The sequence below is a fragment of the Bacillus cereus group sp. N21 genome, from assembly GCF_016483395.1.
GTDB classification, from domain to species: Bacteria; Bacillota; Bacilli; order Bacillales; family Bacillaceae_G; genus Bacillus_A; species Bacillus_A pseudomycoides.
In genome coordinates, this window is sequence record NZ_JAEHBX010000020.1 from 1 (window position 1) to 57,671 (window position 57,671).

Below are 57,671 nucleotides of genomic sequence, written 5' to 3' on the forward strand. Positions count from 1 at the left end.
AGAGCAATTACTTGTGAGAACGACTGAAGAATGAAACTGTAGGGCAAGGTTGTGTCCGAACAGTATAAACGACGCCTGTGGAGAGTATGTAAGACTGCTTGGATTCCCAAGCAGCAACGCTCTATGAAACAGGAAGTCCCTTCTTCAAACGACTCGTAAGAGTGTTAAGGAGGGGTCATTCACAGACCAGTTTTATTTTACAATTACATCCCCTCTTCCATATTATAGTTTTTATTGAGCGCTATTCTGTAGCGCTCTTTTATTTTTACTCACATCCCTTTGCCTGTACCTTGGTTACTATACATATCCGGACACGAAAACCTACTATTAGAATTCAAAAAGATGACATTTCTTCAATATATCCTATCAGGCTATTGTTTGTATAACTACTAGAACTGAAGAAAAGCAGTTATCTTTAAACTACAATAAAATATATCAGAATTTAAGGAAGACAGCTCAAGGAGAATTGTCCGTAAGAAACAACTGATGAGAGGGGAATAATCACGAGAAATGCCGCACTTTCTTTAAAATGGACCGATATGGTTCGATCTTAAAGAAAAACTAAAAAAAGTACCTAGAATAAAAAAAGGGGAAATGACAAGAAAATAATGTTTTTTCTCATCTTCACAGCATGTAAAAACTTTCTGTTCGTAAATATAATCATCGGAAAAAGAATACCACCTATTATCAAAGTAATAACTAAACCCATAACAATATCCACCCATTCTTCTACCATATCTGAGCAACCATTAAATAGACAATTGATTAAATAAACAGTTATCCCCCCCTAAAAGAGCATATCCAAAAAGAAAACCAAAAATAAAATTTAGAAGCACACTTATTACTAAGTACAATTTTTTCATCTATTCACCTCAAAAAATACGTGTATATAATCATTGTTATTCTAATTAAAGAAGCCTAACAAAAAAACAATTCTTTATATATTCATTTACACAAACACTTTTAACTTTTGACTATGCATCATTTATTTTGTTATTTATCTCTTCTAACACTCGCAACTGCTGCTCACCTTTCTTTACAGCCATAGTAAAATAATTTTGTAAAAGTCGTATTGTGTTATTATCAATATAATATCGTTCCGTTATATTCCCCCATGTCTTGCTATTTTGAAAATCATCCCAAGTAAATGGACTGTGTTCTTTTTTCTTTAATTCTTTAAATACCCATCTTTTCATTTTCTTTTTTGCTTTTTCAGTTAATAAACCATTCTTTACAAGTACGAGCTCTTCATTTCGTTTATAACGCTTATAAATATCCTTTTCCTTGAATACTTTAAGAAAGATATTCAAGGTGTTCTTAGCGTCTGCAAAGGCACGGTGCTGCTTTCCTTCCCATTCTAAAGAAAATTGTTCCACCGCAAATTTTAAACTTGGTGTATGTATAAATAATTGATCATATGCTTGAAATACAAATTTTTGCAAATCAAATTTCCTCTCATTCTCTATATTAGGGCATTCTATATGATGTAGCTTACAATCTTGCGCAAGAAATTTATAGTCTTCCTTCCCCCATGTTATAAACATATAATCATCCCCAGCAAATTGAAGAAATCGCTCCATTACCTCTGGAAACACTTCTACCTCTTTTAAATCTTGCTTTGTAATGCCTGTTAATTTTGTTGTATGGCGGGTTAGAGGTGCGGTTGGTTTAACAAGTGAAGAAAATTGTCCTATTATACGCACTGTACTTGCTTCTACCTTGATTGCCCCAATATCAACCACTTCCAAGGGATCTTGCGATTTATAAGGTCGAAAATTCCGTTCAACATCAAAGACAATATAATATTTAGGTTCATTCAAGTCATATCCCTCTTCCTTATCTGATTATATTTTTAATTATATATTCCCCACTGTACAAATACACAAAACAAAATTTATAAAAAAGATTCCGAGATTTTTTGAATATTCAGACAAAAATAACTAAATTTTTTTGTATATAGAGTAAAGCTTTAATCAGCGAGGTTTGCTTTATCTCTCGTCTAGCTTCTTTGTTTTCGTCGAATGTTGAGGTGAGAGTATTATTGCACGCGAATAGCGGGATAAACATACATTCGAAAGAATGAAATGAATCAAGCACAATAAAAAAAAGAGAAGGGCAAGCCCTTCTCTTTTCAATTCAATTACTTCTTAACTACGTTAGTAGCTTGTGGTCCACGGTTACCTTGTTCTACTTCGAAAGTAACTTCTTGACCTTCTTCTAAAGTTTTGAATCCTTCGCCTTGGATAGCTGAGAAATGAACGAATACGTCTTCTCCGCCTTCAACTTCGATGAATCCGAAACCTTTTTCTGAGTTAAACCATTTTACTTTACCGTTTTGCATGAAAAAATCCTCCTACAATGTACCTATATGTACATATTCATTTTCGACCACTTTACAACAATAATAACGACATTAAAAAACTGCAACTGCAGAGGAGATTTAACATTGCTATCCTCTTCTGAAGTTACAGCTCATTTAAATCTCTATATTATTAAAAGTAAAATGGTTTATAATCACTATATCATATCGATATAATAAAAGTAAAGCTGAATTCTCTATTTTTTTGTACATTTTTCTCCCAGGGCTTCAACTTTAGAATTTCTCCACTAGTTGCCTATCAGCTACTAGGCGAGTTGGTTCTTACCTAGACTTTCACCAGTAAGCAATACTTAGCTTAACTGGGCACGATATAAAAAAAGCACGAATGACTCTTCTTGTCATTCGTGCTCCTCTACTCTTATTTTTTAAAAATGCCAAATGGCTTTCCTACTGGTAATACAACTTTTCCAAAATGTGTATTTAATACAGCAGCTGCTGAACCATAGAAAGATAGTAATGAAATACATAGTTCAGAATACGCTGCTAAATTATGCATAGCATGTGGCATAACACCTAAAGTACTAAATGAAAGACCGATAAATAAGAAATCAATAAGTACAAAAATCATAAATAATACTTTATGTGTTTCCATTGCTCCAATAGTCATAAAAATTGTAAAAATTAGGTACCCAATAAATGCAACACCAAGTTGCTTTGGATCTACGGCTTGTGCCAGTTTTTCGCCAAATACACCAAGTTGAATTATCCATGATGTCCCAACACCTAACCAAAATAGACCATACGCACCAAAAGCAGTTGTACCGAACGTATTATTATGCTTTGCATCGTGAACGCAAGCAAAAAGTTGTGCAAATCCTCCTAAAAAGATTGCCCATGGTAATACAAATGAAACGCCATCAGTTAATCCTAGCTTTTGTGATGATGCTACAAGTGTTACCATTGCTAATCCAAATAGACCAATTCCAGATGGATCCGCTGTTGTCATTTTTACATGATGTGTAGTTTGATTACTCATAAAAACCTCCTGATTTTGAACACATACCTGAATACAATACTGAATTCAGGTATGTATGTCAATGGTTTTTATTGTATGTCGTCAGACTTCACGTTTTTGTAACAATGAAATATCATTTTCGCTACTTCATATGGCTTGATATTTAAATTTAATAGCTCTTTTACAGGAATCCAAACTGGAATGTATTGTCCCCTATCACTCTTTGTAAATTCTTCACCTTTTCCTGTACCAAAAACACCACCAATGATACGAGCTTCATAAAAATACTGAGTGCCTTTATACTCATACTTCGTAACAAGTTTTTGAACTTCAACATGCACGCCTAATTCTTCATAAGCCTCACGTATTGTCGCTTCTTTCGGTGTTTCATACTCTTCAATCCCTCCACCCGGAAAGACAAAATACACTTCATTCTTTCGAACACGTTTTATAAGAGCAACCTTGTTTTCTTGTATCAAAATGAGTGAGCTACGATTTCGAATCATGCTATTACTTCAACCCCAATAGCAATTGTTCCCCACCTTTTCTCTTGTTCTTTCGTATATATTTCATATGTACTTGCTAGCATTTCTTCTACACTCCAGTTTGCACAGTCCAGCAACTCTTTATCAATGTCTTCATACATCTGTTGAAATGTTTGATAACATTTTAACTCAGTTACTTTTACACAAATTGTTTCTTTTGTTGTTAGATTTGTAAATTCGATTTTATCGTCTTTTTGTATATTCTGACGCTTTTTATCATATAAGCGTACTTCAAATACCTTTTTTCCAGATTGAATAGATTGAAATGGCCCATTATATAATCCCATTTTATGTTTCATTTCCTCACCACCTTAGTTTATTATAACATGAGCATTTCCAACTCTTTTTTCATTTGTTGCAAGAAATTCAGCAAGGCTTATTCGATATCATTTTCAAAAGAAGAATCACCACCATTACTTTTTCAAACAGATTGAACAACTCCTCCCCGCATGTACAAAACATTCATGAATTCTACATTATATTTGTGATTATAATCACTTCGATCTCTTTTCTTATCCATTATGCTAAAAGCATACAAATAAACAGAGGAGTGATTCATATGGCTACACCTTTTACTAAAACATCTATTGTTGGTGAAATAGTTACCACTTTTCCACAAGCAAGTGATTTGTTTAAAAAACATCGTATTGATTTTTGTTGTGGCGGGGACAAAACAATTGAAATAGCGACACAAACAAAAGAAATTTCTCCTGATGAACTTTTAAAGCTATTAAATGAACAATATATTTTATATAAATCAAAAAATAATGAATCTACAAACTGGAGTGAGGCTAATTTTTCTATACTAATTGACCATATTATCCAAAAACATCATCGATATATTCAAGAAGAATTGCCACAGCTGAGCCCATATGTAACAAAAGTATTTCGCGTACATGGTCAAACAGAGTCGCATTTAAGTACCGTTCACCGACTTTTTCATGAATTAAAATTAGAACTTGAACAACATATAATAAAAGAAGAAACTCTTGTATTCCCGCTTATCAAAAAATACGAACAAAATTCAACTCAAGAAAATTTAATTTTGGCAATTGAAAGGCTTGAAGAATTAGAACAAGAGCATGATGGAGCTGGCGATCTTATAAAAGAATTACGAATCATTACAAATGATTTTACTCCTCCAGCGCATGCATGCCGCACATATCGTATGGTTTATAATCGTCTAGAAGATTTTGAATCTGATTTATTCCAGCATGTACATCTTGAAAACAACATTTTATTCAAAAGATTACTTTCCTTAAAATAAACAATAAATCTCCTCATATGAGGAGATTTATTTCTTTATATAAGATGCTCTATACTATAACATGTAGATAAAACACCTTATCAACACCACTTATTACATTTAATATGGGAGGAGTTTTAAAGAAATGCGCTACGTCATTGTAACAGGTACTTCACAAGGATTAGGCGAGGCAATCGCTACACAATTATTAGAGGAAAATACACGACTCATTTGTATTTCTAGAAGACAAAATGAAAAGCTTATTGAAAAAGCAAAACAAAAAGATATTCCTTTAACATTTCACTCAATCGATCTCCAAGATGTACATAATCTAGAAACTCATTTTGAAACAATCTTTTCATCCATTGAAAAAGAAAACGTATCGTCTATCCATTTGATTAATAATGCCGGTACCCTCGCACCAATGAAACCGATTGAAAAATCAGAAAGTGAACTTTTGATTGCAAATGTACAAATTAATTTAATTGCACCGATGATCCTTACTTCTTCGTTTATGAAACATACGAAAAATTGGAACGTGGACAAACGTATTATTAACATTTCTTCAGGAGCCGGTCAAAAACCATACTTTGGATGGGGAGCATATTGTACAACGAAAGCTGGCGTGAACATGTTTACACAATGTGTCGCTATAGAGGAAGCTGAAAAAGAATATCCAGTAAAAACAATTGCTTTTGCCCCAGGTGTTGTTGACACAGACATGCAGCAACAAATTCGGCAAACAGAAAAAGAAGATTTTACTAACTTAGATCGATTTATCGCTTTAAAAGAAGAAGGAAAATTACTCTCCCCTGAATATGTCGCTAAAGCGGTTATCCATCTTTTAGATACACCCCATTTCGAATCTGGCGGCGTAATTCGCATTGATGAAAAATAGTTTCATAGCAAAAGGCTCGCATATAAGCGAGCCTTTTATCTTATCGGTTCTAAAAATATTAATACAGATTCCATTATTGGTTCATATCCTATCTCTTGGTAAATCTTATTCGACGTTGGATTTGCTAAGTCTGTATATAAAGTAGTTGTTTTATAACCTCGGTCTAACATGAGCTGACTAAGGGCAGCTACACAATTAGAAGCGTACCCTTGTTTACGTTCTTCTTTCGGTGTATATACAAAATTGATTGTAATATTACTCTTAGTAGACCTTGTAATTGCAGCTACTGAAACTAATCTCCCATCTACTTCCCATCCAAACAACCGATTTGTACTTACTAATGTGTTTGCAGTTTGTTTTGCTTTTTCTTCCGTAGTGGGCAAATGAACATCTTCACAAAATTGGTGCACCCACTTTTCAATTAATGGTAGTTCAACGCTGTTTACTCGCCGGAAAGCTCCATATTCACCCCATTTCTTCTTTACTTTTTTTAATTCATACACCCCTTGATTCATACGAATAGAAAGCTTCTTTTGTTCTAATTTTGCAATCTCTTCAGCTAATTGTTTCACCACTCGCTTTTCACCAATCAATCCCGGTATATCTGGATACACCTTTGTTAATTGTTTCGCTATTCCCTCTATAGCCTCTTGCGAAATCTCGGATTTAGCAACAATCATTTGCTTTTTCTCAGTTTGAAGAAGTATGAGAGCAATTTTTTCATTTTGCTTTGCTATTGCCATAAACAACGGATTCTCCGTAGACTGTAACACCCCTAATAATAAATTATTTTCTTGCTCATTCATTTCCAAAATGGAGGTGACTTCCTTCTTAAAGTAAGAAACATCTTTATATACCTGTAATTGAATCATCGACAATCTCTTCTTTCTATATAAATCCCTTTTGATTTTTCGACATATAAGTCGTTGATACGAAGAAGAAAAGGTGACTTACACTCATTTTCTCTCTCTGTTTTACCTTGGCATGAGGCAGGAAAAGGATCTGACCGTTTCTATGCATGGCCGTATGCTCTCTCCCACCTAAAAAGAAGGGGTTTATTTGGATTTATATTTTTATATTTAAATAGAATATTGGCGATTCATTCATTAAATCCTGCTTTTACGATTCAATAATATTCAAGACTATCGTCATTACTTCTTTTTCAGCTTGTGAGATCCGTTGTTTTTCCCTTTCGAATGTAATTTCTTCGTTTTTAAAACACTCTCTCCTCTTTTGAATCATACGTACCATTTCTTTTTTGCTCGGCCCACCATATACAGTCCGTTTTTCAACAAATGATTCTGGTGATATAATATCATCCCATTCTTTTTCTGAAAGTATTACATGAAAGTTTTCTTGTAAATATATATTTACTTCTGTGAAATTCAGTTCATGTAACTCTTTTTTCTGCTGTATAGACATTGTTGCAATATCACTTGCAGCACGATGAGCACGCCGAAAAGGAATCTTATAATTTTTTGTTAATGCGTCTGCAAAATCGGTTATTGTAATCGCATGTTGAAACGAGCGAGTTCTTAAAACTTCATCTTCCACCTTCATCGTTCGAATTACTGCATTCATCATACAAAACACACGAATTGCCTTTTCGATTCCTTCATACAAATAAGGTTGCAAATCATCTTCTGTATCAACAATATCTCCAAACGGTGTATTATGAATCATTTGAAATACAGTGAAAGTTTCTCCAAGTGCACTGCTAGCGAGAGCACGAGCATGTTCAATGGAAACAGGGTTCCGTTTTTGCGGCATTATACTGCTGATTTGTACGTATGGGTTTGCAACAGTAATCCCATTGTATTCTTTTGTTGCTAGTAGTAAGAAATCATGGAGCCATCTACTGCTATTCGTCATCGCTACCATAAGTGTCGCGCTTGTTTCTAATAAATAGTCTGTGCTTGCAATAGCGTCATATGAATTTTCAATAACACTTGAAAAACCGAGCAACTTTGCAACCTGCTGTCTATTTATAGGAAAGCTTGTAGTAGATAGAGCAGCTGCACCCAAAGGAGATTGATTGACAAGATGATATACCTTCCAAACACGCTCTAAATCCCGATGCATTGTATCATATATTGCTAACATATAATGACCGAATGTTGTCGGCTGGGCAGGTTGTGTGTGCGTATAAGCAGGCATGATTGTTTCCATATGTTCATTCGCAACTTCTAACACACTTTCTTGTAAAAGAAGAAAATGCTCTATATAACGGAGTAAATAGCGACGCAAACTCATCCGATACATCGCGACCCCCATATCATTCCGGCTCCTGCCAATATGCATATTACTTACAAAATTATGATTTGCTTCTTGCCCAATTAAATGCTCCACTAAAAAAAAGAGATCTTCATGCTCCTTCTCATACAGTAATTGACTCTTTGGAATTTGTGCCACTTTTTCTAACGCTGTTAAAATAACTTTTGCATCTTTTTGTTTCATTAATTTTTGCTCAATAAGCATGATAATATGAGCACGATGAATCATAAACATCTCTTGCAACAAGTAATCTCGCTGAAATTGAAACACATGCTGTAGCACACAATTTGCATAGGTTTCCCCAGGGAAATCAGCGCCCTCACTCTTTATAAATTCCTCCTTATTTTGTTTCATCACCTTTTCCCCTTTCGCCCAGTTATTACTAATCATCATACCCTGAGCTTTTGAAAAGGTGCTTGTATAAAGTGAAACTTCCATCAGTGGGGTCTTACTGCCCACAAATAGCGGGATAAAAATAAACCCGATGCTTCACGCATCGGGTTTATTTAATAACAGTGGCATCATATTTTTCACTTTTTAACACCTGGAACTGTAAATTCAGTAAGTGCTTACGAAGCTCTGTACTATCATCTTCATCCAATTGATTTGCTAAAAATACAATTTCTGTACAATTCCCAAGTTTATCAGTGGCATAAGCTGCTTTTGCTAATGTCCATGGGGTATACCCATTTTTTTGTCCAGCATGCCGGAATGACTTACGATACTTCTTTGCTTTCATGTCCGTTTCAACAAGATTTGCCCACTCATTTTCTCCAGCCTTTGTAAATCCTTTTTTATGATTCGCTTTTTCCAGAAGCACCATATAATCATTTGCGGATGCAGCTGGCAACTTATCTGACCATATTTTTTCATATTTTCCTTCTAAATAGAGCGGAATTTCTTTTTGTAATAACGGTCCTTTCTCTTTTAACCGTTCATGTATTAACATGGCATAACGACGATATTCTTCTGAAGACATTTCTTTTAACTTTTTCTCTAATTTAGATTTTGGAATATGCAGTTCCTTATGCAAATATCCCGGAATGTATAGAGAAGAAACAATAGGAAATAACGGTTGATGTGAAGGAAGTGATAGGTTTTGTAAATTTTGGTTAATATAATCTAGTCCAAGTCGCTCCATTAAATATTCTGTATTTGCATTTGAACTAAATTTCATCATCCCTTTCGCAACTTCTTCTAAAGAAATTGCATTTCCATCCATTTTACCAGTTTTCATTAAATACTTTTGCCAACGATCCTGCGCACCACCATCTGTATTTGGAATATAGTAACGATTTACATCATCAATTGACACATAACTATTTGGGTCAATTCTCCCATCTACAACTTGTTTCGTAAATTCAAGTGCAACAATTAACTTCATCGTGCTCGCAACTGGTAACACGACATCTGGATTCACAGAATAAACAACTTTATCATTTCGCTTTATAAGTAGGGCACTATTTTTTTCATCTTTATGTTCTTCAACAAATGAGGCAATAAATTGAGCATCATCATTATTAGAGCTCCAAACTTTTTTTACTAAAAAGTTACCGGATATAAGTACTACGAATACACCAATGATTCCCGCACATATTATAACTTTTCTCAAGTGAATTCCCTCTCCTAATTTACATCTTTTATCTTTTATCTGTTATATATAGTTATAAACAAAACAATAGAGACGATTGTCTACATAATCGTCTCTATTATTTTAACTTGTCATCTCCTATTATGTCTATGTCATAATTTGAACAAAATTTTCAACAAATTTCTTATAATTTAATTTCCACCCAATTCGCACCCAATTTTTAAGAGCTTTCGCATCGGGTTGTGGCCGAAAATCAGCGATACTTTCCCCCTTTGCACTACCTTCTAAATCAACTTCTACTTTCCGATATACATATTCAATCATAGAAGTATTTACAACTGCCATCATCGTAAGCACATCATGAATGGGGCTTCCGGTAATTTTCGGATTTATTTTCTTATATGCCTTATAATAATATTGAAATATAGGTTCAATTAATTTGTTAAATGCAGTTTGTGAATGTTTTTTTATATAATGCACAGTTTCAGGTGTAACGATTGATTCACTTGTAACATTTAGAGGGATTAATGTTACGTTTTTTGCATACTGCATGACTAAATTTGCAGCAAGTGCATCTCCATGAAAATTCGCCTCTGCTACAGGGGTAACATTCCCTGGAACAAGAAATGCTCCACCCATACAGTAATATTCTTTTACATCTTTCATTATATCTTTTCCTAATATAAACGCCGTTGCTAAACTTGTTGATCTTCCTGTATCAACAATAATAATTTCTTTTTTATAACGCTGTATTATGTCAAAGATTGCACAAAACGATTTAATATTTGGTTGAATCGTTTTTGGAGGGCGAATTGGCCCTAATCCTTCCGCTCCATGAATTTCCGGATAATATGTTGTAAATTCACCTGACAATGGCATTTTTGCTCCATTTATAATTGGTATATCCTCTCTGCCTGCTAGTTGCATTAAATACGCAGCATTGCTCGTTGCTTGCTCTTGTGTTACATTTCCATATCCAGTTACAATCCCAACGATTTCAATCTCAGGATGTAATAGCCCATACATAATGGCTAAAGAATCATCAATACCTGGATCTCCCCAAAAAAGCACCTTTTTCATGGCACTTCCCCCCCATCCCTGCACCTCTTATTATGGTATAAACCAAAATACATGTTAACTATTTTTTAAACCATATACGCCATAAATTAAAATCACACTGTATTCACACACTGCTTTTTGAACAAACGATGAATTATTCAAACAACCACTGGATTGAACCATTTGTTCAAATTTCGTTCATTGTGATTCGATTCACAAAAATACATAATAAACTTGTAAATACATTTTATTATGCATCGGAGGAATTTATTATGTTTATTGATTTTTTACGTAATAACAAAAAAGCTTTATTTATTCTATTACCCCTTCGTTTATATTTAGGATACGCTTGGTTATCTGCTGGATTAGGGAAGTTTTTCGGTCAATCATTTGACGCAAGCGGTTTTTTAAAAGATGCAATTGCCAAAGCGAGTGGAGATCATCCAGCTGTACAAGGTTGGTGGGCTGATTTTCTACAACACTTTGCTCTTCCACATGCTGATTTATTTAGCTTTCTCGTACAATGGGGAGAAATTTTAGTTGGGCTTGGTCTTCTTTTAGGAGGGCTTACGAAAACCGCAGCATTTTTCGGATTAATCATGAACACTGCTTTTCTTTTAAGTGGAACTATAAGTACAAATCCAAATATGATACTATTGTCTATACTGATTTTAGTTGCAGGACATAACGCTGGACGTGTTGGTCTAGACGGATTTGTTTTTCGAAAACTTTTCCATAAACATAAAAATAACTATCCAACCTATCCTACACATAAATTTGCATCATAATTAAGTTTTTAATTATAAAAAGTAGAGCTCTTATTGAATCTATAAGAGCTCTACTTTCTATATTGCCTATTTTTTTACCAAATTTATTTGGTTAAAGCATAAACTCTTTTGCCCCAACCTAATCATCTTTTTCTATCATTGATTAAAAAATATAGAACCTATCCAATTTGTATATTTTATTCAAATCTATATCTTTATGCTACTTTATCCCTCTATTTGCGGACAGTAACACTTCCACCTCAAAATTCAGCCAAAACAAAGAAGTTAGGTAGGAAATGAAGCCTCCCACTAATTAAAGTTTCACTTTATTTGAAGTTAACATACTACCTATTACATACGCAATGAAAGCAAAACAAATGGGAAACACGACCGTATGTAGACCAAACGGTTTTGGGAAACAAAGGTGGAATATCATATAAGAGCCAACACCAACTAGAATGGATGCAAGCGCGCCAACTGCATTCCCTCTCTTCCAATATAGCCCTAAAACAATAGGCCAAATAAATGCTGCTTCTAAGCCACCAAAGGAAAATAAGTTTAACCATATTAAGAAATCTGGCGGTTTAATAGCTGCGGCATATACAAGTAAACCAATGATACCCGTAATCCATAGACTTCCTTTTTTTATTGTTGTATCCGCCGCATTTTCATTTATATAGTTCACATATATATCTTTAATAATGGATGAACTCACCAGTAGTAATAGTGAGTTTACAGTGGACATAATTGCTGCCATTGGGGCAGCTAAAAAGATTCCAGCAAGCCAAGGTGGTAATACTTCCAGTGCAAGAAGTGGCATTACTTTGTCTGGTACAGTTACACCTGGAAGCACCACGCGCGCAAACACACCTGTTAAATGCATGCCAATCATAATTGTACCAACTACAACTGTGCCAATTATTAACGCTTGATGCATTGCTTTTGAATTTTTATAAGACATCGCACGCACGCTAATTTGCGGTAATCCAACAACACCAACACCAATTAATATCCAAAATGATGTCACATACGTTTTCGTTAAACTGCCATCTGCACCAAATGGTGTAATTAAATTGGGATTAATTCGAACCAGTTCTTGCATAATCTTTTCAATCCCGCCACCAGCAATCACTGTTGCAATTAAAATAATTGTCGTACCTGCTAACATAATAATGCCGAGCAATGTATCAGATAAAGCAACTGCGCGGAATCCACCAATTAAAACGTATACAAGTACAGAGAATGTAAAAAGAAATAAAGCCGTTGTATACGAAAGACCTGTTAACGATTCAATTAACCTTCCGCCTCCAACCCACTGAGCAACTGTTGCTGAAAATAAAAAGATAATAATACATACTGCTGAAAGAATGACCACTGCTTTATGATTATATCTTCCTTTTAAATAATCAATAAGCGTAATTGCTTCCATCTTTCTTGCAATGATTGCAAACTTTTTACCAATTACCGTCAAGACAATGTAACCCGTTACAACCTGGATTGCTGATAATAATACCCATCCAAGCCCCATATTGTATGCAATTCCAGGTCCACCGATAAAACTACTCGCACTACCGTACGTAGCAATCATTGTCATAGCTAATAATAGACCGCCAAGCTCACGTCCTCCAAGAAAATATTCTTGTAAAAATTTATTATGAGCGGTTGCTTGTACACGTCTTGATGCATATACACCAATTAAAAATACAACGATAAAAGAAATTATCATTGGGATTATTACGTACCAATTCATTTATCATTCCTCACTTTTTTCTTCCTCATCGAGCGAAATATCTTGAAATGCAAAACGCACGATTAAAATAAGAAGTATAACTACTACACCAAAACCGACTATACAACTATAAAAAAACCATGCCGGAAAACCTAATACATATGTATATTCACTTGGATCTTTACTCCCAAGCCCATAGGCAAATCCATACCATATTATAAAATTGATAAAAGCAAGTCCAAGACCAATTAACGCCTCTCTATGGGCAATTCGAAAGCGTGGATCATCATGATAATCCTTCATTTTCTCCCTCCTCTCACGATGTATAATTGTAACATTGTTTTTCTAGTTTTTCCTACTAGAAAAGAAAAACTAGAAGGATTTTTTGCAAATATATAGAATCCAACTCCGTATTACATAATTTTTACAATTGTAATGTAAATGAAATTTGAATTTTCAGTCTTTATTATTTATGATTAAAATTAGAGGTCTTCCATCTAGTTTCTTTACAACTTTGTTACAGGAATAAACGCCGTCTCGTACTGCGTTTACATTATATTTTCAAGGGGGTTATACAATGAGTCAACTAGCTGTAAATCTTCATGAAAAAGTAGAGAAATTTCTTCAAGGAACAAAAAAATTATATGTGAATGGAGCTTTTGTTGAAAGCGCTTCCGGAAAGACATTTAAAACTCCAAACCCAGCAACTGGTGAAACACTTGCGATTGTTTCAGAAGCTGGTCGCGAAGACATTCATAAAGCCGTAATGGCTGCAAGACAGGCCTTCGATGAAGGTCCTTGGTCACGTATGAGCGGCGCTGAACGAAGCCGTCTTATGTACAAGCTTGCTGATTTAATGGAAGAACATAAAGAAGAACTGGCACAACTTGAAACATTAGATAACGGTAAACCAATCCGTGAAACATTAGCAGCAGATATTCCGCTTGCAATTGAACATATGCGTTATTACGCTGGTTGGGCTACAAAAATTGTCGGTCAAACAATCCCAGTCTCTGGTGAATATTTTAACTATACACGCCATGAAGCTGTTGGTGTTGTTGGGCAAATTATTCCGTGGAACTTCCCACTCCTTATGGCAATGTGGAAAATGGGGGCTGCTCTTGCAACTGGTTGTACAATCGTATTGAAGCCAGCAGAACAAACACCTCTTTCCGCTCTATACTTAGCTGAATTATTTGAAGAGGCTGGATTCCCAAAAGGCGTTGTTAACATCGTACCAGGATTCGGTGAAACAGCTGGACAAGCACTTGTAAATCATCCTCTCGTTGATAAAATTGCATTTACAGGTTCGACTCCTGTCGGTAAACAAATTATGAGACAAGCATCTGAAACACTGAAACGAGTTACGTTAGAGCTTGGCGGCAAATCACCAAATATCATCCTACCAGATGCTGATTTATCTCGTGCCATTCCAGCTGCACTTTCTGGCGTTATGTTTAACCAAGGTCAGGTATGTTGTGCAGGGTCACGTTTATTTATTCCAAAGAAAATGTATGATAACGTTATGGCTGACCTTGTTCTATATGCGAAAAAATTAACACAAGGTGCAGGATTAGATCCTCAAACTACAATTGGGCCTCTCGTTTCCGAAGAACAACAAAAACGCGTTATGGGATACATTGAAAAAGGTATTGAAGAGGGTGCAGAAGTACTTGTTGGTGGAAACAAACCATACGAGCAAGGGTATTTTGTTGCCCCAACAGTATTCGCAGATGTAAATGATGAAATGACAATCGCCAAAGAAGAAATTTTTGGTCCTGTCATCTCCGCATTGCCATTTAATGATATTGATGAAGTAATTGAACGTGCAAATAAATCATCATTTGGTTTAGCTGCTGGTGTATGGACAGAAAATGTGAAAAATGCACATTACATTGCCAGCAAAGTCCGTGCTGGTACAGTGTGGGTAAACTGTTATAACGTATTTGATGCAGCTTCTCCATTCGGTGGATTTAAGCAATCTGGCCTTGGTCGTGAAATGGGATCTTATGCATTAAACAACTATACAGAAGTGAAAAGTGTTTGGGTGAACCTAAACTAAATGAAAGAGCCTGACCAAAATTGGTCAGGCTCTACTTATTATGTAACAAATCGTTTAGAGAATTCAAATATTTCATTCTGTAACGTATTAAAAAATATGGAGCTATCTCTTACACTTGCAAGCCACCACTAACATGTAACACTTCTCCTGTAATATACGATGCATACTCTGATGCTAGAAATGCAGCTGCATTTGCAATATCTTGTGGTATTCCAATTCGGCCAACTGGAATCGCGCCTATCATCTTCTCTTTTACTTTATCCGGCACTGTCTTCGTCATATTTGTATCCATAAACCCTGGACAAATTGCATTACAAGTAATTCCAAATCCCCCTACTTCTTTCGCTGCTGTTTTCGTTAAACCAATAACTCCTGCTTTCGTAGCTGCATAATTTGCTTGTCCAATATTCCCTTGCCAGCTGATGGAAGAAATATTTATGATGCGCCCATATTGTTGTTGTCTCATATAAAGAAGCGCTGGTTGCATACAATAAAACACACCTGTTAAATTTACTTGCAGCACCTGTTCCCATTCAGATTTCTCCATTTTATGTAACATCGCATCTCTTGTAATCCCTGCATTGTTCACTAAAACATGTAATTCTCCAAATGTTTGAACTGCGTATTCGACTAACGATTTCGCTTCACTTTGATTACTCACATCACATGCGTATATACTTACTTCATATCCTTGGTCTAAAAATTCTCTTGTTGTTTCTTTTAATTTCTCCTCATTTACATCGCTAATTAACACCTTTGCGCCTAACTTTGCAAAAGTGCAAGCAATTTCTTTTCCTATCCCTTGTGCTGCTCCTGTTACAACAGCTGTTTTCCCATGTAAAAAATCCATCCCTATCCCCCATTTCTATTACTTATACTGTATATTTCGGCTTTATGCTTTCCAAATCCTTTTTGTATAAAAAAGTCTATTTGTGTCAAACTAAACTTGCAACATAGCATAAACACAAGGAGATTGTGTCGAATGAACAAAAAGAACCTAGGGTATAGCAAAACTTCTGATGGCATCGATGTAGAGTTCTCTCGTGAACTTGCTGATCATGATGACTTAGAAGCAAATGCACGTGCTGACGCCGCCGATGCACGTCAAAAACGACAGTCTAAACAAAAATAAGGCGCTATCTCGCCCTTATCCTTTTGCAATTGGGACCTACTACTACCCATACAAAATGAAATAAACCGAGATAATTTCTCGGTTTATTTCATATATTTTTTGATATAATGCGCAAAAGTAAGGATTGGAAATATGTGATGGTAGCTATGGTAGCGAATATAAAAACCATCTGGTAGCCCTATGCCTGTAGGATAATCCTGATTCTGATTTAGATGTGCAAGTAAATAAGAAATCCCTTTTCGAATGACAGGTGTTTCCGTATCATAAAAAGTAATAAGTGCATCGAGTGCCCATGCCGTTTGTGATGGTGTACTAAACGGTAACGAAATAAAATGCTTTTCTATGCTACTTCTGCAAGACTCTCCCCAACCTCCATCGTTATGTTGAATACGCTCTAACCATGTAACTGCTTTTTGTAAAGCTGTATGATTAGATGGAACTCCTACAGCACGTAAACCTGTGAGAGCTGCCCAAGTACCGTATATGTAACACACCCCCCATTTTCCATACCATGATCCATTCTTCTCCTGTGCTTGCATTAACCATTTAATTGCTCGATCCTTTTGGTCATCTTTTAGCTGGTGCGGAGCATATGTTCCAAAAAACTCCAACACCCTACCTGTAATATCTGACGTAGATGGGTCCGTAGTCATGTCTCCTGCGTTATCAAGAGGTAAATCGGCCAGTAAACGATTCGTTACACCTCTTTCAAAAGCAGCCCAGCCCCCATCAATATTTTGTAATCCCCTCACCCATTCAATTCCTTTTTTCCAAGCTTCTTCTACTTTTTGATTCCCTTTCCTACTTCGCGCTAACGCTCTAAGTGTAGCTGTCGTATCATCAATATCAGGAATTGTCGTATTAATATCTGAAAAGCCCCAACCTCCAGCGTCAAGTATTGGAGCATGCACACTCCAATCCTTTCTCTCTTTATGCTGTTTTTGTAGTAAATAATCTGTCGCTTTGTGAATCATTTTGTTGTCATGCGGTACACGCGCTTCTTGCAACGAATAACTTAGTAAAGCTGTATCCCACACTGTAGATGGTGAATTTTGAAGATGTGTCCCCTTGTTCATATTCCATATATAAGATTTCAACCCTAATACTGCATTGGAAATAAGCTGTGACTGAATCGAATGCCCAAGTGCAAGCAATGCATAAATCATATAAAATGTAGCACTCGCATAACTGTATAGTGTTCCATTTGTTTCAATCCGCTTAATCATAAAACGCTCTGCTTCTTTATATCCCTTATGTTGTAAAGATAACGGATAAGATAAAAACTTTTTCACGTCATCAAGAAGCGTTTGAAACAATGGTGAACGTTCTTCACGGAACCACTGCTTTTTACTCCCACCTGAAATATAATCTAAATTAGGAAGAATCGTTTTGGACACAGTAAATCGTTTATTCATACAAATCATCATCGGAATGAGGTGAATACGCGCGGAACTACTTAGCTCAAATATACTAAGCGGGGAATCTTCAGGTAAAAATAACATGGGTGTTGGGAAGTGAAATAAAGAAGGATATTCATATCCTCCATGGAGCGCTAATAAAAACTTCGTCATAAAGTGAGCCTTTGTAATCCCACCCTGCCTCCGAATAAACGCTTCTGCACGCTTCATATTTATATCTTCTTTCGTATACCTTCCAGAAGCAAGTAAAGCAACATATGCATTAATTGTAGTAGACAAATTGCCAACAGATTCATCTTCATATAGCTTCCAGGTTCCTTCATTTGTTTGAAGAGATGCAACTCGAGTAACAAATGGCTCCATCTCACCATTTTGTCCTAATAATCTTAGTAAAAAAATCATATGACAATCCGTTAATGGAGAACCTTCAAAACAAAAACGCCAAGCCCCATCTTGATATTGCATCGTTCGAAGTGCAGTAACTTTCCGCTCGACTTCTTGACGCACTTTTTCATATAATAACACCCTTTTCACCTACCTTTCTAAATCCGTATACGATATTCCGCTTAGCACACAAATATGTACGAAACAAATAAAAAACAGAATGTGTAAATACACATTCTGTTCATAAACAATATCCAATTCCAACAACAATTCCTAAAATAGCTCCGACAACCACTTGATACGGTGTATGTCCGACAAGCTCATTTAATTTCTTATATTCTGTTTGTCTACCATGAAAAAACTCATTTAAAATCTTCGCCTGCTTGCTTACCGCGAGCCTTACTCCTGAAGCATCGTACATGACAATAATTGCAAAAATAGCTGCCACTGCAAACACCGCACTCGTTATTCCTTCCACCATTCCAACACCTGTCGCTAATGCAGTTACCGTTGAAGAATGAGAGCTCGGCATTCCTCCAGAAGCAAAAAATTGTGCGAAATCAAATTCTCCCGCCTTGATTAATTTAAATACAACTTTCGTTAGTTGCGCCAAAAACCAAGCGAGTATAGCTGCCATAAGTGGATCATTATGTAAAATTGTTTCCATATTTCCAGCTCCCTACCTGCAGTAATGGAAATTCTATATTTATAAGTATAAAGAAAAAAGCGTAGAAAATACTACGCTTTATGATACTTTTGCTGATTTATTTTTAAGAAACTTTGGTTGCTTCCGAAGCAAAAACTTTGTTTTTGCTATCGAAAATATCAATAATGCAACCCAAATAAAGAAAAAGGCTGTCATATGAGCCGACGTAAAATGCTCATGGAACACAAAAACACCTAAAATAAGATTAATGGTCGGAGAAATATATTGTAAAAATCCAATCATATATAGCGGAATAAGTTGTGCTCCTTTTGCAAAATAAAAAAGTGGTAATGCAGTAACAATCCCTGCTCCCATTAAAATTAGCGTTGAAGTAAACGAAATAGAGCCAAACGAACCAAAACCATGCTCACCAATCATAACTAAATAAATGAATGCAAGAGGCGTCACAATCATTGTTTCCATCGTAAGTCCTATCATTGCATCATAATTCAGCAATTTCTTGGTTAACCCATATAACCCAAATGTAAATGCCAGTGAAAGAGCAATCCATGGAATTGAACCGTATCGAAACGCTAAAATAATAACACCTATTCCTGCTAAACCAACTGCAACATATTGCCAAAAGTTAAGATTTTCTTTCAAAACAACTGTACCAAGTAAAATACTTACAAGAGGATTAATATAATAACCAAGACTCGCTTCAATGATATGATTCTGATTCACAGCCCATATGTACACAAACCAATTCCCACTAATTAAAACGGAAGCGATCGTTAATGAAATTAATAATTTAGGTCGTTTAAAAAGACTCACAAGTTCACTCTGAAATTGCCCCAATCGTCTCGATACTCCCAAAATTAGTAACATAAAAACAAATGCCCAAACAATACGATGTGCTAATATTTCTTCTGCAGGAACTTCCCCCACCCATTTCCAGTAAACAGGAAGAACTCCCCACATCATATAAGCACCAGCTGCGTATAAAATCCCTTGCTTTTGCAGTGCTTTTTGACTCTCCATCTTCCCTTTTCTCCTCTTCTCTTTTTCCCTTCATTATAAGGTGTATCTTTAAACCTTTACAAATATTCTCTCCCTATCTTTTTCGACAATGAAATTCCTTTTTCAAAAAACTTACTTATTTTTAATATGACATACTTCAGAACCTAGCAGAAAACAGCTAAATTCCTTTTAGACTCCTCATTGGAACCTAATTTGTTGTACGAACTCTAACTAACCAAGTAAACCTAAATTACCCATAAAACATATGAAGTTATAGCAACAAGAAGCGGTCTACCCATTTTAAATTTATTTTTATGAGTTTTATGGTGAAAAACATACATTCCAATCCACGTTCCGATTGCTCCTCCTGCTGCAGACATTAAAAACAATGTACTCTCAGGGGTACGCCATTGTTTTTTCACTGCTTTACGTTTATCAAGTCCCATCATCGAAAAAGCAATGACACTAATACACAATATATACATACATTTTACGAACATTATTAATTCTCACATCACTTTCTTTTTTAAATTTAATTCTTTCTACAATAATGGGGTTTTTATTTATATACAAATAAAAATCGCTGTAGACAGTAAAGAATTACTTGTAAACAAGCTATCTTTTCAGCCTACAGCTGTTATTTCAATTATTTATCCGCTATTCGCAAGCAGTAAAGCTAAATTGATGACGGCCAACACCCCACCTTAGGGGATGGTTATTACACTTTATGCGCCATTTCTTTTTCTTACATTACTATGCTTTTTAGCATACACAAAATAAACCAAAATACCTATCATAACCCAAACCATAAAACTGATTAAAGTTACTTTAGAAAGATTTAAAGCTAAATACATACAACTTATTATTGACATTATCGGTAAAAAAGGAACCAACGGTGCACGAAATGGTCTTTCAATATTTGGGTTTGTTTTACGCAGTACAATTACCGAAATACATACAAATATAAAAGCTGTTATCGTTCCCACATTCACTAAATTCGCCAATAAATTCAAATCTACAAGCCCCGCTAAAAGTGCTGCGAGCATTCCTGTAATCCACGTATTAAGGAATGGTGTTTGAAAACGTTTATGCACACTTGAAAGCTTCTTTGGAAGTAATCCATCTCGACTCATTGAGTAAGATACCCGTACAAAAGCAAACATGGCTACCAAAAGAACTGTAGTTAAACCAGCAATGGCTCCTACTGATAACAAACCTGCAATTTTATCCTCTCCTACAACACGCAATGCATATGCAACTGGATCAGCTACATTCAATTCAGTAAATGGTACCATTCCTGTTAAAATAAATGAAACACCAATATAAAGAATTGTACAAATACATAACGATACAAGAAGACCAATTGGAACATTGCGTTGTGGGCGTTTCACTTCTTCAGCTGCTGTAGCAACTGCATCAAAACCTAAAAAGGCAAAAAATACAGTAGCCGCTCCTCCAATAACACCGTGAAATCCAAACGGAAGAAATGGTTGCCAATTCTCTGGTTTCACATATTGTCCACCTACAATAATAAATACTAAAATAACAGCAAGTTTAATAATAACCATTATATTGTTAATACGCGCACTTTCTTTCGCACCACGACTTAATAAAAATGTAACAACTAAAACAATAAAAACTGCAGGTAAATCAATGATTCCACCTTTCCCCATGCCCGGTGCCGAGGCAAAAAGAGTAGGAATTTTAATATGAAATCCTAGAAGTAATGATTGAAAATAAGCGGACCACCCAGCTGCTACCGCAGAGGTCGCTAATAAATACTCTAACATGACACACCAACCAACTATAAAAGCAAAAATTTCTCCTAATGTAATATATGTATAAGAATATACACTACCGGATACTGGAACAGTAGAAGCAAATTCAGCATAACAAAATGCCACACATGCACAAACAATTGCAGCCAATACAAAAGATAGAACAATTGCCGGACCAGCATGTTTCGCTGCCACAATACCTGTTAATACAAAAATACCAGTTCCAATAATTGCCCCGATTCCTAAAAGAGTTAAATCAAATGCTCCTAACGTTTGGTTCAATACCCTTTTCTTTTCTTCATTCATTTCCTTTTTAATTAGTAGACTCATTAATAGAAACCTCGTTTTCAATATAATCCCTTACTAAGTACAACTTCTTCTTTTCCTTTTTAAAGTTTTTATAATTATTATTTTTCAATAACTATAAATTTTACTTATTTCTAAACTTGGTATTTTGAAAAATGCAGAATTTTTCGAAATATACATTTGAAATTATCTATACGATATTCTTTCAAATGATGCATCACTAAGAAACAGGATTGAATTTATCATATAATTAATTCAATTGTCAATAATAAGATCAATCACTCTAGAATGGATAATTATGTAATAAAGAGTGTTATTTTACAAATCCAAATTATTAAATTTCAATTATTACCAGGAATATCCCTTGATTCATTTTTCTAATATTAATGTTTTATTCATTATTCCCTACAAGACACATGCGTGCTCAACTATTTCATAATTGAAATTATTTTTGTGAAATAAAAACCATAGTCACTTGATTGTATCTTAACTCTATTATTTGCATGATATAAATTTCATATCATAAATTTACTTTTTATTATTAATTCAAAAAATTTTTTTTTGGTTGCTATATAAATTTCATATGAGTATAATAAAAAACGTTGTGAATATAACAATTTTAAAATTCAGAATTTTCTATGTGGCATTATGGTATTTTAAAGAATTATTTCAATGGAGGTTTTAAGTTGGCAAATAAAGTACCCTTTTCTCGTGTCCTTGTAATCGGCCTTATGTTATTTGCACTGTTTTTTGGTGCTGGAAATTTAATTTTCCCAGCTATGTTAGGACAAGCAGCTGGGCATAATGTGTGGATTGCTACTGCTGGATTTTTAATTACAGGAGTAGGTCTTCCCTTGTTAGGCGTTCTAGCATTTGGCATTTCTGATAGTGATGATTTACAAACATTAGCGAATCGTGTTCATCCTTGGTTCAGTGCTGTGTACACATTTATTCTTTATTTAGCAATTGGTCCGTTATTTGCACTCCCTAGAGCTGGAAGTGTTTCTTTTGAAATAGGTGTAAAACCATTTTTATCTGACGGAACAGAAACGGTTGCATTACTTATTTTCACAATCATTTTCTTTAGTATTACATGTTGGTTCTCATTTAATCCAACGAAAATTGTAGATGTTGTTGGGAAACTTTTAACACCTATCAAACTTACATTCATCGGGATTTTAGTAGTTGCAGCGTTTGTCCAACCAATCGGCCCTATTCAGGCACCTACAAAAGAATTCGTGAACGATTCTTTTTTTAAAGGTTTCCAAGAAGGCTACTTAACAATGGATACACTTGCATCTTTTGTATTCGGTATTATTATTATCAATGCTATAAAAGAGAAGGGTACTTATGATAAAAAAGAAATAGTGAGCGTTTGTGCAAAGGCTGCTGGTATTGCAGCAATTGTATTAACAATTGTCTATACTTCCCTTTCTTATATGGGAGCCGCTAGCGTATCTAAACTAGGGCACTTAACAAATGGAGGAGAAGTATTAGCTAAAGTAGCTAATTATTATTTTAGTTCTTTAGGAAATTTATTGTTAGGCTTAATGATTACTGTTGCATGTTTAACAACAAGCGTTGGACTTGTAACAGCATGCTCTTCATACTTCCATAAAGTATTCCCGAAAATATCTTATAAAACATTTGCTGTTATACTTTCTATTTTTAGCGCATTGATTGCAAATCTTGGTTTGACAGAATTAATTGCGGTTTCTGTTCCGGTACTTACAGCGATATATCCACTAGCAATTATGCTAATTGTTTTAACATTTCTACACCCTATATTTAAAGGTAGAACAGAGGTATATCAATGGAGCTTACTCCTAACTTTTGTCGTTAGTTTGTTTGATGGACTAAATGCAGCAAATATACCTATTCAAGCAATCAATGTTACTTTTTCTAAAATTCTTCCTTTATACGATGCAGGTTTAGGCTGGATCTGTCCTGCATTTATTGGAGGGTGTATTGGTTACTTTATTTTTGTATTCCGAATGAAATTCATTACTAGTACTCCGAAAACGAATCATTAAAAACCATGCAGATAAAAATCTGCATGGTTTTTTCTTAATCTTCCATTTCTATTTCATTTCTCTTTTCCACATGCTCATTACGTAATTCTTCTTCCTGCATTTCCACAGAAATCATCGCATGATAAATCTCCGGATATAATCCAAATATTTGATACACACTTCCTAAAAATGGCACCTAGAACCCCTCTTTTCATAAATAGTATTTCCATACTTAAGGGTTCCCTATCTTTCCCCTACACATTCGTTTTTGTATCTTGTTCTTCATCTTGAACATGTAATAAGTGCTGCCATTTTTTATAAGGCGCACTATTTGGATCAACATACCCTTTCGCATACGAACGGTCCCATAGTTGTTTTACAAACATTTCTTTCTCTTTCTTTGCAACCATATCTGCACCTGTTCCATAATAATTTTGGAAATACAACTCGATTTCATCAAGAAGTAATCGCAATAATTCATCTGATGTTTCTTCTAACGTTGGATCGTATTTTGCCTCCCGGTCGTACATTAAAATAATGTCTAAAATATTATGAACGTGCTCTTTTCTAAGCCATCTTACATCTTGAGCCCCTAATACAAAGGCCTGTGTATACAAATGTCCACCTTGAAGCATTGCTTTTTCCTGTTCTTCTTCAAAACGGGACAGAATATTTTCATAAATAAACGGATTATGCAGCAATGCCCGATGTAACTTATAACTTTCACTTGAAATATTTTTCCCCATGGACTGAATTAAAAAGCTGCGTCCTACACCGTTATATTGATAGACAAACTGACCATCGACAGCGACAAGACTAATCCACCGGTACATATATGCATAAAGAAGAGCACGATTACATTTATCATAATCTAACTTCGTCTGGGTTACATTTAAGTCCGGCATAAAAGCTGGTAAGTGCCAATATTTATCTAAATGCGGTGTCAAATTCGATTTTTTGATATTTAATTTATTTACACGGCGATAATAAGACTGAAAATAATCTCCTTTATCATTCATAAAACCATTTGCAAGATGTCCAGATGAAAGCTTAGGAAAATCTTGTAATGATAATCCATAATGAGCTCGGTAACAAATTACTTCAAATGGTGAAAATGCTTCATTCACTGTATCTTTTTCTTGAAACATTTCTTGCAATAGTTCTTCCTGTAGTTCCTGTTTTAGTGATGGATGTATACCCCAATATTGTAACTCTCGATGATGGGCTACCTTCGGGATAAATGGGCTTGCTAGATGGAAGAGATCTTCAATTTTTTCTCTCACATATTCATTACGATCACGCTTTTTAAAATCAGCTTCTTTTCGCAATGCTTCAATAATATTGAGTTCTAATTTGTCACGATATCGGACTTGGAGCTCGTTATAACAATACGTTAAAATATGCTCTCGATAAAAATCCTCTACTTTCTTCGATTGACTTTCCTCTGCTTGTGCATCGCGGCAATATTCCGTATACAAGCTCATATACATCTCTGCTGATATATCCTTTGGAAGCACACCTAAGTTTAAATGTTGCTGCATATCTTTCCATATTTTGTCTTGTAGTTTTTCATCTGCTAATACATATACATTCGTCGGATTTGTTTTCCCTTCAAATTCTTTGCTGCGTTTTTGAATTTCAAACAGCAAATTTTCACGTGTTTCTTGTAAATTATCAAAGAATCTTTCCCAATGTTGGATCATTTTATTTACTGCCTGATATAGCGATTGATAAACGAGTTCCAGTAACATTTCTTTACGATATTCATTCAACTTATGCACATATTGCGTGACTATATCTTCAAATTCTTTTCGGAACGTACGCCGCTGATTATAGAACATTTTTCCAAACCAGCCTTGTTGTTGCGCCAGCTCAACACGTCGCACTGCTGTAACTGTACCATCAATATTGCTTACATTAAATTTCTTATCATAGTTTTGAATTAAATTACGCTTCTGTTCATTATTCTCATGTAAACGATTCATTTTCTCTACTAATTGTTTCCGAATTTCATATAGCATAAAACGAGCAGCCACTGGATGAACAGCTTCTGTTTTCTTTAAAAACCATGTATTTAGTTGATATGACTGTCCCTCTGATCCACTCGGTGTATATCGATCTGATTCTATCATGTCATATAAAAGTGTCGTCACGTGCTCATGCACACGGCTTGGTATCGCATAGGCATACAACCTAACAGCATGATCAACTCTCGCCACTTCACCCTTCATTTGCTCCATCATTTTAAGTTTTGCGGCAGATATTTTACACTCATGCTGCAACCTATTTAATTCTTCATCTTTTTGTACAGTACGCTGTACATAACTTTCAACCGCTTCTAAAAATAACTTGGATTTCGCAACGCCTACCTTACCACCTTCTGCACCTTCGCGTGTTTCATTGTACATTTGTCTATAGAAAATATGTGCTTGCTCTGGGCGAGTGGCAAGATGCTCTAAATCTTCTAAATAACTCTTTCCCCGCTCTGGCTTCTCACGCTGCATACCACGACGAACATCTTGTTCATACCGCTGTTTTTTCTCTTGAAACAATTGATCTAAATGTAGCCAGGATTCATCTAATCCTTGCACAGCCCATTTCAAGGCACAGTATTTTAGCACATGCCCATATGGATAAATAAGCTTTGCAGTTCCAGCACCACAATAACGTGCTTTTCCATTCGATTCTGCCAATTGCTGAATCTGATTATCTTCTTGTGCAAAATGACTTGTGGACATCGGACTAAATAGCTGTAAATAAATCGTGTTTGTCATTTGTTCCATGTAATCTGATAGATTGTGTAAATGATGACCGTGTAAATTTTCATAATCATATAAGAAACAATAATTATATGGTAAATGATGCTCTTTAATTGTATGATTCGTTCTTCCGTCTTCATCCACTTGATCTGGACGATACTCTAGTTCAATTGTTACACCGCCCCGCTTTGATAATTCACCCGTTGAGCCAAGTGTAATCGCATGAAGTTCTTTTAATGACGCATAACCATTTGCCTGAACAGTTTCAAATTCTTTCGCACTAATGGTACGTGTCTTAACAAGTGCATCCGGCATTAAAAACGCACCTCGTATTAAAATGTTATGATGCTGCAGTTTTTTCCGAAGCATTTCACGTAGGTACAACGCAATTTGTAAGAACATACCCGAACCGGTACCACCAGCTAACGATGTAACGATAATAACTCGAACACCATACTCTGTTTGATCACTTGTGACAGGAAAAATTTTTTCGATTTCTTGCCAAAAAGCAGTCAATTTATCTTCTTTCATCGCTGCCCGAAGAGCTAAGCGTGAAATCACACGCAGTTGACCAGCTCCTTCAGTTAACGGCTTATCTAGAATAGTAGGGTCCATTGGAAACCATTCCGGAATCGTTGGATCCCCTGCAATATATTCTCGCGGCGTTTTACTAGAGCTCGTTTGTGTCTTGAACTTACGAATATGCTCAAATTTACTTAATGTATTCACATCTGTATCAAAGACATGCATCGCTACCTTTTTACGTCGTTCCTCTGGCAATTTCTCATATATTTGGTGTGTAACGGTACTCCCGATTCCACCTAAGCCAATTAAAATTGTTGGAACTTGTAATGTCATGTGAACCACCTTCCTATTTGAACTTCCTATTATTCACATTCATATCGATAAATTTCTTTTCCATACCCACGATCAATTAGTAAAATCTCGTTCGGATATAATGTCTTATGCTCATTTCCGGCCTCTTCCTCTGTTATAAACATACCGTCAATAATCATACCAATCACTTGTGATTCCTTTGCTACAAATATAGACTTCGAACCTTTTTTTGCTATAAAAGTTACTGATTGTACCGTCTTTCGTTCTGCTCGAAATGGAATACCAAAATAATGTTTCCACCACTTGTTTCTTAATAATTCTGGTTCAGATTGATAGAGCCAATCTTTTGCTACTTCTTGATCCCATTCGTAATATAACATTGCTTTACGATGAAACCTTGGCCGGACAATCCACCCTAAAATAAGAATCGCAACAAGCAAAAGCAGTAAGGCAAACGGGATTACAAATTGAAAAATTAGCGCATACCGTTCCCAAAATGGTGCATTTTGAATATGAAACGAAATCGTTTTCTTCACTTCTTGTAACTTTGAATCGTTTATAGTGATGGTAGCTTCTATGGTGCCGGTATCTGTAAAATTGAATGTATCGGAGTAGTAAGGACGAGGATACACATAAATTTGATTGTCATGTTGCCGCAATTCGTAGTTAATCGATTGATGAGATGTGACACCAGTAGATTGCAGTAGCTTTTTTACCTCCACTTCTGTCATTGGTTCACCATTCAGTAATGGCTGCAGGACAAATGGCTTACTCTTGTCTAAATTCGTCACCTTTTCTTTATAATCTTTCGTAATGACTTGCAAAGATAATTTTGCCTTTGGTATCGGATCAATTCGGAATTCTCTCGTTTGCCTGTAAAACCCTTTTATATTCATATGAACTTTCCCACGTACAAATTGGTTTTTAATTTGTAATTCATAGTAAAACACATGTGCTTTATCATCCCATTTCATCGGATACAGCTTTCCATCTAATTCTACTTCTGCTTGGAAATACGAAGATTGTATTGGTAAATCCGTCGGTTTCGCTTCAATCACTGCTTTCGTTCCCTCATACATTTTCTCAACGTTTTTTTTCGCTTTATCCTCTTTATCATAAGTAGAAACGGTATAGTCAAGCGCTGGTTCAACAAGTACTTTCAATCCTTCTTTCACAATACCACTATCAATTTCTAACGTGTATGTCCCTGATTTAATTATTTCATGATTCGTAGCGCCGATATGGGTAATACCACCATATAATTTTGATTCTCCTGGTGCATGAATTGAAAAGGAAGATTGTACTGCTAACGGTTTAGAAAGTCGTTCTATCCGATATTGCGATGCAGTAGAAGATTGTTGTACCAGTGTCATTCGTTTTAATGGGAACGGTGTAGTAATCTCTAATTTGTTACCCGATATAGTCGTTTTCACGACAGATTCAACAGAAGAAAATGGATCACGATTCGCAACCAAGGCTGCAGCTTGATTTACACTTTGAATAACTCCATCTTCTCCACTCGTTGGCATGACGATACCATTTATCTCTTGCTTCCAAATTTCTTTAAACGTATTCATCTGTTGTTGCTCTTGCTGTCCTAAGTTTTCTTCCATTGTTATTAAAACCGGATGCAATGATATTTTTTTCGCTTCCATTTCTTTTTTAAACTGTTCCAGTTTCTGCGTGATTTGTTCTTTACCGCCATTCTTTTCTTTTTCTAATTCGTTAAATGCCCCGTCAGTTAATACAATAAGCCAAAATTCACGTTTTCCATTTATGTCTGCTTCCTTTTTAATAGATTGCATCGCGGTCTCTACTGCGTTAAACGGCGTATTTAAATAATTCTTCCACGCTCCAATTTGATCAATTTCTATTTGTCTTTTCTCATTTGTTAGCGTGACATTTAACGCTTCAGTAGGACGGCTCATTGGAACATATGAAAATCTATCTCTTTCATCTAATAATGCAACTAAACTTTGCAAAGCATAGTTGGCATATTTCCAGCGATCGTTATTTCTCATGCTGCCAGAATCATCATATACAAGTGAAACGACCCTTTCTTTTGCCTCCTCTCCTTTTGCAAAAGTTGAAAAAGGATTCAAGCACAATAATAGAAAAAAGATGAATGTGGCACAAATTCGAATCTTCATGATGAGGCTTCGCCACCTTTGTAGACAAATTCCTATGTTTAAATTTATGAAAAGAAACAAGATATATGACTTGTATTTTGGGATATGTAGATTATTACAATGTCATTATGTAAACTAAATTACTGGAATGATAACCTCCTTTTCAGTAACGATCTTGTTTTGAAAGAGAATTAATCAAAACAGACTCTTCATACAAAAAATCCCTATAAAAAAGTTTGATTTTCTCTTCTATTAAAAATAACTTTCCACCTTTAAATACGGTGTTTTTTTAAATATTCCCTACTTCCACTTGTCATTTTTGCTATGCATAAAGCTTTCTAAATAGCCTCTTCTATCACTTCTACAGTCATCGTAAACAGATATGAAACTTCCTTACCATCTTCACGTAAAAAAGAATATTGTAAAGTTTCTGTAGCAATGGTATGAGGAATACGATGCGCTGTTGAAAAAGCAACCACAATATCCCCTCTCCTTAAAGTGTGAATTTCCTTACATTTTTCCATACAAATAAAAACACGCCTATAACAGCGTGTTTTATTGTTTCACATATACTTCAACAATAGGATTGTCTTTACGATCCGCATGCAGACGAATATTCTCTTCGCTTGTATGATAAATACTCGCTAATAACATAACAGTTAATAAGTTAGGAATTTTTCCATCACTCCCAAATTTTCGTTCAAGTTCTTCTTTATATTCAAAATCCAAATCTCCTTGTATATATGTATACACTTCAAACCCATCCTTTAAATCACAAACAACCTGGTCAATGATATCTGCTCCTACTTGTTTTTCCATTTCACTACGAAGGGCATTCGTAAATTCATTCCAAGGAACTTCATATGTTTGGAATTGATCTTTAGATTCCATATTTCCCACTCCTTTTTCATACACTTTCACCATATATTCCCCCTTTCTCGTAACAATTATGAAACTTAGGTCAATCGTACAAGCCGCACTTGTCCCGATAACATATCGTATTACTGTATATGGAAGGAGGCAAGAACATGCATTGTCAAAAATGTTACAATACTTGTCATCGTTATTTTGGTAAAGTTGTACGTATTGAAGATGTAGATGGTTATGTTCATATCGGTAAGATTGTTGATGTGACAAATGATTCTGTTTGGATTGAACCCTATAGATCATCTTTTGATACAGGATTTGGTTACCATGATGCATATGCAGGTGGCGGCTGTGATTTTTGTGGTGGTTTAGGTCAATGTAACCATTGTGGCTTTGGTTTTGATAGAGGCTTTGGTTTTGATGGAGGCTGTGGCTTTGATAGAGGCTGTGGCTTTGATGGAGGCTGTAGAGGAGGATTTTGCGGAAGTGGTGCCGTTGAATTAGGTTTCGGATTTATTTTTGGTATTGCTTTAGCTGCATTATTTTTCATCTAATATACAAAGAAGCCGACTATATTTTTAGTCAACTCCTTTTCAAAAATAATGGAATACAGTTATCCTATCATACGCGAATAAAGTGAAACTTTAATCAGCCCTCATCAATCGGGCCTTTACGGGTAGGTTATCTCTCACCTAACTTCTGTGCTTTTGCTAAATTTTGAGGTGAGAATATTACTGCCCACAAATAGTAGGATAAATGAAGCAGATTTTTTAATCTGCTTTTTATTTTTCACAAATAAATACACGGTGCCCTAAAATATGTTGATACATTTGCAATACCTGCTCGTGCTGCACCCATGCATCGTACAATTCAGCCGGAATAAAATGTGACAGGTTCCATTCTGGCTGTTCCATTTGTCCTGCAATCGTTTCGGCAATCGTTCCTCCACCTACAATCGTTATCCTTTTGAAGTTTGTCGTTTGAAATAAATCAATCCATTCCTTTTCTGTGTGTAACTCCTTTATTCCGTAAAATTGCAGTATTTTCTCCTCTTCTTCTTTTGTTAAGTGCTTCTCAATTATCATTTCAATGACAACAAGTTTCCCGTTCTTTTGCAAGACACGAAAACATTCAGGAATCACCTGTTTTTTGTTTGTAAAAGCAAGTACAGATTCACCTAATACAAGATCAAACTTCTCATTTAAAAACGGCAACTGTTCAGCAGTTCCTTTAATCAGTTCAATCGATAATTGTTCTTGTGTCCATCTATTTTTTGCTTTTTGAATCATAATTTCATTATTTTCAACTGCTGTGACGTTATAACCATATTGTTTTTTCATATAAGCTGCTGTACGCCCTGTTCCGCATCCTATTTCAAGCACATTTGCTTCACGGTATAATGGCAACTGTGCCAATAACTGTTTCGTTAATGTAAAACCACCAGGATGTGCGCTTCCAATTCCGTAATAAGCTAAAAAATCAATGTATACATTCCGTTTCATAAGATTCTCCTTCTTTTTTCTAGAATACCTATATGCATAAACGTAATGTACTGTGCAAAAATAACGTACTATTTTCTCAAAGTAGCTCCCACATTACTCATAAAAAAGCATTTCCAAGGTAAAGTAATTACCATTGGAAATGCTTTTTTAATTACTTGCTATCTTTCTCTGTTACATATGCCCACTTAAAGCTATACTCTGGGCTGATATTGTGTTTTACAATTCCTTTTACATTTGGTTGTAATACATAAGATCTACCTGATTGGAATAACGGTACTAGCGCTACATCTTCTTCAAGCAACAGTTTTTCAGCCTTCCCTAATTCTTCCCAGCGTTTCTTCGCATCTGCCATTAATTCTTTCTTCCCTTTATTAATCATTTCATCATATTTTGGATTTGAATAACTCATTTGGTTTTGAGAATTTGTTGATTCAAACATGTCTAAATATGTCATTGGATCTGCATAGTCTGGGTTCCAACCACCATATGAGAAATCATAATCTTGCTCAGATTCTAATTTTAATTTTTGTTTAAATGGCTGCATTTTAATGTTAACTGTTACACCTTTTAAATTTTTCTCAATTTGATCTTTTACATACTCACCAACTTTTTTTGCATTACTCGTATCATAGTTTAAGAATTCAAGTGTCACTTGATCTTTACCAAGCTCTTTCTTCGCTGCGTCCCAAGCCGCCGCTGCTTTTTTAGAATCTTGTTTTAAACCGTTTTTAAACGTTTCTTGAAAATCTTTACCGTCCGGTCCATTCGCTAATCCTTTTGGAACTAAGAAATCGGCAGGTTTGGAACCATCATTTAAAATTACATTTGCTAAATCCTTTTTGTTAATTGACAACGCAATTGCTTCACGTAATTTTTGGCTCTTTAGTGGTGTATCTTGACCAGCACGTTTTTGATTCAAGCGTAAGTAGAATGTACTTGGTTCCAGATATGTTCCAAATTCATCTTTCTTCGATTTATATTTATCAACAAACTCCCCAGTTAATAAAGAAAAGTCAATTTGACCACTATCATATAGATTCACACGAGTAGCTGCGTCTTTTACAACACTATAGTTAATTTCTTCTAGTTTCACATTCTTTTTATCCCAATAATTATCGTTTTTCTTTAACTTCCAACCCTCTTCATGCTTCCAGTCAGTTAGAGCAAACGGCCCATTGTAAACTACCGTATCAGATTCTAAACCGTATTTATCTCCTTTTTCTTTTACGAACTTTTCATTTAGTGGGTAATACGATACAAATGCCGTTAAGTTCAAGAAATATGGAACTGCGCTTTCCAGCTCAACTTCAAGTGTATAATCATCTACTGCTTTTGCACCTAAAGTAGATACTTCTGCTTTTCCTTTGTTAATTGCTTCTGCATTTTTAATATAATAAGCAATAAATGCGTATTCAGCAGCTGTCTTTGGATCTACTAACCGTTGCCATGCAAATACGAAATCTTTTGCTGTTACAGGATCTCCATTTGACCATTTTGCATCTTTACGAAGTTTAAATGTATACTTTTTTCCATCCTCACTTTTCGTACTTGATTCTGCCACAGCTGGGATTGGCTTATTATCTTTATCAAGGCGATATAACCCTTCCATTGTATTCCCTAAAATTTGTGACCCAAGAGTATCTGTATTTTTAGAAGTATCCATCGTTGGAATTTCGTTTGTTTCTGTACGATTTAGTACTTGTTTTGCTGCATATTTAATATCAGATTTCTTCTCTTCACCACTATTAGACGTTGTATTTGTCTTCTTATCCCCACCTGCCCCCGAGCATGCCGATAACGCCATACTTACTGCTAAAACCGGTGCCACAACCGCTGTTAGTTTCTTGATCTTTTTCATTTGTGTACCCTCCCTAAATTATATGTACGATGATACATTTGAGAGATTTTCTAATACTTATAATATTATCAGAAAATTCTTATTAATTAATATTCTACTATTTTTTTCGAGTTTGTAAAGTTATTTTTCAAAATTCTGAAAATAGTTTTTCTATAATAATGATTTGCTTTTTAATAGCACAATTACAAGATTCTCCCCATCTACTATATGAGCACTAAAGCTTTCTTATTCATCTCTATTTTTTCGAATTATATATAACCTCCTTTCTCTCTATAAATTGAAACTTTAATCAGTGTGAGTTTTCTTCATCCCCCACCTTCACTAACTTTTGTGGTAGGAGTCTTATTGCCTTTTAATCCCTCACTGCCATTCTTAATCAATATGAGATGAGATTATATTATCTTAAAAATTCATAAATACTACTTTTATTGTAGTATTTATAAATTTTTATCCTTTTAGCAATAAAACAAATTATAAACAAGATTCTTCCCATGAAAAAGCACCTCCAAAAGTAGTTGACCTACTTCCGGAGGCTCTTTTCTAATTTCATATTATTTTCCGCCTTTTTCCTCTACATACGCCCACTTGAAGCTGTACTCTGGGCTAATATTATGTTTTACAATTCCTTTTACATTTGGTTTCATTACATATGCTCTACCTGTTTGATATAGTGGCACCATCGCTACATCTTCTTCAAGCAATAGTTTTTCTGCTTTTCCTAACTCTTCCCAACGTTTCTTCGGATCAGACATTAATTCATTTCCTGCTTTTTTAACCATTTCATCATATTTTGGATTTGAGTAGCTCATTTGGTTATAAGGGCTCTTTGTTTCAAACATATCGATAAATGTCATTGGATCTGCATAGTCTGGGCTCCAACCTGCGTAAGAGATTTCATAGTCTTGCGCTGTCTCTAGTTTTAACTTTTGTTTAAACGGCTGGATTTTCGTATTAATTGTTACACCTTTTAAATTTTTCTCAATTTGGTCTTTTACATAATCAGCAACTTTTTTCGCTGTTCCATCATCATAACTTAACAATTCAATTGCCACTTGGTCTTTACCAAGTTCTTTTTTCGCTTCTTCCCATGCTGCAGCTGCTTTTTTCGTATCTTGCTTTAAACCATTTTTAAATGTTTCTGTGAAATCTTTACCGTCTGGACCATTTGCTAGTCCTTTTGGTACTAATTGATCCGTTGCTTTAGAACCGTTGTTTAAGATAACATTTGCTAAACCTTTTTTATCAATTGACAATGCAATTGCTTCACGTAACTTTTTATTTTTCAGCGGCGTATCTTGGCCACCACGTTTTTCATTCAAACGTAAGAAGAAAGTGCTTGATTCTGCATACTCACCATATTCATCTTTCTTCGGTTTATATTTATCAACAAACTCTCCTGATAATAATGTAAAGTCAATTGCGTCAGTATCATATAAGTTCACTTTTGTAGCTACGTCTTTTACAACACTATAGTTAATTTCCTCTAGTTTCACACTCTTTTTATCCCAATAATTATCGTTTTTCTTCAACTTCCAACCTTGCTCATGCTTCCACTCAGACATTACAAATGGTCCATTATATAAAACTGTATCCGCCTCTAAACCGAATTTATTCCCTTTTTCTTTTACAAACTTTTCATTTAATGGATAGTATGATGGGAATGCCGTTAAATTTAAGAAATACGGAACAGGCTTTTCTAATTCCACTTCAAGGGTATAATCATCAACCGCTTTAGCACCTAATGTAGATAGGTCTGCTTCTCCTTTATTAATTGCTTCTGCATTTTTAATATAGTAAGCAATAAACGCATATTCAGAAGCTGTGTTTTTATCAAGTAAGCGCTGCCATGCAAACACGAAATCTTTCGCTGTTACAGGATCACCATTTGACCATTTTGCATCTTTACGAAGCTTAAATGTATATTTTTTACCATCCTCACTTTTCGTGCTAGATTCAGCTGCAGCTGGGATTGGTTTATTATCTTTATCAAGGCGATATAACCCTTCCATTGTATTCCCTAAAATTTGTGACCCAAGAGTATCTGTTGATTTTGAAGTATCCATTGTTGGAATTTCCTGATTTTCTGTACGATTTAATACTTGTTTTGCTGCATATTTAATATCAGATTTTTTCTCTTCACCACTATTAGACGTTGTACTTGTCTTCTTATCCCCACCTGATCCCGAGCATGCCGATAATGCCATACTCATTGCTAAAACTGGTGCTACAACCGCTGTTAACTTCTTCAACTTTTTCTTTTTCATTGTGTACCCTCCCTAATTATATGTACGATGATATCCTTGGTAGATTTCTGATATATTTGTATTATCAGAAAATTCTTATTAGTTAATATTCTACTATTTTTTTATGTTTTGTAAAGTTATTTTTTTTAATCTCGAAAATATTTTCTACTATAATGATGGTATATTTTAGTCACACTACTTTACAAAATCTCTCCATTCACTATATGACAGCAATACCCTTCCTATCATTTATTTAAATTAATATAAAATTATTTATATATAAACTTTGCATCAAACATCCCTTCTAATGTCTGAAGTCTCTTTAAACAAGATTCATTACATAGAAAAAAAGCACCTCTAAAAGTAGATGTCCTACTTTTAGAAATGCTTTTCTATCTTTATATTACTTTCCGTCTTTTTCAGTTACGTAAGCCCACTTGAAGCTGTATTCTGGACTGATATTATGTTTTACGACACCTTTTACGTTTGGTTTCATTACATACGATTTAGCACTTTGGTATAACGGTACAAGCGCTACATCTTCTTCAAGCAACAGTTTTTCTGCCTTTCCTAACTCTTCCCAACGTTTCTTCGCATCTGCCATTAACTCTGTTTTTCCTTTTTTGATGATTTCATCATATTTTGGATTTGAGTAGCTCATTTGGTTTTGAGAATTTGTTGATTCGAACATATCTAAATATGTCATTGGATCCGCATAGTCTGGGTTCCAGCCACCATATGAGAAATCATAATCTTGTTCAGATTCTAATTTCAGCTTTTGTTTGAACGGCTGCATTTTAATATTAACTGTTACACCTTTTAAGTTTTTCTCAATTTGGTCTTTTACATATTCTCCAACTTTTTTCGCATTACTTGTATCATAGTTCAAGAACTCAAGTGTCACTTGATCTTTACCAAGCTCTTTTTTCGCTTCTTCCCAAGCTGCCGCTGCTTTTTTAGTGTCATTTTTCAGGCCAGTTTTAAACGTCTCTTGGAAATCTTTACCGTCTGGTCCGTTCGCTAATCCTTTTGGCACTAAGTAATCAGCAGGTTTAGAACCATCATTTAAGATTACATTCGCTAAATCTTTTTTATTAATTGACAACGCAATTGCTTCACGTAATTTTTTGCTCTTTAGTGGTGTATCTTGGCCAGCACGTTTTTGATTTAAACGTAAGTAGAACGTACTTGGTTCTGAATATACTCCATATTCTTCTTTTTTATTTCTATATTTGTCAACAAACTCTCCAGCTAATATAGTAAAGTCAATTTGGCCACTATCATATAGATTTACACGAGTTGCCATATCTTTTACAACACTATAGTTAACTTCGTCTAACTTCACACTCTTTTTGTCCCAATAATTATCATTTTTCTTCAGCTTCCAGCCCTCTTCATGCTTCCAATCAGTTAGAACAAACGGTCCATTATAAACTACAGTATCAGATTCTAAACCGAATTTATCCCCTTTTTCTTTTACAAACTTTTCATTTAGTGGATAGTACGATGGGAATGCCGTTAAGTTTAAGAAGTATGGAACTGCGCTTTCTAGTTCAACTTCGAGTGTGTAATCATCTATCGCTTTTGCACCTAGTGTAGACACTTCCGCTTTTCCTTTATTAATTGCTTCTGCATTTTTAATATAATAAGCAATAAATGAGTACTCTGCAGCTGTCTTTGGATCTAACAAACGTTGCCATGCAAATACGAAATCTTTTGCTGTTACTGGGTCACCGTTTGACCATTTTGCGTCTTTACGAAGTTTAAATGTATATTTTTTGCCATCCTCACTTTTCGTACTTGATTCAGCTGCAGCTGGGATTGGCTTATTATCTTTATCAAGACGATATAACCCTTCCATTGTATTCCCTAAAATTTGTGATCCAAGAGTATCTGTACTTTTGGAAGTATCCATCGTTGGAATTTCGTTTGTTTCTGTACGATTCAGCACTTGCTTTGCTGCTAATTTTACATCCGATTTGCTATCACTTCCGCTTGAATTCGTACTTGTTTTTTTGTCCCCACCTGTAGAACATGCAGTTAATGCCATACTCATTGCTAAAACTGGTGCTACGACTGCTGTTAATTTCTTCATCTTTTTCTTTTTCATTTTTTGTACCCTCCCTAATTTCCTGTACGTTTCTAGATTAAGAAATTTCTGATAATTCTGTTTTTCTTTATATTCTTATCAAAAGATTCCTATTAACTATTATTCTACTAATTTTTTGTTTTTTGTAAAGTATTATTATTAAAAATTTTGTAAAAATTATTTTATTACAGTAATATTCATAAACATTCTATTACGTTGATATAGAATTTTCTTGTATTACTATATGCATTTGATTTTTCTTCTATTTATTCCAATTGTAAAGAAAACTCTTCTGAATTATTGTTAATAAATAATGTATAATTCTAGTAAATCCTTTCTTAACAAAATAAAAAAAATCAGCTTTACTGACTTTTTTATCCGGCTATTTTTTCTTTTTGCATACCTATTAGCATCTGTTTATCTTTCCCCTCATTAAATTCATTTTCGCTTTTCGCAACAACTACAGTTGCAATACCATTACCAATTAAATTTATGATAGCGCGCGTTTCTGACATAAAGTGAAACTTTAATCAGTGGGGGTTTTCTTCATCCCCCACCTAACTTCTTTGCTTTTGCCAAATTTTGAGGTGGGGGTCTTACTGCCCGTTAATGCGGGATAAAACGATCTCCCCCCTAATAGAAGAGCTAATCCTTCTAACGGAATAACATGCATCGCTGATAAAGTTGATGCCAATACATAAAGCCCTCTCCAGTTACAGCGGCTTCCCCTTTTGAAGTAACTAACAAAATAACTATTATTGTTAATTGTTGACCAAGCGAAAGATCGAGGTAAAAATCTTCACTGGATCATTCAAACAAAAAAGCAGATATTTATAATGATCTGCTTTACTAAAAAATATTTTATATTATGTTTTTCATATACTTTAACTCTCCCCATCTTCTTTTTTAATTTGCTGTTCACTTAATCCAAGATGTATTCGAAGTATATTACTAAGTTCTCTCAAACTCTTTGTATCTGGATTATAATAATAGACTCGTTCACCTTTCGGCCCATTCGGTAAATACAAATCATCTCCAGCTAATTGAATTTTCTCAATTGAAGCATTTAATCCATATTTATAAAACGACAGCATATCAGCCAAAGCTAAGTTTGTCTTAAACTCACCATCTACAGCATCAATCATCTTTCCTATTTTCGTAACAGATCCTGCACTTTTTAATTTTGTTAAGATCGCTTCAATGACAAGCTGCTGACGCTGTCCTCTCATAGCATCACTATCGATATGACGTGTTCTTGCAAGAGCAAGTGCTTGTTCACCAGTTAATGTTTGCATTCCTTTTTTCAAATGAATAGCCTCCGGTTCATCTTTACTATTTTGTTCAGAAAACTCAATTGGAACATCTATTTCAATACCACCCAAATCATCAACAATTTTTATAAATGAATTAAAATTGAATTTCACAAAATAATCAACTGGTACATGTAATAATTTTTCTACCGCTTCAACAGACGCTTGCGGTCCTCCATCCTTTCCGTTCTTTACAAAGCCCCTACCATATGCATGTGTTATTTTATCCTTTTTCTTTTCGATTGGAACATATGTATACGTATCACGTGGTATGCTTATTAACTTGACTGTCTTATCATCCTTATTAAAAGTAGCTAGTAATAATGCATCTGTATGAAATGCACCATTATATTCTTTTTGACGCTCTTGATTTTCATCAATGCCCATAATTAAAAGAGAAACATTATTTGTTATTGGCTTTACAACTTCCTCACGCAAATCAGATTTCTCACCACGTGCTAGACTGAGAGAAGCTTTTTGTACCGCATTTGAAGTTTTATTATACAGATACGCACCATATCCTATTCCAACAGCTAACAACACCCCTACAAATATCCCTATCACTTTTCCTTTTTTATATTTTTTCTTATTCTTTTTTTCACGTGAAGGTAAATTCTTCTCCATATTAGTTCCCCCGATATTTATTATTCTATACGAATTAAAAACTATCAAAATAACAAGATCATTATTTATTCAATACATTTTTCAATTTTTCGTATGAAGAAACATCTTTTTGAAATACGTTCTCATCAATCCCTTTGTTTATTTGTATCTTTTCGGTAGTAATAGAATACTGGATCATTCCATTATGAAAACTAAGAAAATTCAACATAATCCCCGTATTTTTTTCTACAATCATTTCGAATTTTCCTCGTAAGTCTTCAGATGTACTTAAAGGCATCTCTATGTTTATAACGCCCTCTATTTTATAACAGTCTAATCCAAGATACTTTGTTTCTTTAAAATTCCAATCTTTATATCGAATTAACAAATTTGCAAACTCCGATTGAATACTATATTTTGCTAGTCCGACATATTCATCATCATACCGCTTTTTCTCCCCCACTTTATTAAATGCTCTTTCAGTAGGTGTTAGTTTTAGTAACTCTATATTTTTAGGTTCTGACTTCCATCTCACTTCTTTATATGTATAATCTTTATCATTAAATTCTTGTTTTTTCCCTTGATTATATAAAACTGTCATTTTTTTTGACTGACGATCCTCTTTAGAAGAAATCCCTCTCTGATTCCTTGTATCAATTGCGTACTTATAAGTAGTAATTAGGCGCGATGAACTAGAATACTCTTCAAATTGCCCCTTAACATTTTTAAAATGATCGATTGAATCCAGCATTTTTTTGTGAATTTTTTCTTTTTCAGGATAATTTACATTAGATTTTGTTTCTTCCTCATTTTCATAATCTGAAAATGCCTTTTTCGTTACATATTCAAATACTCCACCTTTTTGCGCAAAACTTTGCACAGAAAATTCAAACATAGAAACGATTGACAATGCCATTATTGCCACACTAACAGCCATAGCTTGAACTCTATAAGACTTCTTCTTAACCGGGAGATTATGTAATGTATCATTAATTTTCCGATTCAAATGCTCCGGTAACATTGTTTTCTCTCGGTCTATTCGCTTTTTCAGTTTTTCATCAAATAATTCATCCTTATCCAACACATACACCTCCTATTCCATTCGTAATTGCTTCTGCAATTGTTCTCTTGCCCGTGACAACCTTGATTTAACAGTTCCTTTTGGTATTTCTAATAATGCCGCAATATTTTCTTGATTCATATCTTCATAATAGTAGAGTACTGTTACAGCTTTTAATTCTTCATTTAAAGACTGAATTGCATTATGAAGATCTATATCTTCATAAGAATCAAATGCTATCATATAATCATTATTTCCTTCTATCGTAATTACCTTTTTTCGTGATCGTATCATTTCATTACACTGATTCATCAGGATTCGAATGCACCATGTTTGGAAAAACTCTTCATTTTTAAGCTTTTTTATATTTTCATAAGCCTTTAGAATTGTTGTTTGTATCGCATCTTCTACGTCATTCTCATCATATAGCATTGCTTTGGCTATACGATAGAGCTGAACTTTATGTGTATGTATTAAAGAGACAAATGCTTCATGATCACCGTTTTTAGCTAAAGAAACATTACTCTCTTCTTTTACCATTATTTTATATACAGGTATTACTTTCACTGTCTATCCTCCCGTTTTATCCCGCTATTTGCGGGGCAGTAAGACCCACCACCTCAAAATTCAGCGAAAGCAAAGAAGTTAGGTGGGGCGGGCTAATAATCAATTGGGGATGAAGAAACCCCCTACTAATTAAAGTTTCACTTTATATCTTCCAATAAAACTTTACACTTATTAGATGGTTTAGTGGGGAAAAAGGTTCACTTTTTTTATAATTTTCCAGAAATAAAAAAAGATAGTTAGTTCATAAAGGAACTAACTATCTTTTCAACTCTATTTATCTATAGCGGTAAATCTCTCTTTTTGAACAATACAATCGCTACTACAAAGATACAAATCGCACCAAAAATTAATCCAATACTTACCGGCCATATGTTATATGTCCCTGTCACAATTTCTTTTGGACAGAACAACGTAAATAATGATATATTTCTCATCCATTCTAGCTTATCACTTAATTTCCCTACCATATCTAGTAAATAAAACAAAATTGTAACACTGGCAGAAAGACTAAGAGCTTTTCTTTCATCGTTACATATACAAGAGAATAAAAATGAATAGGCACTGACTACGAAAAACAACAGCCCCCCAACTAAATTCATTTTGAAGAATACTTCTTGATTTAAATTGTTATCTTTCAAGAGCCACTCTGCTCCTAATACACCAGCTCCATACGTCGCAAGTATAATAATCAGCAATCCTAAAATAAGAACTACCCCTTGTGTTATTGCAATTTTCACTCTAGATACCGGTGTTGCCAACAAATAAGCCATCGCCCCTTTATCTACATAACAAGCCATTACATGTGTAGCAACCGTTACACTAAAAATTGTCAATATAATTAGAAACAACATGCCATAGTATTCACCTGCTAAAAAATCACTTACATTTTGAATCGAATTTTCCATGCCAACAATCTTTTTCACACTATCTGGCATAGCATCTATCATTTCATTTAATCCTTTCGCAGATACGAGCGATGGAAATATCCAAATTAATAACCACAAATAAAGAGCCGCACCAATTGAATAACTCCATATGCTTTTTTGATTTTCTTTAAAGCTAGCTAAAAACAGCTGTTTATTCATGTTTCACACCCTCCTTCGCATCATAATAATGCATAAATAAATGTTCTAAATCCATCGCCCTCGTTTGAAGTGCTTTCACATTATACCTAGCAAGCGTTTGTAATACTTCCTGATAATTCCCCTGTACAATAATGGACGCTGTATTCCCCTTCACCGCTTCAAAGTGTAAATTTTCCTTTTGTAAAGAACGCATTTCCACTTGAGATGAAACCGTTACATCCATTACCTGTCTTCTCATGCCTTGTAAATCATGAATATTTTCCACCGTTACAAGGCGACCATCCTTAATAATAGCTACCCGGTCACATGTCCGCTCAATTTCTGTGAAAATATGGGATGACATAAGGATTGTCTTTCCTTTTTGTTTTTCCTCTAGTATTAAATCAATAAAAGTTTGCTGCATGAGTGGATCTAATCCTGACGTTGGTTCATCCAAAATTAACACTTCTGGATCATGCATAAATGCAGCTACAATTCCTACTTTTTGTTTCATCCCTTTAGACATTTTCCGAATTGGTGTTTTCACATCAAATTGTAATCTTTCAATAAGCTCATCACGTCTCTTTACATCTTTCAATCCGCGCATACCTTGCATAAGTTTTAAAAATTCTAATCCATTCATTCCTTCTATAGAGGAAATTTCCCCTGGTAAATAACCAACTTCCCTTTGAATTTTTGCAGCTTCGTTCCAGCAGTCTAGATCGAAAATTTCTGCATGACCAGCAGTTGGCTTTATAAATCCCATTAAATTACGAATCGTTGTTGATTTCCCTGCACCATTTGGCCCTAGGCAACCGAAAACTTCACCTTCTTTTACTTGAAAAGTAATATCAAATAATCCTTTTCCATTTGAAAATTTTTTTGTGACATTTTGGACTGAAATCATTATTCCACCTCATTTTTTGAAATATTTCGTGTTTTATATTTCAAAATTATTGTACTCCTCTCTATTTAAATTGGCAACAACTTTTTGAAATATTTTTATGTTCATATTTCAAAATTATTGTTTTCATCTCTATTTTCTTGTATATTTTAAATGAGGTGATTGTATTGAACGGTTTTGAAAAAGTAAAAGAAAAGAAAAAACGCGCCATTAAAGACGCTGCGTTATCATTATTTTCAGAGCGTGGATTTAATGAAGTAAAAATAGAGGACATCGCAAAAAAAGCAAAAGTATCTCAAGTTACCATTTATAATCATTTTGGTAGTAAAGATGCGCTTTTCCGAGAGCTTATTCACGAATTTGCGACGACTGAGTTTCAATTCTATCAAGAGATAGCAGCTGAAAATATGACATTTCAAGAGATGTTTCATAAGATGATGCGACGTAAAATGGAAAGTGGTAGTTTATTTCACCCTGACATGCTGTTGCAAGTAATCCAAAAAGATCCAGAGCTTCGCGAATTTATATATCGTTACCAAAATGAAACAGTCCTGCCTTGGTTTTTAGAGATATTAGAAAATGCACAACGCCAAAATGAAATTAATCCCAATCTTTCAAAAGAAATGATATTACTATACATTCAAATGTTTAGTAAGTTCGGCGAAGATTACGGTGTACAACTCTTGGAGGACGATCGTGAAAAACATATAAAAGATATCATTACGATGTTTTTTTATGGGCTTTCCAACCCTGAAAATGTCACTCGGGAAAATTAGATTAGTAATTTGAATTGTTTATATTTCATTCGAAGAGAAAAATTATATCCCACAACAAACACATATATTCCAATCCTAAAATCCAAAAAAAAGACACGAAATCGTGTCTTTTTAACTTATAGTGAGATAACTCTACCTGTTTCACTACTTTCAATTGCCAATTGAATAAGTTGAATCACCTGTAAACCCTCTTCAGCTGTTACAGGAGGTTGCATACCATTTACTATACTATCTCGAATTCCTTTATAATACATTTCATAGCATCCCACTTCTGTTGGAATACGCTTCACTTCTTCTTCTGTTTCTAAAACAGCAAAATTACTTTCACTATCTTCTCCATATCCTATATCACCTGGCTTCATACCAGCTTTTAATTGGTCTTCTTGTGAATCCATACCATATTTAACAATTGAGCCTTTATCCCCATGAACACTAAAATGAGGGCCTGCATGTTTCACATAACTACTACTATGTAAAATGACACGCTTGATTCCATAGTAAAGTACAATATGGAAATAATCATCCGTTTCTGCCCCAGGTCGTTGCTTTACTATATCCGCACTAACAGCATCTGGTTTTCCCAATAAATGTAATGCCTGGTCAATTAAATGCGATCCTAGATCGTATAAAATCCCCGATCCTGGTAAGTTCTTTTCACGCCAGCGCTCACGTACATGAGGACGGAAGCGATCAAAATGCGCTTCATATGTATACACATTTCCAATTTGTTTTTCCTCAATTAATTTCTTTATTGTTAAAAAATCATTATCAAAGCGGCGATTATGATAAACACTAACAAAGACATTATGCTCTTTCGCCAATCTAATAAGTTCTTCACCCTCTTCAACTGAAACAACAAATGGCTTTTCTACAACAACATGTTTTCCATGTACAATAGCTTCTTTTACAAATGGAAAATGCGTTGTATTTGGTGACGTAATAACAACAAGATCAATACCTTCTCGTTCCACCAATTCTTCAATTGTGTTAACAACTTGCACAGTTGGTAATGCCTGCTTTACTACCTCTTCTTTCGAAGATACAATAGCGCGAATATCATATTCATCAATCGTTTGTAATAAAGGGATGTGAAATGTTGTACTTGAAAATCCAAATCCTACAATCCCTACTCCTATTTTCTTCATATATTCCCTCCATATTTGAGAACGATTTCATAGTTATTATATCAAGTTTTATTTTATTTACATAACCATTTGCTCATTCTTAGATCGGTAAAAATAAAGTAAAGCTTTAATCAGTGGGGATTTCTTCATACCCCACTGATTATTAGCCGTTACTTAAATAACAAGACAAGCTGAATTCTTATAAATGACTGTAGAGAAGAAATTTTCGTTTTGAGAGTACTATAAAACATTTGCTTGATAGGCATAGGCATTCCCCAAAAAGTATACGCCCACTTTCAATTCATCTCACCTTATTTACTTTATTCTTCTATAAGATTTTATAAAATCAAAATTTTCTCAATATACAAAACAAAAACATAATTTATAATAACTCTTGAGCTAACTATTTTTAAAATTTATTTTTTATCTTCTATTTTCTTAGAGGATTTATTTCATTATTTCCATCTCTAAAAAAGGAAGGGTGAAGTCATGAACAATACAGAAAAAAAACTAGAATACATATTGTTTAGTAGCTGGTCGGTTTCCTTTATTGCAACCCTCGGGAGTTTGTATCTGTCTGAAATAATGAAATATGAGCCCTGTACATTATGCTGGTATCAACGTATTCTCATGTATCCACTAGTTCTTTTACTAGGAACAGCTATTATACGAAAAGATTATAGAATTGGGATTTATAGTTTGACTCTCGCTATCATTGGCGCATGTATAGCTGCCTATCACTATTCCCTTCAAAAAATCCCATTTTTATCTGAAAACGGAATATCATGTGGGAGAATACCTTGCACAGGGGATTATTTAGATTGGTTCGGTTTTATTACAATCCCATTTCTCGCTCTAATAGCCTTTCTTCTTATTATTATTTGTGGCTTTATTCTTATGAAAATAAGCAAGGAGAGAAACAGTATATGAAAAAAATGCTTTTTTTCATTATTACTATTTTATCAATATTTACATTTATTTTTGTTCTAACCAATAAAGGAACAAAAAGTGAAAAAACCATAAGTACTGAGGAGGTAAATTATTATAAAAATCAAATTACCCCCGAACAATTGCAACAAGATCTATCAAATCACAAAACAAAAATAGTTTATTTCTACAAAACGACCTGTCCGCATTGCCAAAGGATTTCACCAATTGTAGTTCCTATGACAAAAAATATGAATATTGATATGCAAGTTTTGAATCTAGAAGAATATAAACAAGGTTGGGATATGTTTCAAATAAAAGGAACACCTACAATTATTTCTTACAAAGATGGAAAGGAAATGAATCGTATATTAGGCGAACAGTCTTTACAAACGTTTCAAACATGGTTTAAAAACAACAAATAAGAGTTTTTATTTTACCAAAAACGCTATTTTTTCAAACTCATAACTAGAGTATTGATAAAGAAACAAACATTAGCTTTATTTTTTATTTTTAACCATACATTCTATTAATTTATAGGGGAGTAAAGGGGCTCTCCCTCATGCTTACCAATCTTGAATAAAGGATGATTTTTATTTGATAGGTATGAGGGGGATTCCCCATCTGCAATAAAATATAATTTATTAGGAGGTAACACGTATGTTTAAAAAAGTTGCATTATCAATTGCTTCAGTAGCGGTAGCAGGTTCGGTTTTATTTGCAAGTCAATCGGTAACGGAAGCTGCTTTTTATCCGGTACAAAAAACAGGTTCTGGGCTAGATCTTCGCACAACTCCAACAATAAATGGCACACGGACCGAATCAAACATTCCAGATGGCACTCAACTTTGGTTATTTTGCTATGTGAATGGCGAATCTTATATGGGAAGTAAGGTTTGGGATTTTGTAGATGATAATGGCTATGGTGGTGAGTTAGATCAAGGCTTTGCTCCTGACTATTTCATTAAAACTGGTTCTTCTAAACCAGTTGTTGGATACTGCGCTTTTTAATTAGAAAACACAAGAAAACAGCCTCATCAGGCTGTTTTCTTTTTTACATAGTAATCTCAGTAGTAGTTACTGTGCTCACTTCATTTTTTGTTTGCTGATCTCGTACCGCATTAGTAATTACTTTTACGGATTTAACATCATTTGGAGCTTGAGATAAGAAACAGATAAGTGTAAACTTCATTTTTTCCTTCGCATTTAAGCTTCGACTTTTTGGATCCGCATTCATTTTATATACATCTACTTGTTCACCATTACTTAAAACAAGTGTTTTAAAAGGCCCTTGTTCCAAATCAAGTACTTGATCTGAAGTATTTTCTAAAGTGGTTGTAAATTGTATTGCATTCATTTGCTCTGTACCTAGTCCTCGTTCTTTTAAGTTGTATTTCCCAATTTCACTTACTTCTGTACTCTGAATTACCTTAATTCTTTCTACTTGAATATGAAGAGGCCCTGCTTCTATCATTGTATTAGGCTCACTTAATTGCTTTAGAATCACTGTTCCAAGTGGATGCTTTGCTTCTTGTCCTACTTGTGTTAATGGTTCTGTATAAGGCTTAGCTTTTACATTAGTTTCAGCTATTGGAGCTTTTTTATTATCAGATTCTACCTCTTTTTCAGAATTTGTTTGATTGGAACAAGCAGATATAAATATACATACAGATACAGTCATTAAAAAGGGATATACTTTTTTCATTTATGGACTCCTTTATTACAGAATATAGTTAACGCATTTTTTACTGTTCTATAGTTCTTAAATTATTGTAAATTAACAATGTGTTTTTTTGAATATTGAAATCAACAATATATGCAATCTTATATTGAGAAAATTTATTGTTACATATTTTCTTGCCTGCTTCTTTCAAACATTTCTTTACTTTCACTCGAAGAGTTAGTAATAACAAAAATACCTAAAATAACCAATGTCATTCCAAAAATATGATACCAGAAGAGAGGTTCATGTAATATAAAGGCTGATAAAATTACTGTGCTTATAGGCATTAAAGCAGTAAATACTGCCGCTGTCCCCGCTGATACCACTTCTAACCCTTGATTCATTAATAGAACAGCTAATACAGTAATTACAACTCCTGTATATAATACGAGTAGCCACGCCAATGGAGATACAGTTAAAAAGTTAAAATGTAAAGATTGATATATTGCAGAAGGCAAAAATAATACCGCACCTGTCAAACTCATAATTGTTGTCATCGTTAAAGGTCTTAAAGGCGTAGAAATTAATTTTCCAAAGGAAAAGAAAATTGCTTCTCCAATAACAGCACAGAAGATTAACATATTTCCTATTAATGAGTGCGAGCCTACATTAAAATTTAATACCTGACCAAAAACATTGATAGACAATGTACCTAAAATAGTTAAAAGAATCCCTCCTATTTTATTCATTCCTAATCTTTCTTTTAGAAAATAATAAGAGATTAAAGCCATTATTGCAGGCGTACAACTCATAATAATGCCGCTATCTAAAGCTGTTGTTTGTCTTAAACCATATAATGTGCAAACACTAAATAAAAACACCCCTATAAAACTTTGAAGAAAAAATATGATGTAATCCTTTTTTACTAGTTTAGGCATTTTTTCACCTTTATATAAAAATAAAGGAAGTAATATTAAGCAAGCAATTAGTAATCTAAGCTCAGAAGCAATAAATATAGGAAGTTCTTTAATAATGTACTTATTAACAATAACGAAGCTTCCAATTGCAACCATTGCAAATGACATTTGAATATAAGCAATTGTTTGTTTGGACATATTGGATTCCTTTCTCACTAAATTGTTAGTATTAATAGCTTTATTTAGCATGTTGCTTGTTATTATTTTGATATTCAACTGGTTACATAGCATAAGCTCTTAAGCCTTTATGAGTTGAAAGATCTTGTATGTATGATGATTTCATGGTTAATTACCCTTTGGCTGAAAACTCGTTTATAATGAATCAGCTCTTTTAGAAAACAAGAATTTCTAAAAATCATAACTAACAATAGCATGTAGCATCTTATATTTGCAAAATAAAAAATTGATTATCTTTTGAGAAATTTATACCGAATAATCAACCATAGACTAAAAAAAAGTTTTTTATGGCTATGTTTCTTATTCTTCAAAAACACTATTATTTTAAAATATCTTGTATATCTCTTTATTTTATTTGAATGCTTATATTTTCAATAAATTTTCTAGGGATTCATTTTGATGTTGAGAAAAATAATTATATTCAGAATATTATTGACGGTTATTTTTTAAGGATGATACTATGAACAACATGATAAACAAGTTTCAAATTAGTATCTAAACTTTATATGATGGCAGTGTCGCCAAGTGGTAAGGCATAGGTCTGCAAAACCTAATTCCTTGGTTCAAATCCAAGCACTGCCTCCATACATTTTAAGGAGGTAACTTATGTCGAATTCAATGAATGTAAAAAAGAAAGGAATTCATCAATTAGTTGCATCAGAAGAAGAAATGATCAAGTTAATCAGTGAAGAATTAAAAAATACTACTCAAGAAGAATTAGTAATTATGTCAGGGCATTTTATGCTCTTTTTTAATGAAGAAACAAATAGCTTAACTCCTGGAATTATCGAAGAACAGAAAACAGATATGATGAAAGAGAGGATTTCACGTAGGGTAGGTATATTCCCTTTATACACTTGGAATATCGGAATTCAATTAGGCGAGCAATTTTATGAACAATTTAAAGACATTAAATACCTATTGTTAATTAATGATTGGCAATACGTTCCATCTACAAATGCAAATGTTAGTGATCTTCGCAAAGAGTTTTACGAGAGATATACAGAAATTCCAGAAGCTTACGTTACAAGTTTAGAAAAGAGTAAATACTTTAATCAACAGAGTATCTTGTCTAACCGAAAAAATCCGATTTTTTTCCCTGAAACTTGGCTTAAATATAGATTTCAAAAAAGCGCTAGTAAACTAGTAAAAGAAGGAAAATTAGAAAAGAGAATGTTAAACGATCGAGAAAATCAATCCGAAGTATCATTTGTAGATGAGGATGGAAATTATAAAACATTAATTAGTTGTGGTGTAACTGGATGTGCAGGAGAAATTACAGAAATGATAGCTGAGGTACATAAGGCAGGTTATAGAGCATTGTTATTATTCGCACCTGGAGAGTGTTACCAACCTGTACGTACAGGTATTGAAATCGCTCTTAATCTATATAATTTAACAGGGATGAAAGTGATTGTTGCGGATCCTGGTGGAAGTGGCGAAATGTCAAAAGAAGAAATCTATGAAAAAACCGTTAATTTCTCTGTGTTTTCTTCGTGATAAAGGAGGGCAATGCTTATGAGACAGGTGTACTTAGATTATGCTGCTACTACTCCATGTCATAATAAAGTGATCGAAGTTGTAGAAAAGTACATGAAAACAGAATTTGCAAACCCTTCATCTCAGCATGTGATGGGAAAAAAAGCACAGTATGCGGTGTATCAAGCGAAAAGTAAGATTGCAATTTCTATTGGTGCTCATAAAGAAGAAATAATATTTACTTCGGGTGCAACAGAAAGTAACAACTTGGCGTTGTTAGGAGCAATTGATTATCATGAAAAAGAACCCGTAAATGTAATTCTCTCACCTATAGACCATAAATCGATTTTAGAGGTTGGAAAAGAGTTACAAAGAAGAGGTATTATCGTAAAATATGTGGACATTAAACGTGATGGAACCATTTGCTTAGATTCATTGAGTCGCTTATTAGATGATGATACAAGAGTTGTTAGTTTTGCATATGTTAATTCTGAGGTGGGAACAATTCAACCAATCAATGAGATTTCTGCTTTATGCAGAAAATATAAAACATTGATACATGTAGATGCTGTTCAAGCTTTTGGAAAAATACCAATAGATGTGAAAAAATTGGACATAGATGCTTTATCTTTATCTGGACATAAAATTTACGGACCAAAAGGTATAGGCATTTTATATGTAAACCAGCACAAACAGGAATATTTTCGTCCTTTATTGTTTGGTGGTGAACAAACATATTTACGGAGTGGAACATTACCCACTTCACTAATAGCTGGCATGGGCGTAGCTAGTGATATAGCTATATTAGAACTAAAAGAGAATTATGAAAAAGCACTGAAATTAAGAACAATTGTTATAAATCAAATTCAACAAGAAATACCCCTTTCTCGCATAAATGTATGTATGGAAAATAGCATACCTCATATCATAAATATAATGATCCCAAATATTAGTTCAGAAACACTTATAGCAGGTATGAGAACTGTTTCTATTTCTTCAGGATCTGCTTGTAATTCAAACAGTTTAGAACCGTCATATGTATTACAAGAGATTGGATTATCCAAAGAAGAAGCCAATAGTTCTATTCGTATATCCATTAGTCCATATTTAAGTGAAGAAGAAATTTTATACGCTGTTGATGAGATTATAGCTAAAATTAAAGATATTTATTGCGTGCAACAGGGATTTTAAAAATAATATAAAAAAGCACTATTCTTTCTGTATATTTTCACAGAAAGAATAGTGCTTTTTTGTGCTTCGCACAGTATAAGATTTTAACAAAGGATTATAACTTGAAACAATATATTTTCGAGAGTTTCTTATCGTCTTAATATGATGATGACGTACTGTCCCCCGTTTCTATCAATACATAATCCCCCTTATTTTTCATCCTAATTCTTTTTGGTTTACTTTCATGAAAAAACTAAAAAGAATTAGAATAGTGGTGAATTTAAAGCCCTACTACTCCAAGAAACCCATGTTCTATATAGAACATGGGTTTCACTAATAAGATAAGTATATTTAATTGAAATACTTACTATCGTTTATTCACTCTATCCGTTTCTTCGTCCACGTCTCAACCACTTCACCCGTATCAGTAACATCTAGTACTAAACTACCGTTACTATACCGGTCTTTATTACGAAATGCTTTTGGATCTATTTCTTCTACAATCTGTTTTTCTGTTTTCATATAAACAAGTTCATCATCACGAACAATTTCAATACCGACAATGCGGTACGGATTACGTTTTAACTCTTTGAAGATAACAAGGCCTCGCTTCGCCCTTGTTGATTTCTCAATTTCGGAAGCTTTTAATCGCTTAACTGCACCGCGCTGCGTTACGAGAATCAATTGATCTTTTTCACTATTTAACGGTCTACCAGAAGCAACATAATCATCTTCTTTTAAATTAATCCCTTTTACCCCAGCTGCTCTTACACCAACTGGGCTTACTTCTTCTTCATTAAAAATAAGTGCATATGCACCATGTGTTGCAAGAACAATATCACTTGTTCCATCTGTTGCGAAGATATCGACAACTTCATCATCTTTTTTCAAGTTTACGGCTACAAACGCTCTTGAATAGCGCTGAACTTTATACTGATTTAATTCCGTTTTCTTAATCATACCATTTCGTGTAACAAACACAATAAATCGCTTTTCTTCCTCGAAATTCGGTACAACGGTTGCCCAAATTAATGTCTCGTCCCTATCAAGTGAAACGATATTTGCCACATGCTGACCTAAATCTTTCCAACGAATGTCCGGCATTTCGTATACTGGAAGATAAATATAATTTCCTTTATTCGTAAATAAGAGAACTATTTCTGTTGTATTTGTATCGAAACGCTCGAGTAAGATGTCGCCCTCTTTCATACCGAAGTCTTTCCCGTTCGATGCATTATGTGAGCGCCAACCAGTTCGCTTCACATAACCTTCTTTCGTTACAGTAACGATGACATCCTCCTGTGGAATCATAACTTCCACATCAATTTTAATTTCTTCAATTTCCTCTTCAATAACAGCACGGCGATTATCGCTATACGTTTTCTTTACTCTCTTTAGATCTGCTTTAATGACCTGAAGGAGCTTTTTCTCACTTTGTAAAATCGCTTGTAATTCTGTAATTTTCTTCTCTAGTTCTTCCGCTTCTTTTTCTAGTGCTTTAATATCTGTATTTGTTAAACGATACAGTTGCAAGGATACAATTGCTTCTGCCTGCGCTTCTGTGAATCCAAATTTTGCACTTAAATTATCTTTTGCATTACGCTTATCTTTAGATGCTCGAATTGTTTCAATTACCTCATCTAAAATCGATAATGCTTTCATTAAACCTGCCACAATATGTTGACGATTTTCAGCTTTTCGCAACTCATATTCCGAACGACGTGTAACAACTTCTTTTTGATGCCCAATGTACGCATCTAAAATCTTGGGTAACGTCATTAATGTTGGACGACGATTATTTATAGCCACCATATTGAAGTTATATGGAACTTGTAAATCAGTATTTTTATATAAGTAATTTAAAATACCTTCTGCGTTTGCTTCTTTTTTTAGTTCCACAACAATACGAAGACCTGTACGATCTGTCTCATCACGTACTTCCGCAATTCCATCTAGCTTTTTATCTAGACGTAGTTCATCCATTTTCTTTACAAGGTTTGCTTTATTGACTTCGTATGGAATTTCTGTAATGACAATTTGCTGTTTGCCACCGCGAATTGTTTCAACTTCCGCTTTTCCACGAATGATGATTTTCCCTTTTCCTGTTTCATATGCTTTTTTAATTCCATCAAGCCCTTGAATAATGCCACCTGTTGGGAAATCAGGTCCTTTTATAACTGTTAATAAATCATCTACGGAACTATTTGGCTTATCGATACGCATCATTGTTGCATCAATTACTTCTCCAAGGTGATGCGGTGGAATTTCTGTTGCATATCCAGCTGAAATCCCTGTTGAACCGTTTACCAATAAATTCGGGAACATTGCTGGTAATACAACAGGTTCTTCACTTGTATCGTCAAAGTTTGATACAAATTCTACTGTCTCTTTATCAATATCACGGAGTAACTCAGATGCAATTGGCGATAAACGAGCTTCTGTATAACGCATTGCTGCCGCTGGATCACCGTCGACACTACCATTATTTCCGTGCATTTCAACTAATACGTTACGTACTTTCCAATCTTGGCTTAAACGTACCATCGCTTCATATACAGAAGAATCACCGTGTGGATGATAGTTACCAATAACATTACCAACTGTTTTAGCTGATTTACGAAATGGTTTATCATGTACGTTTCCTTCTACATACATTGAATATAAAATCCGACGTTGTACTGGCTTTAAACCATCACGAGCATCTGGTAGCGCGCGATCTTGAATAATATATTTACTATAACGTGCAAAGCGGTCACCTAACACGTCTTCAAGCGGGAGGTCATGAAACTTCTCTGCCTGCATGTTATTCCACCTCCGTCTCCATAATCATTTCATTCTCTAAAATATTACCTTCTTCTTGCATACCAAACTGTACATTACGCTCAATCCATTTCCGACGTGGTTCTACTTTATCACCCATCAATGTCGTCACGCGGCGTTCTGCTCTTGCTGCATCATCAATTTTTACGCGAATTAGCGTACGCGTTTCTGGATTCATTGTTGTTTCCCATAATTGATCCGCGTTCATTTCGCCAAGACCTTTATAGCGCTGCAACATATATCCTTTACCGACCTTTTTCGTTACGCCATCTAATTCTTCATCTGACCATGCATATTCAATGACTTCGCTTTTCCCTTTTCCTTTACTTACTTTATATAAAGGTGGAAGAGCAATAAATACTTTACCAGCTTCAATTAACGGCTTCATATAACGGTAGAAAAACGTAAGTAGTAACACTTGAATATGTGCGCCATCCGTATCAGCATCGGTCATAATTACGACTTTATCATAGTTGATATCTTCGACAGTAAATTCATTTCCAACGCCGCCACCAATTGCATAAATAATTGTATTGATTTCTTCATTTTTGAAAATATCAGCAAGCTTTGCTTTTTCCGTGTTAATGACTTTACCTCGCAGTGGCAAGACAGCTTGGAAACGGCGATCACGCCCTTGCTTTGCAGAGCCACCAGCAGAGTCACCCTCTACTAAATATAGTTCGTTCTTCTGTGGATTACGTGATTGCGCAGGTGTTAACTTCCCGCTCAACGTTCCTTCTGAACGTTTTTTCTTCTTACCAGTACGAGCTTCTTCTCTAGCCTTACGCGCTGCTTCACGGGCTTGTGCTGCTTTAATTGCTTTTCTCACAAGAAGTGTTGCTACATCTGGATTTTCTTCTAAAAAGTATGCTAAATGTTCCGAAACAATTGCATCGACAGATGAACGTCCTTCACTTGTACCAAGCTTACCTTTTGTTTGACCTTCAAATTGCAATAAATCCTCCGGTACACGTACAGAAACAATCGCCGCTAACCCTTCGCGAATATCTGTACCTTCTAGGTTTTTATCTTTTTCTTTTAGCAAAGAGACTTTACGAGCATATTCATTAAAGACACGTGTCATCGCTGTTTTAAATCCTGCCTCATGTGTCCCCCCATCTTTCGTACGTACATTGTTTACGAATGAAAGAATATTTTCTGAATAGCCATCGTTAAATTGAAATGCAAGTTCTGCTTCAATCCCATTTTGTTCACCAGTGAAGTAAACAACTGGATGTATAGAGTCCTTTTCTTCGTTTAAGTAAGAAACAAATGCTTCAATTCCTGTTTCATAATGAAAAACATCTTCTAAATCATTTCGTTCATCTCTTATAGTGATTTTCATACCTTTTAACAGAAATGCAGATTCACGTAATCTCTCACATAACGTTTCATAATTATAATTTGTTGTACTGAAAATTGATGGATCTGGTTTAAAATGCATCGTTGTTCCAGATTGTTTTGTTTTTCCAATTTTCTCTAGTGTCGTTGCAGGAACACCACCATTTTCAAAACGTTGTTCATATATATACCCATCGCGTTTAATGGTTACAACGAGCCATTCTGATAATGCATTTACAACAGATGCACCAACACCGTGTAAACCGCCACTCGTTTTATAACCTCCTTGTCCAAACTTCCCCCCTGCATGAAGTACAGTTAAAATCACTTCAGGTGTAGGTTTTCCAAGTTTATGCATTCCCGTAGGCATCCCACGCCCTTTATCAATAACACTAATACTATTATCCTTATGTATTACGACAGAAATTTCGTCGCCAAACCCCGCTAATGCTTCATCAACTGAGTTATCTACTATTTCGTATACTAAATGATGCAATCCACGGCTGTCCGTGCTCCCGATATACATACCCGGGCGTTTTCGAACGGCTTCAAGACCTTCAAGCACTTGAATGGCATCTTCATTATATTGAAACTGATGCTTTGCCAAACTCCTTGCCCCTTTCCTAATCAAATCAGAACATATGTTTCTATTATAGAATAACGCCTTAACCATCCTTTTGGCAAGTTATGTTATGTCTTTTATATACTATTTTCAATAGAAAAATCCTTGTTTTTTCACAAGGATTCCTCTAGGCTACTATTTCAGAAAAATAATCGTTTGTCAACGAAAAATGGATATGCATTCCAATTACACACTCCACCATTTGGCAATTAACCAAATGACAATTATCCAAAATGGGATAACAAGTAGCAATCCCCAAAAACAGCCTTTAAAAAATCTCATGATGAACACCTCGTTCATCTACCCAGTCTTCAAGTATTCCCCCGAGCTGAATCGATCTTTCGTTTACAATGTCTATACTACCTCGTCATTGCATGTTCTACTTTTATACAACGATCCATAATAACAGTATATCCCTTTTCCTTTAAAAATTTATATGTATCTTCATCTTGTACTCCTAATTGTGCCCAAAAAACATCCGCATCAATCTCCACAAATTCCTTTGCGACGTCCATTAAAAATTCAGAACGACGGAATACATTTACGATATCGACATGCTCCTTAATGTCTTTTAATGACGGAACAGCTTTTTCTCCCAGTA

Annotated in this window: 50 protein-coding genes, 1 tRNA gene and 1 pseudogene (1 of these 52 running past the window's edge); 14 read left to right on the plus strand and 38 right to left on the minus strand. The window is 34.6% G+C overall.

Annotated elements, in window-relative coordinates:
* Nucleotides 1-974 precede the first annotated feature (974 nt).
* The 5 genes from JDS96_RS13405 to JDS96_RS13425 all read right to left on the minus strand — a co-directional run bounded on the left by JDS96_RS13405 (nucleotide 975) and on the right by JDS96_RS13425 (nucleotide 4,179).
* A complete protein-coding gene (locus JDS96_RS13405; RefSeq protein WP_018765374.1) occupies nucleotides 975-1,820 on the minus strand; it encodes an exonuclease in 846 nt (281 codons plus the stop codon).
* 320 nt (nucleotides 1,821-2,140) lie between these two features.
* Entirely contained in the window at nucleotides 2,141-2,341 is a 201-nt protein-coding gene (gene cspB / locus JDS96_RS13410) for a cold shock-like protein CspB (RefSeq protein WP_003198964.1), read from the minus strand.
* A 397-nt stretch (nucleotides 2,342-2,738) separates the two neighbouring features.
* Entirely contained in the window at nucleotides 2,739-3,356 is a 618-nt protein-coding gene (locus JDS96_RS13415; RefSeq protein ID WP_199667111.1) for an acetate uptake transporter, read from the minus strand.
* A gap of 68 nt (nucleotides 3,357-3,424) precedes the next feature.
* Complete coding sequence (locus JDS96_RS13420) at nucleotides 3,425-3,841, minus strand: NUDIX hydrolase (protein WP_097795922.1); 417 nt, start codon at nucleotides 3,839-3,841, stop codon at nucleotides 3,425-3,427.
* Complete coding sequence (locus JDS96_RS13425; RefSeq protein ID WP_018765372.1) at nucleotides 3,838-4,179, minus strand: ASCH domain-containing protein; 342 nt, start codon at nucleotides 4,177-4,179, stop codon at nucleotides 3,838-3,840. The genes JDS96_RS13420 and JDS96_RS13425 overlap by 4 nt, the downstream gene beginning before the upstream one ends.
* A 260-nt stretch (nucleotides 4,180-4,439) precedes the next feature.
* On the opposite strand from JDS96_RS13425, the gene ric reads away from it, so the two are divergent.
* Together ric and JDS96_RS13435 are read left to right on the plus strand one after the other, a co-directional pair.
* The gene (gene ric / locus JDS96_RS13430) at nucleotides 4,440-5,147 is read left to right on the plus strand and encodes an iron-sulfur cluster repair di-iron protein (protein WP_199667112.1); all 708 of its coding nucleotides are present in this window, start codon (nucleotides 4,440-4,442) and stop codon (nucleotides 5,145-5,147) included.
* A gap of 124 nt (nucleotides 5,148-5,271) precedes the next feature.
* Complete coding sequence (locus JDS96_RS13435; protein WP_003198974.1) at nucleotides 5,272-6,024, plus strand: (S)-benzoin forming benzil reductase; 753 nt, start codon at nucleotides 5,272-5,274, stop codon at nucleotides 6,022-6,024.
* A gap of 35 nt (nucleotides 6,025-6,059) precedes the next feature.
* Here the strand turns inward: JDS96_RS13435 and JDS96_RS13440 are convergent, their stop codons facing one another.
* The 4 genes from JDS96_RS13440 to JDS96_RS13455 all read right to left on the minus strand — a co-directional run bounded on the left by JDS96_RS13440 (nucleotide 6,060) and on the right by JDS96_RS13455 (nucleotide 10,969).
* A complete protein-coding gene (locus tag JDS96_RS13440) occupies nucleotides 6,060-6,896 on the minus strand; it encodes a GNAT family N-acetyltransferase (RefSeq protein ID WP_199667113.1) in 837 nt (278 codons plus the stop codon).
* Nucleotides 6,897-7,143: 247 nt separating this feature from the next.
* Nucleotides 7,144-8,652, minus strand: coding sequence for an argininosuccinate lyase (gene argH, locus JDS96_RS13445; RefSeq protein ID WP_199667114.1), 1,509 nt, complete (start codon nucleotides 8,650-8,652; stop codon nucleotides 7,144-7,146).
* A 148-nt stretch (nucleotides 8,653-8,800) separates the two neighbouring features.
* Entirely contained in the window at nucleotides 8,801-9,910 is a 1,110-nt protein-coding gene (locus JDS96_RS13450; RefSeq protein WP_199667115.1) for a serine hydrolase, read from the minus strand.
* Between the two features lie 126 nt (nucleotides 9,911-10,036).
* Entirely contained in the window at nucleotides 10,037-10,969 is a 933-nt protein-coding gene (locus JDS96_RS13455; protein ID WP_199667116.1) for a nucleoside hydrolase, read from the minus strand.
* Nucleotides 10,970-11,220: 251 nt separating this feature from the next.
* Here JDS96_RS13455 and JDS96_RS13460 point away from each other — a divergent pair, with 251 nt between their 5' ends.
* Nucleotides 11,221-11,736, plus strand: coding sequence for a DoxX family membrane protein (locus JDS96_RS13460; protein WP_033798275.1), 516 nt, complete (start codon nucleotides 11,221-11,223; stop codon nucleotides 11,734-11,736).
* 292 nt (nucleotides 11,737-12,028) lie between these two features.
* On the opposite strand, the gene panF is transcribed toward JDS96_RS13460, so the two are convergent.
* A complete protein-coding gene (gene panF, locus JDS96_RS13465; RefSeq protein WP_199667117.1) occupies nucleotides 12,029-13,465 on the minus strand; it encodes a sodium/pantothenate symporter in 1,437 nt (478 codons plus the stop codon).
* 3 nt (nucleotides 13,466-13,468) lie between these two features.
* Nucleotides 13,469-13,747 carry a YhdT family protein gene (locus tag JDS96_RS13470; RefSeq protein WP_003198986.1) on the minus strand — a complete coding sequence of 93 codons (279 nt, stop codon included), beginning with the start codon at nucleotides 13,745-13,747 and terminating at the stop codon, nucleotides 13,469-13,471.
* 274 nt (nucleotides 13,748-14,021) lie between these two features.
* Here JDS96_RS13470 and JDS96_RS13475 point away from each other — a divergent pair, with 274 nt between their 5' ends.
* A complete protein-coding gene (locus JDS96_RS13475) occupies nucleotides 14,022-15,506 on the plus strand; it encodes an aldehyde dehydrogenase family protein (protein ID WP_199667118.1) in 1,485 nt (494 codons plus the stop codon).
* Nucleotides 15,507-15,615: 109 nt separating this feature from the next.
* On the opposite strand, the gene fabG is transcribed toward JDS96_RS13475, so the two are convergent.
* Nucleotides 15,616-16,356 carry a 3-oxoacyl-ACP reductase FabG gene (gene fabG, locus JDS96_RS13480; protein WP_199667119.1) on the minus strand — a complete coding sequence of 247 codons (741 nt, stop codon included), beginning with the start codon at nucleotides 16,354-16,356 and terminating at the stop codon, nucleotides 15,616-15,618.
* A 132-nt stretch (nucleotides 16,357-16,488) separates the two neighbouring features.
* On the opposite strand from fabG, the gene JDS96_RS13485 reads away from it, so the two are divergent.
* Entirely contained in the window at nucleotides 16,489-16,638 is a 150-nt protein-coding gene (locus JDS96_RS13485) for a YfhD family protein (RefSeq protein ID WP_003198992.1), read from the plus strand.
* An 83-nt stretch (nucleotides 16,639-16,721) separates the two neighbouring features.
* On the opposite strand, the gene JDS96_RS13490 is transcribed toward JDS96_RS13485, so the two are convergent.
* The 5 genes from JDS96_RS13490 to JDS96_RS13510 all read right to left on the minus strand — a co-directional run bounded on the left by JDS96_RS13490 (nucleotide 16,722) and on the right by JDS96_RS13510 (nucleotide 22,214).
* Nucleotides 16,722-18,581: a terpene cyclase/mutase family protein gene (locus tag JDS96_RS13490; protein WP_199667120.1), complete on the minus strand. Its 1,860-nt coding sequence runs from the start codon at nucleotides 18,579-18,581 to the stop codon at nucleotides 16,722-16,724.
* Between the two features lie 100 nt (nucleotides 18,582-18,681).
* The gene (locus JDS96_RS13495) at nucleotides 18,682-19,107 is read right to left on the minus strand and encodes a divergent PAP2 family protein (RefSeq protein WP_097795914.1); all 426 of its coding nucleotides are present in this window, start codon (nucleotides 19,105-19,107) and stop codon (nucleotides 18,682-18,684) included.
* A gap of 78 nt (nucleotides 19,108-19,185) precedes the next feature.
* Nucleotides 19,186-20,127, minus strand: a complete 942-nt coding sequence (gene rarD, locus JDS96_RS13500; RefSeq protein ID WP_199667121.1) for an EamA family transporter RarD — start codon at nucleotides 20,125-20,127, stop codon at nucleotides 19,186-19,188.
* A gap of 224 nt (nucleotides 20,128-20,351) precedes the next feature.
* On the minus strand, nucleotides 20,352-20,606 hold the full coding sequence (locus JDS96_RS13505) for a DUF1294 domain-containing protein (protein WP_199667122.1): 255 nt from the start codon (nucleotides 20,604-20,606) through the stop codon (nucleotides 20,352-20,354).
* A 225-nt stretch (nucleotides 20,607-20,831) separates the two neighbouring features.
* The gene (locus JDS96_RS13510; protein WP_199667123.1) at nucleotides 20,832-22,214 is read right to left on the minus strand and encodes an APC family permease; all 1,383 of its coding nucleotides are present in this window, start codon (nucleotides 22,212-22,214) and stop codon (nucleotides 20,832-20,834) included.
* Nucleotides 22,215-22,876: 662 nt separating this feature from the next.
* On the opposite strand from JDS96_RS13510, the gene brnQ reads away from it, so the two are divergent.
* Nucleotides 22,877-24,223 (plus strand): branched-chain amino acid transport system II carrier protein, encoded by a 1,347-nt coding sequence (brnQ, locus tag JDS96_RS13515; protein WP_199667124.1) that lies wholly within the window; start codon nucleotides 22,877-22,879, stop codon nucleotides 24,221-24,223.
* Between the two features lie 34 nt (nucleotides 24,224-24,257).
* Here the strand turns inward: brnQ and JDS96_RS13520 are convergent, their stop codons facing one another.
* From JDS96_RS13520 to JDS96_RS13540, 5 genes are all read right to left on the minus strand, one after another.
* Nucleotides 24,258-24,398 carry a hypothetical protein gene (locus JDS96_RS13520; protein WP_003199007.1) on the minus strand — a complete coding sequence of 47 codons (141 nt, stop codon included), beginning with the start codon at nucleotides 24,396-24,398 and terminating at the stop codon, nucleotides 24,258-24,260.
* A gap of 58 nt (nucleotides 24,399-24,456) precedes the next feature.
* Nucleotides 24,457-27,819 (minus strand): tubulin-like doman-containing protein, encoded by a 3,363-nt coding sequence (locus JDS96_RS13525; RefSeq protein WP_199667125.1) that lies wholly within the window; start codon nucleotides 27,817-27,819, stop codon nucleotides 24,457-24,459.
* A gap of 29 nt (nucleotides 27,820-27,848) precedes the next feature.
* The gene (locus tag JDS96_RS13530; RefSeq protein WP_199667126.1) at nucleotides 27,849-29,948 is read right to left on the minus strand and encodes a vWA domain-containing protein; all 2,100 of its coding nucleotides are present in this window, start codon (nucleotides 29,946-29,948) and stop codon (nucleotides 27,849-27,851) included.
* Nucleotides 29,949-30,265: 317 nt separating this feature from the next.
* A complete protein-coding gene (locus tag JDS96_RS13535) occupies nucleotides 30,266-30,451 on the minus strand; it encodes a P1 family peptidase (RefSeq protein WP_123767148.1) in 186 nt (61 codons plus the stop codon).
* A gap of 31 nt (nucleotides 30,452-30,482) precedes the next feature.
* Nucleotides 30,483-30,818 carry a hypothetical protein gene (locus JDS96_RS13540; RefSeq protein WP_029427152.1) on the minus strand — a complete coding sequence of 112 codons (336 nt, stop codon included), beginning with the start codon at nucleotides 30,816-30,818 and terminating at the stop codon, nucleotides 30,483-30,485.
* A gap of 137 nt (nucleotides 30,819-30,955) precedes the next feature.
* Between JDS96_RS13540 and JDS96_RS13545 the strand changes: the two genes are divergently transcribed.
* Entirely contained in the window at nucleotides 30,956-31,348 is a 393-nt protein-coding gene (locus JDS96_RS13545) for a hypothetical protein (RefSeq protein ID WP_199667127.1), read from the plus strand.
* A gap of 228 nt (nucleotides 31,349-31,576) precedes the next feature.
* Here JDS96_RS13545 and JDS96_RS13550 read toward each other — a convergent pair whose 3' ends face one another.
* From JDS96_RS13550 to JDS96_RS13600, 10 genes and pseudogenes are all read right to left on the minus strand, one after another.
* On the minus strand, nucleotides 31,577-32,296 hold the full coding sequence (locus JDS96_RS13550; protein ID WP_199667128.1) for a class I SAM-dependent methyltransferase: 720 nt from the start codon (nucleotides 32,294-32,296) through the stop codon (nucleotides 31,577-31,579).
* 151 nt (nucleotides 32,297-32,447) lie between these two features.
* Nucleotides 32,448-34,154, minus strand: coding sequence for a peptide ABC transporter substrate-binding protein (locus JDS96_RS13555; RefSeq protein WP_199667129.1), 1,707 nt, complete (start codon nucleotides 34,152-34,154; stop codon nucleotides 32,448-32,450).
* A 551-nt stretch (nucleotides 34,155-34,705) separates the two neighbouring features.
* Entirely contained in the window at nucleotides 34,706-36,418 is a 1,713-nt protein-coding gene (locus tag JDS96_RS13560) for a peptide ABC transporter substrate-binding protein (protein WP_142307500.1), read from the minus strand.
* Between the two features lie 382 nt (nucleotides 36,419-36,800).
* Nucleotides 36,801-38,507 (minus strand): peptide ABC transporter substrate-binding protein, encoded by a 1,707-nt coding sequence (locus tag JDS96_RS13565; protein ID WP_003199026.1) that lies wholly within the window; start codon nucleotides 38,505-38,507, stop codon nucleotides 36,801-36,803.
* Between the two features lie 353 nt (nucleotides 38,508-38,860).
* Nucleotides 38,861-39,281 (minus strand): annotated as a pseudogene (locus JDS96_RS33265) (cation:dicarboxylate symporter family transporter); the annotation flags it as partial.
* Nucleotides 39,282-39,370: 89 nt separating this feature from the next.
* Nucleotides 39,371-40,420, minus strand: a complete 1,050-nt coding sequence (locus JDS96_RS13580) for an LCP family protein (protein ID WP_098927504.1) — start codon at nucleotides 40,418-40,420, stop codon at nucleotides 39,371-39,373.
* 61 nt (nucleotides 40,421-40,481) lie between these two features.
* Nucleotides 40,482-41,480, minus strand: a complete 999-nt coding sequence (locus tag JDS96_RS13585; protein ID WP_018781496.1) for a hypothetical protein — start codon at nucleotides 41,478-41,480, stop codon at nucleotides 40,482-40,484.
* A gap of 12 nt (nucleotides 41,481-41,492) precedes the next feature.
* The gene (locus tag JDS96_RS13590) at nucleotides 41,493-42,026 is read right to left on the minus strand and encodes an RNA polymerase sigma factor (protein ID WP_199667130.1); all 534 of its coding nucleotides are present in this window, start codon (nucleotides 42,024-42,026) and stop codon (nucleotides 41,493-41,495) included.
* A gap of 278 nt (nucleotides 42,027-42,304) precedes the next feature.
* Nucleotides 42,305-43,111 (minus strand): ABC transporter permease subunit, encoded by an 807-nt coding sequence (locus JDS96_RS13595; RefSeq protein WP_199667131.1) that lies wholly within the window; start codon nucleotides 43,109-43,111, stop codon nucleotides 42,305-42,307.
* On the minus strand, nucleotides 43,104-43,997 hold the full coding sequence (locus JDS96_RS13600) for an ABC transporter ATP-binding protein (protein WP_199667132.1): 894 nt from the start codon (nucleotides 43,995-43,997) through the stop codon (nucleotides 43,104-43,106). Before JDS96_RS13600 ends, JDS96_RS13595 begins: the two co-directional genes overlap by 8 nt.
* A gap of 137 nt (nucleotides 43,998-44,134) precedes the next feature.
* On the opposite strand from JDS96_RS13600, the gene JDS96_RS13605 reads away from it, so the two are divergent.
* The gene (locus tag JDS96_RS13605; protein WP_080547229.1) at nucleotides 44,135-44,770 is read left to right on the plus strand and encodes a TetR/AcrR family transcriptional regulator; all 636 of its coding nucleotides are present in this window, start codon (nucleotides 44,135-44,137) and stop codon (nucleotides 44,768-44,770) included.
* 116 nt (nucleotides 44,771-44,886) lie between these two features.
* Here JDS96_RS13605 and JDS96_RS13610 read toward each other — a convergent pair whose 3' ends face one another.
* On the minus strand, nucleotides 44,887-45,915 hold the full coding sequence (locus tag JDS96_RS13610) for an oxidoreductase (protein ID WP_199667133.1): 1,029 nt from the start codon (nucleotides 45,913-45,915) through the stop codon (nucleotides 44,887-44,889).
* A 468-nt stretch (nucleotides 45,916-46,383) separates the two neighbouring features.
* On the opposite strand from JDS96_RS13610, the gene JDS96_RS13615 reads away from it, so the two are divergent.
* From JDS96_RS13615 to JDS96_RS13625, 3 genes are all read left to right on the plus strand, one after another.
* On the plus strand, nucleotides 46,384-46,824 hold the full coding sequence (locus JDS96_RS13615; RefSeq protein ID WP_199667134.1) for a disulfide oxidoreductase: 441 nt from the start codon (nucleotides 46,384-46,386) through the stop codon (nucleotides 46,822-46,824).
* Nucleotides 46,821-47,246, plus strand: coding sequence for a thioredoxin family protein (locus JDS96_RS13620; protein ID WP_199667135.1), 426 nt, complete (start codon nucleotides 46,821-46,823; stop codon nucleotides 47,244-47,246). Before JDS96_RS13615 ends, JDS96_RS13620 begins: the two co-directional genes overlap by 4 nt.
* Nucleotides 47,247-47,481: 235 nt before the next feature.
* Nucleotides 47,482-47,832, plus strand: a complete 351-nt coding sequence (locus JDS96_RS13625; protein ID WP_003199046.1) for a hypothetical protein — start codon at nucleotides 47,482-47,484, stop codon at nucleotides 47,830-47,832.
* 43 nt (nucleotides 47,833-47,875) lie between these two features.
* On the opposite strand, the gene JDS96_RS13630 is transcribed toward JDS96_RS13625, so the two are convergent.
* Nucleotides 47,876-48,526 carry a hypothetical protein gene (locus JDS96_RS13630; RefSeq protein ID WP_199667136.1) on the minus strand — a complete coding sequence of 217 codons (651 nt, stop codon included), beginning with the start codon at nucleotides 48,524-48,526 and terminating at the stop codon, nucleotides 47,876-47,878.
* Nucleotides 48,527-48,666: 140 nt separating this feature from the next.
* Nucleotides 48,667-49,599, minus strand: a complete 933-nt coding sequence (locus tag JDS96_RS13635) for a DMT family transporter (RefSeq protein ID WP_006095570.1) — start codon at nucleotides 49,597-49,599, stop codon at nucleotides 48,667-48,669.
* Between the two features lie 550 nt (nucleotides 49,600-50,149).
* Here JDS96_RS13635 and JDS96_RS13640 point away from each other — a divergent pair.
* The 3 genes from JDS96_RS13640 to JDS96_RS13650 all read left to right on the plus strand — a co-directional run bounded on the left by JDS96_RS13640 (nucleotide 50,150) and on the right by JDS96_RS13650 (nucleotide 52,308).
* A tRNA-Cys gene (locus JDS96_RS13640) sits at nucleotides 50,150-50,223 on the plus strand.
* Nucleotides 50,224-50,244: 21 nt separating this feature from the next.
* Nucleotides 50,245-51,138, plus strand: coding sequence for an LPD16 domain-containing protein (locus JDS96_RS13645; RefSeq protein ID WP_242479907.1), 894 nt, complete (start codon nucleotides 50,245-50,247; stop codon nucleotides 51,136-51,138).
* Nucleotides 51,139-51,156: 18 nt separating this feature from the next.
* Nucleotides 51,157-52,308 carry a cysteine desulfurase family protein gene (locus JDS96_RS13650; RefSeq protein WP_018781489.1) on the plus strand — a complete coding sequence of 384 codons (1,152 nt, stop codon included), beginning with the start codon at nucleotides 51,157-51,159 and terminating at the stop codon, nucleotides 52,306-52,308.
* Between the two features lie 357 nt (nucleotides 52,309-52,665).
* Here JDS96_RS13650 and parC read toward each other — a convergent pair whose 3' ends face one another.
* The 3 genes from parC to JDS96_RS13665 form a co-directional block, all read right to left on the minus strand.
* Entirely contained in the window at nucleotides 52,666-55,089 is a 2,424-nt protein-coding gene (gene parC / locus JDS96_RS13655) for a DNA topoisomerase IV subunit A (RefSeq protein ID WP_199667137.1), read from the minus strand.
* 1 nt (nucleotide 55,090) lies between these two features.
* Nucleotides 55,091-57,055, minus strand: coding sequence for a DNA topoisomerase IV subunit B (gene parE, locus JDS96_RS13660; protein WP_003199055.1), 1,965 nt, complete (start codon nucleotides 57,053-57,055; stop codon nucleotides 55,091-55,093).
* Nucleotides 57,056-57,429: 374 nt separating this feature from the next.
* Nucleotides 57,430-57,671, minus strand: partial view of a CoA-binding protein gene (locus tag JDS96_RS13665; RefSeq protein ID WP_003199060.1) — the 3' portion only. Its footprint extends 172 nt past the window's final position; 242 of the gene's 414 nt are visible here — the last part of the coding sequence; its start codon lies off the right edge, out of view; the stop codon is at nucleotides 57,430-57,432.

Bases quoted from the DNA above. Each gene is read 5' to 3' on its own strand.
- cspB (WP_003198964.1), bottom strand. From the start codon at position 2,341: ATGCAAAACGGTAAAGTAAAATGGTTTAACTCAGAAAAAGGTTTCGGA.
- JDS96_RS13415 (WP_199667111.1), bottom strand. From the start codon at position 3,356: ATGAGTAATCAAACTACACATCATGTAAAAATGACAACAGCGGATCCA.
- JDS96_RS13420 (WP_097795922.1), bottom strand. From the start codon at position 3,841: ATGATTCGAAATCGTAGCTCACTCATTTTGATACAAGAAAACAAGGTT.
- JDS96_RS13425 (WP_018765372.1), bottom strand. From the start codon at position 4,179: ATGAAACATAAAATGGGATTATATAATGGGCCATTTCAATCTATTCAA.
- ric (WP_199667112.1), top strand. From the start codon at position 4,440: ATGGCTACACCTTTTACTAAAACATCTATTGTTGGTGAAATAGTTACC.
- JDS96_RS13435 (WP_003198974.1), top strand. From the start codon at position 5,272: ATGCGCTACGTCATTGTAACAGGTACTTCACAAGGATTAGGCGAGGCA.
- JDS96_RS13440 (WP_199667113.1), bottom strand. From the start codon at position 6,896: ATGATTCAATTACAGGTATATAAAGATGTTTCTTACTTTAAGAAGGAA.
- argH (WP_199667114.1), bottom strand. From the start codon at position 8,652: ATGAAACAAAATAAGGAGGAATTTATAAAGAGTGAGGGCGCTGATTTC.
- JDS96_RS13455 (WP_199667116.1), bottom strand. From the start codon at position 10,969: ATGAAAAAGGTGCTTTTTTGGGGAGATCCAGGTATTGATGATTCTTTA.
- JDS96_RS13460 (WP_033798275.1), top strand. From the start codon at position 11,221: ATGTTTATTGATTTTTTACGTAATAACAAAAAAGCTTTATTTATTCTA.
- panF (WP_199667117.1), bottom strand. From the start codon at position 13,465: ATGAATTGGTACGTAATAATCCCAATGATAATTTCTTTTATCGTTGTA.
- JDS96_RS13470 (WP_003198986.1), bottom strand. From the start codon at position 13,747: ATGAAGGATTATCATGATGATCCACGCTTTCGAATTGCCCATAGAGAG.
- JDS96_RS13475 (WP_199667118.1), top strand. From the start codon at position 14,022: ATGAGTCAACTAGCTGTAAATCTTCATGAAAAAGTAGAGAAATTTCTT.
- fabG (WP_199667119.1), bottom strand. From the start codon at position 16,356: ATGGATTTTTTACATGGGAAAACAGCTGTTGTAACAGGAGCAGCACAA.
- JDS96_RS13485 (WP_003198992.1), top strand. From the start codon at position 16,489: ATGAACAAAAAGAACCTAGGGTATAGCAAAACTTCTGATGGCATCGAT.
- JDS96_RS13495 (WP_097795914.1), bottom strand. From the start codon at position 19,107: ATGGAAACAATTTTACATAATGATCCACTTATGGCAGCTATACTCGCT.
- rarD (WP_199667121.1), bottom strand. From the start codon at position 20,127: ATGGAGAGTCAAAAAGCACTGCAAAAGCAAGGGATTTTATACGCAGCT.
- JDS96_RS13505 (WP_199667122.1), bottom strand. From the start codon at position 20,606: ATGTTCGTAAAATGTATGTATATATTGTGTATTAGTGTCATTGCTTTT.
- JDS96_RS13510 (WP_199667123.1), bottom strand. From the start codon at position 22,214: ATGAGTCTACTAATTAAAAAGGAAATGAATGAAGAAAAGAAAAGGGTA.
- JDS96_RS13525 (WP_199667125.1), bottom strand. From the start codon at position 27,819: ATGACATTACAAGTTCCAACAATTTTAATTGGCTTAGGTGGAATCGGG.
- JDS96_RS13530 (WP_199667126.1), bottom strand. From the start codon at position 29,948: ATGAAGATTCGAATTTGTGCCACATTCATCTTTTTTCTATTATTGTGC.
- JDS96_RS13535 (WP_123767148.1), bottom strand. From the start codon at position 30,451: ATGGAAAAATGTAAGGAAATTCACACTTTAAGGAGAGGGGATATTGTG.
- JDS96_RS13540 (WP_029427152.1), bottom strand. From the start codon at position 30,818: ATGGAATCTAAAGATCAATTCCAAACATATGAAGTTCCTTGGAATGAA.
- JDS96_RS13545 (WP_199667127.1), top strand. From the start codon at position 30,956: ATGCATTGTCAAAAATGTTACAATACTTGTCATCGTTATTTTGGTAAA.
- JDS96_RS13550 (WP_199667128.1), bottom strand. From the start codon at position 32,296: ATGAAACGGAATGTATACATTGATTTTTTAGCTTATTACGGAATTGGA.
- JDS96_RS13555 (WP_199667129.1), bottom strand. From the start codon at position 34,154: ATGAAAAAGATCAAGAAACTAACAGCGGTTGTGGCACCGGTTTTAGCA.
- JDS96_RS13560 (WP_142307500.1), bottom strand. From the start codon at position 36,418: ATGAAAAAGAAAAAGTTGAAGAAGTTAACAGCGGTTGTAGCACCAGTT.
- JDS96_RS13565 (WP_003199026.1), bottom strand. From the start codon at position 38,507: ATGAAAAAGAAAAAGATGAAGAAATTAACAGCAGTCGTAGCACCAGTT.
- JDS96_RS13580 (WP_098927504.1), bottom strand. From the start codon at position 40,420: ATGGAGAAGAATTTACCTTCACGTGAAAAAAAGAATAAGAAAAAATAT.
- JDS96_RS13595 (WP_199667131.1), bottom strand. From the start codon at position 43,111: ATGAATAAACAGCTGTTTTTAGCTAGCTTTAAAGAAAATCAAAAAAGC.
- JDS96_RS13600 (WP_199667132.1), bottom strand. From the start codon at position 43,997: ATGATTTCAGTCCAAAATGTCACAAAAAAATTTTCAAATGGAAAAGGA.
- JDS96_RS13610 (WP_199667133.1), bottom strand. From the start codon at position 45,915: ATGAAGAAAATAGGAGTAGGGATTGTAGGATTTGGATTTTCAAGTACA.
- JDS96_RS13615 (WP_199667134.1), top strand. From the start codon at position 46,384: ATGAACAATACAGAAAAAAAACTAGAATACATATTGTTTAGTAGCTGG.
- JDS96_RS13620 (WP_199667135.1), top strand. From the start codon at position 46,821: ATGAAAAAAATGCTTTTTTTCATTATTACTATTTTATCAATATTTACA.
- JDS96_RS13625 (WP_003199046.1), top strand. From the start codon at position 47,482: ATGTTTAAAAAAGTTGCATTATCAATTGCTTCAGTAGCGGTAGCAGGT.
- JDS96_RS13630 (WP_199667136.1), bottom strand. From the start codon at position 48,526: ATGAAAAAAGTATATCCCTTTTTAATGACTGTATCTGTATGTATATTT.
- JDS96_RS13635 (WP_006095570.1), bottom strand. From the start codon at position 49,599: ATGTCCAAACAAACAATTGCTTATATTCAAATGTCATTTGCAATGGTT.
- JDS96_RS13645 (WP_242479907.1), top strand. From the start codon at position 50,245: ATGTCGAATTCAATGAATGTAAAAAAGAAAGGAATTCATCAATTAGTT.
- JDS96_RS13650 (WP_018781489.1), top strand. From the start codon at position 51,157: ATGAGACAGGTGTACTTAGATTATGCTGCTACTACTCCATGTCATAAT.
- parC (WP_199667137.1), bottom strand. From the start codon at position 55,089: ATGCAGGCAGAGAAGTTTCATGACCTCCCGCTTGAAGACGTGTTAGGT.